Here is a 57671-nt window from a genome sequence, read left to right as displayed (position 1 = left end):
CGGCGGCCATCAAGGCCCAGGCCTGACACCAATGCCGTAAGCGTGGAGGCAAGCTTGATCCAACATGTGCTCATCGATCTGGCCGGCGTGCTCTACAGTGGCGGACAGGCTCTGCCGGGAGCGCGCGATGCCCTGGCGCGTCTCCAGGCCGCGGGCTGCTCCTGTCGTTTTCTCACCAACACCACGCGCAGTACATGCGCCGAGGTCATCGCGCAGCTACAGAAGATGGGGTTCGCGATTCCCGAGGAGGCTGTTTTCAGTGCGCCGCTTGCCACGCGCGCGCGGCTGCTGGCTGATGGCCTGCGGCCCATGCTGCTGGTGCATCCCGGGCTCCTGCCCGAGTTCGACGGCATTCCCCAGGATGCGCCCAATGCCGTCGTGGTCGGTGATGCCGGCGAGGCCTTGAACTATGCGCGGCTCAACAGCGCCTTTCGCCTACTGATGCAGGGCGCCCCTCTGCTCGCGATGGGACGCAATCGCTATTTCCAGGATGTGGATGGCCTTTCCCTGGATCAGGGGCCCTTCGTGTGCGCCCTGGAGGAAGCCGCCGGGATCGAGGCCGAGGTGCTCGGCAAGCCTGCCAAAGCCTTTTTTGACAGCGTGCTACGCGACTTGCAGGCCAGACCCGATGAGGCGATCATGATTGGCGACGACCTCGTGGCAGATATCCAGGGCGCGCAGGAGGCCGGCATTCCCGCCATCCTGGTGCGCACCGGCAAGTATCGCCCGGCGGACGGCGAAGATCCGCATATCCGGCCCGCTCAAATCGCCGACGACTTCGCTCGGGCGGTCGACTGGCTACTGGCTCAGAGGGAAAGCGCCGATGTCTGAAATCCTCATCCTGCAGCACGCCGAATTCGAGGGCCCCGGATTTTTCGGCGAGCTGCTGCGGGAGCATGAGCTGCCCTTTCGCGTCCTGCGCCTGGATCGGGGCGAAGCCCTGCCGGGCACGCTGGAAGGCATCCGCGCTCTGGTAATGATGGGCGGGCCCATGAGCGTCAATGACGAGGATCAGTATCCCTGGCTGGGGCCGGAAATGGCCCTGATCCGGCAGGCCGTCACGACTGGTCTGCCCACCCTCGGCCATTGCCTCGGCGGACAGCTCATCGCCAGGGCCTTGGGCGGCACGATCAGTCGCAACCCGGTCAAGGAAATTGGCTGGCATGCGGTGGAAAAGACCCCCGCCGGGATGGATAGCCCGTACCTGCACGCCCTGCTGCAACGCTTCGAGCTGTTTCACTGGCATGGCGAGACCTTCAGCTTGCCGGAAGGTGCCGTGCATCTTCTAGGCAACGAAAACTGCACAAATCAGGCCTTCAGCATCGGCGGGCATGTACTCGGCTTTCAGTGCCATCCCGAAGTTACGGCGCGGATGGTACGGGACTGGTGCTGCGACATGGCCGAAGATTTGGAAAGCCTCTCACCCGCAGTACAAACCCCGCAAACCATGCAGCAGGATCTCGAATCCCGCATTCAGGGACTGCATGAAACGGCGCGCGCGATCTACGCGCCCTGGCTCGCAAGAGTACACGCAGGGACAACTTGAGCATGGCCGAATACGCCCACATCCTGCTCGCCCACGGCTCGCGCGACCCGCGCTGGCGGGCCAGCTTCGAGCAACTGGCCTCGGCCCTGCAGGCGCGTGATCCGGCACGCCGGGTCTGGCTGGCCTACCTCGAACTCGCCAGCCCCAGCCTGCTCGACTGCGTTATACAGGCGCACAGCGCCGGCTTTCACGAAATCCGCGTCAGCCCGATCTTTCTCGCCGTCGGCGCGCATCTGGCGCGTGACATCCCCGCAAGGCTTGCGGAGGTGGCCGAGGCCTTTCCCGATCTGGTTATCCATCAGGATCCGGCCCTGGGCGAGCTGGCAGCGGTGCAGGCGGCGATGCTGGAGAGTCTGGGCTCATGAAAAAAGGGCCCGAAGGCCCTTTTCCTGCTAGCTGGCAATCACCCCCGTCTGGGCATGACGCTGACCGCCACCTTGGTATCGTTGGAGGGCACGTATTGCGCCTGCCCGGCTGGCAGGTTCAGCATGGTCAGCACCGAGTCGCGCAGGTTGGCCGGACCGCTGGCGACCACTTCGGTATCCGCCTGGATGGCAAGTTCGGCCGTCTTCTGCAGAATGCGGGTGGCCTCGGGGTCCTGGTTACGGATCTCGCTGGCCGGGATCAGCACCCGATAACCGGTGAACACCTGTTGCGACTGGTTGGTCTGCGGGTTCTGCATCACCGCGGTATTCACCTCGGCCTGATAGCCGGCCTGTCGGGCGTCATAGGCCACGGACTGCGCCGCCTTGATATCCAGTGAGCGCCCGCGCATGTAACCGGCAGCGCCACCGACCAGAGCGCCGATGGCTGCCCCGGCCTTTGAGCTTCCCATCTGGTTGCCGATCACCGCGCCCGTGACCGCGCCGGCCCCGGCCCCCATGGCACCCTGGGCCTGGGCGTGGCTGCCATTGATGGTGGCATCATTGATGCCATCCAGTCCGCTGGTGCTGGCGCAGGCGCCGAGAAAGACCGAACTGGCCAGCAGCGCGGTGGCGTAGCCTTTTTTGGATCGCAACATGTGTCTCTCCTTTTTCGCTGTTTTCACTGCAATTGTCGAAGCAGAAGGTCGAGTTCCTGCTCCTTTCTATGAAGGTAAAGGGGGTCATGCTCCTCCAGTGCCATGGCCGAGGGCTGGGCGGCTGGTGAGGACGCCACTCGGGCCGCCGGTTCAGGTTTCGGTGAACTGGCCACGCGGCTTGCCGGGTTCGCGCGGGGAGCGCTGTAGGGTTTTGGCCGGGGCGATTTCTTGAGCTCCTGGCTTGCCAGTCTGGAAACCGGCTTATTGACAGAGACTATCTGCCTGGCCTCTTCGTGCTTCACGGCTTTCTGCTTTGCTGCACTAGCTTCGGTCCTGTGTTCATCAAGGGCTGAAGATTGCGCCTGGGTCCCGGAGGCTTTCTCAAACAGTGTCGCGTAGTAACCACCTGCCGCCAGTGCGGCCAGCGTCAGCAGCATGGTGATCATCAGCAGGCCCCAATGCTGAAAGTGCCGCCTGGGGCGCTTGCGCGGCAACTCCGGCAGTGGGTCACCGTCGAGCAGGCCGAGCGCCGGCCCAGGCTCGAAAGCCGGTTCGGGCACCGGGTCCTGTATCCTGCCAGCAGGTTGATTTTCCCGGGCCTGCACCGGCGATTCCTGTGTCGCTGTCGCAGTGGCCGGCCGCTCCCCGGATACAGGGGGGGGCTTCCGCGGGTGTTTTTCCCCAGCCGGTTTCGCTGGCGCAACAGGCGGAATCGCTGTCTGGGTCGAATCTGCGGCTGCACCTGATGCGGCCCTGGCAGGTGGCTCTGATTGCGTTGCGGCCTGAGCCGGCTTGGCCGGCTTTTGCGCAGCGGGCTTTACCTGCCCAGCCGCCACGGCTGACCCTGTCACATCCTGTTTTGACCGGACAGGATTGTCCGGCACTCCGCAACAGGCCGCACAGTACCGGCGGCCCACGGACACGAGCGCGCCACACTTCTTGCAGTGGTTGTCAGTCGCTGCCGCTCTTGCTTCGGCCTTCTCCCTGGCATTGGAGGCCGGCTCCTGACCGCTAGCCGCTCCTGACGCAACGAGCCTGAAGCCGCAGGTCTTGCAGAAGATGGCGCGTGGGCGCGGATCCTCGGACTGGCATCGGGTGCAATACATATCTTCCTTCCTGTCCAGCGTTCCGGCATGAGAACCCCGCCCCGGGATTCCTACAAGCAGCCGGAAAACGGTGAATTCCTTTTGGCTAAGGCAAGCGGACAATGTGTACTAATGCCTTGGCTGTCATCTGGTTGACGGCAGGCCCCCGGACTTTCTGAGGACCAGGCTGGCAGCCGATGACTCTGCATTGAGCGTCAAAATTCCGGCAAGGCTGCTTTTTCGGGTCTGGACCGGATCTCGGGGCGGGGTACAGCGTGGGAGGGTCGGGCCAGAAAAACCATCAGACCTTGGACTGGCATCTTCCGGAAAAATCGTTACAATGGCCGCTTGCGTAAGCGCCAAAAATTTGGCGGTCGCATTGCATAGTGTAAAGCACTCACTATCTCTTGCAATGGGACGAAATTCTTTTTTGCCGGTAGATCCGTGATCTGTAAGGGTCATTCGGGGTCAGCCGGCCCGACAGAGGTGGCGGAATCCTGTCATCCTCCACGCTTGACAAGGAGCTTTTGTGAAGCAGCACAAGTGGACGAAGTTGCTGAAGAAACACTGGAAGGTGCTGGCGAGTGCCGGCGCGTTGGGGCTGGTCCTGTGGACCGCCTTTGCCCTGGGGCAGATGTCCGGCTTCAAGGCCAGCCCCGAACGGCAGTTGGCCGGCGACATGAGCCTGACGCAGGTGCATGCGCAGATCGCCCGCGAGGCCAAGCCCGGGCAGCTTTTCATCGGCGAAAAGGACACCATCTATCAGCAGGCCAATGGCGTCGCCTGGCGTATCAGTGACTTCGCCGAGCATGTCAACAAGGCCGAGCTGAACTTCTACAAGGAAAAGGGCGTGCAGCTCTCCGGCGCCGTCAGCATGGCGGTCAAGCCCGGCGAACTCGGCCGCAACCAGGTCTACATGAAGACCGTCACCGAACTCGGTGGCCAGGTGCTCATGGGGCTAGTCTATGGTCTGGCGGCCATCCTGCTGATCCTCTTTCTGCGCCAGACGCTCTCGGCCGGCGGCCCCTTCGCCAAGCGTTTCCGCCAGGTGCGCCGCGCCGAGGATTCGGTGACCCGCTTCGCGGATGTCGCCGGCCACGCCGGACCCAAGCTCGAGGTCGGCGAGATCGTCGATTACCTGAAGTCCCCCGAGCGTTTCCAGGCCACTGGTGCCAAGGTGCCGCGCGGCATCCTGCTCTATGGCCCGCCCGGAAACGGCAAGACCCTGCTCGCCAAGGCCATTGCCGGTGAGGCCGAGGCCGGCTTTCTCGAACAGAATGCCTCTTCCTTCGTGCAGCTTTATGTCGGTGCTGGCGCCATGGCCGTGCGCGATCTGTTTCGCGAGGCCCGCAAGCAGGCCCCCTGCGTGATCTTCATCGACGAGATCGATGCCGTGGGCGGCGCCCGCAACGGCGGCAGCGGCACCCATGACGAGCGCCTGCAGACCTTGAACGCCCTGCTCGCCGAGATGGATGGCTTTGGCGACAACGCAGGTCTGGTGGTCGTCGCCGCCACCAACCAGCCCGACCAGCTCGACGAGGCCCTGGTGCGCCCCGGCCGCTTCGACCGCAAGGTCTTCGTGCCCCTGCCCGGTCGCGGCGACCGGCTGGAGATCCTGCAGACCTACATCAAGCGCATCCCCAAGGTCTGCGTCGACATGGATCGCCTGGCGGTGCTGTCGCAGGGCTTTTCCGGCGCCGAACTGGCCAACTGGGTCAATGAAGCCGCCATCGAGGCCGCCCGGGCCGACACCAATGTGGTCACCGACAGCCACTTTGCCAAGGCGCGCGACCGCATCCTCATGGGTCCGCTCAATCACGGCCAGCTCATGACCGACCAGGATCGCCGCACCGTCGCCTATCACGAAGCCGGCCACGCCATCATGCGCGTGCTGGTGCAGGATGGCACGGTGGAGAAGGTCTCGATCCTGCCGCGTGGCATGGCCATGGGCGTGACCGTCATGGGCCGCGAGGAGGAGCGCGTGTTCCATACCCGCCAGCATCTAGCCAAGGAACTGCGGGTGCTGATGGGTGGCCGCGCCGCCGAGGAGATCTTCTGCGACGCCGTTTCCAGTGGCGCATCCAATGACATGGAACGCGCCAGCCGGCTGGCCCAGCGCGCCATCTGCGAACTCGGCTTCGGCAGCTTCGGCCCCTATGTGCCCAAGCATGATTCGCTGCTGCTGGAAGGCGAGCGCGAGGCCGCCGAGTGGGTCAACGAGGCCTACGAGCGCGCCCATGAGCAACTCTCGCGCCACAGCGAGGCCATGCACAGGCTGGCCCAGCGGCTGCTGGAGTGCGATGAAGTGGATGGTGACGAGGTGCTGGCGCTGATGCAGGAAAGCGGCGAGGACGCCGTGGAACAACTGGCTGCCGGATAGGATTTGTCATTTTGTCATAAGGCGCAAGGCGGGCTTCGGCCCGCCTTTTTTGCGCCCGGGCAGGTGCAGGCTCAGCCAAGTGGTGTCTCAAGCAGGCTCGCAGGCGAGAGACTCAGCAGTTCCTCCTGGCCGGTGGTGTTGCCGCCCAGGGTCTTCAGGCTTTGTGAAAAGCTCTGCCACAATCGCAGATCCTTGTCTGCATCCACCTGCAACTGCGCCTGATAGCAGCCGGCCAGGGTGCTTTCGGTAATCGCCTTGCCACCCAGGGTACAAGCGGCAGCGACCTCAGCCAGCTTGTGGTCGGGGAGCGACTCCATCTGCCTGTATGAATGTGTTGCGCTGGAGAGAGAACCGTGCACCAGCGCAGGGTCCATTCCAGAAAGATCGTAAATCCCGACGCTTGCCTCGGCGGGATGTTTTCCGATAGCCTGTTTCTGCCCACTCGGATTGCTTTCCAGCATCTGCAGATCAAATATTGACGCAGACATCATCACCAGTATTGCCGCAGCCAGCCATCCCATGGTCATTTCAGGTTCTCCTGTCCGGGACTGCGTTCCATCTGCCAGGGCTTTATGCATCTGTCTGTCCTCATGCCGCGACTCTACTGGCGGCGCTGGTACAAAGGAATTGTCTTAAGTCCGACATCGGCCCCAAAGGGGCACTGAATGGGCCTTTCCTCGGATATATGGATCAGTGGGAAATTTGCCACATCGTGTGGACGGAAACTCCCCCGCCTAGTGTTGGTCAGACGGGCAAAACAGGATCGACAGACTCAGCGCGCTTGTAGCGCATGGAGGTGGCATGAAACATCAGGGCCGAACAGTGCTTGTGACAGGTGGAGCCCAGGGGATTGGCAAGGCCATTGCCAAGACAGCCCTGGCGCGTGGATTGCAAGTCCTGATCGTGGATCGGGATCAGGCGGCGGGACAGGAAACGATCAGTGAGTTGGGGGCGCAAGGAGAGATCCGCTTTCTGGCCGCGGATGTCGCCCAGGAGTCAGACGTGCAGCGCATGGTCCAGGGGGCGCTGGATCATTTTGGTCGACTGGATTATCTGGTGAACAATGCCGGAATCATGATCCGCAAGCCGGTGACCGAGCTCAGCTATGCCGAGTGGCGGCAGGTGCTCTCGGTCAATCTCGACAGCATCTTCCTTGCCGCCAGGTACGCCACGCCTTACCTGCGCGCTCAGGAGGGAGCGATGGTGAACATCGCCTCAACCCGCGGGCTGATGTCCGAGCCGGATACCGAGGCCTATTCCGCCTCTAAGGGCGGTATCATTGCCCTGACACATGCCCTGGCGATCAGCCTCGGGCCCGCGGTACGGGTCAACTGCATCAGCCCCGGCTGGATCGAGGTCAGTGAGTGGAAAAAGCAGGGCCAGCGTCATGCGCCGGATCTGCGCCCGGAAGATCAGGCCCAGCACCCGGCAGGGCGGGTTGGCCGCCCTGAGGATGTGGCATCCCTGGTGATGTATCTGCTGTCCGAGGAGGCAGGCTTCATCACCGGCGCGAATTTCGTGCTGGATGGCGGCATGACCCGCAAGATGATCTACGTCGAATGAGGTGCAGCATTCGCGACCGCCGGTAATTTACTGCGGCGGTCGCGAGCCTGCGTTCAGGTACCCGTCTTGGCGGCGCGCGGCTTGCGTGGGCTGGCGGCTTTGGTGCTGTCAGGCTTTGCGGCTGCGGCCTTACGGGCGCGGGTGGGCTTGGCTTCCGCCTCGGTCTTGGCCGCAGCCTTGGGGGCTTTCGCGGGCTTGGCTGACTGCGCCTTGCTGGCGGGTGTTTTCTTGCCTTTGGCGGTTTTCGCCGGCGCCTTTTCCGGACGTTCGGGCAGCACGGGCGCCGGTTTGGCGATGGCCGCGGCAATGATTTCCGGGCTGGCGCCGACCGGCACCCGGAAACCGCAGGCGCGATCCGGGCAGAGCTTCTCCTCGCCCCAGCGCTTGGTGGTTTTCAGGGTCAGGATGGGGCTGCCGCACTTGGGGCAGGGCTCGGCCAGCGGCGGATCCCAGACCGCGTAGGTGCATTTGGGATAGGTATTGCAGGAATAGAATACCTTGCCATAGCGGCTTTTCTTGGCGACCAGCTCACCGGTATTGCAGCTTGGGCAGCTCACGCCAGTGCTCTGGGGCTTTTCCAGGGGCTCGATGTGCTTACAGGTCGGGTAGCCCGAGCAGGAGATGAACTTGCCGTAGCGGCCCACCTTGAACACCAGGGGCTGGCCGCAGTCCGGGCAGTCGCGGCCCACCAGCTCCGGTTCGGCCTGGGCATCGGTGCCCAGCGGTCTTGCATAGTCGCAGTCGGGATAGCCGGTGCAGGAGATGAAGCGCCCGCGCTTGCCAAGCTTCAGGGCCAGCGGCTTGCCGCACTTGGGGCAGGCCTCGTCGATCTGCTCGCTGGTGACATCGGCGCGGCTGACGCTCTTGGCCTTGTCCTCCACCCGCTCATGAAAGGGCGTCCAGAAGGCGTGCAGCAGCGGCTTCCAGTCCTTTTCCCCGCGCGACACGGCGTCGAGCTCGTCTTCCATCTGCGCAGTAAAGTGATAATTCACGTACTGTTCGAAGTGCTCGACCAGAAACTTGTTCACCACCCGCCCGACATCGGTGGGGTGAAAGCGCTTTTGCAGCAGTTCCACATATTCGCGATTCTGCAGGGTCTGGATGATGCTGGCATAGGTCGAGGGCCGGCCGATGCCGTAGGCCTCCAGGGCCTTGACCAGGGTGGCCTCGGAGTAGCGCGGCGGCGGCTCGGTGAAGTGCTGGCTGGCGCTCAGGTCCAGCAGTTCGGGCTGGTCCCCCGCGGTGAGCGGTGGCAGCAACTTGCCGCCCTCTTCCGCGCCGTCGTCCACGCCTTCCTGATAGACGCTGATGAATCCCGGGAAGGCGATGCTCGAGCCATTGGCGCGCAGCAGCCAGTCGCCGCCATTGCCGAGATCCACGGCCACGGTGTCGATCTTGGCCGGGCTCATCTGGCAGGCCACGGTGCGCTTCCAGATCAGCTCATAGAGCTTGGCCTGCTCGGCGCTGAGGCTGCCCTTGAGCACTTCCGGGAGGCGCTGGATGCTGGTCGGGCGGATAGCCTCGTGGGCTTCCTGGGCATTCTTGGATTTGGTCTTGTAGAGCCTGGGGCTGGCGGGCAGATAGTCCGGCCCGAAGCGCTCCTGAACCAGGCCGCGGATCTCGCTGATGGCTTCGGCGGCGAGATTCACGGCATCGGTACGCATGTAGCTGATCAGGCCCACCGAGCCCTCACCCGGCAGTGATACGCCTTCATAGAGCTGCTGGGCGATGCGCATGGTGCGGCTGGCGGAGAATCCGAGCTTGCGGGCAGCTTCCTGCTGCAGGGTGGAGGTGGTGAAGGGCGCGGCGGGTTGGCGTGAGCGCTGCTTTTTCTCCACTTTCAGCACGCGTAGCGGCGAGCGCTGGCAGTCGGTCTCGATCCGGGCGCGCACGGCCTCGGCTTGTTCGGCCTGGGTGAGGTCGAACTGTTCGAGCTTCTTGCCCGCCCACTGCACCAGACGCGCATCGAAGGCCTGACCGTCCTGGCGCAGGCTGGCCTCAATGGTCCAGTATTCCTGGGTCTGGAAGGCCTCGATCTCCTGCTCGCGCTCGACGATCAGGCGCAGGGCGGCACTCTGCACCCGCCCGGCCGAGAGCCCGGGGCGGATCTTGCGCCATAAGAGCGGCGAGAGATTGAAGCCGACCAGGTAGTCCAGGGCGCGCCGCGCCTGCTGGGCGTTGACCAGCTCATAGGAAATGCCGCGTGGCTGCTGAATGGCCTGGGTGATGGCGTTCTTGGTGATTTCATGGAATACCACGCGTTCCACCGGTTTGTTCTTCAACACGCCCTTTTCTTTCAGCAACTCCGCCAGATGCCAGGAAATGGCCTCGCCCTCGCGATCCGGGTCAGTGGCCAGGATCAGGGTGTCGGCCTGCTTCAGCGCCTTGACGATCTCATCGACGTGGCGCTTGTTCTTCTCGATCAGATCATAACGCATGGCGAATTCATGCTCGGGATCGACCGCGCCCTCCTTGGGCACGAGATCGCGCACATGGCCATAGGAGGCCAGGACGGTGTAATCCGGTCCCAGATACTTGTTGATGGTCTTGGCCTTGGCCGGCGATTCGACCACCACCAAACGATTACCCATATCAATATCCTATAATGCAGAACGGCGGCGATCCGAAGACTCGCCGCCGTTTCCCGAAAAGTGGAAAATCTAGTGCAGGTAGCCCCGGGATTCGTCAAATACCATGTCTTCCATCCAGGCGTAAGCTTCCTCGCGGCCGGGGTGATTGAACAGGACCATGAGAATCACCCATTTGAGCTGTTCCAGGTCGATGTCGCCGCTGTCCAGCGCCATCACGCGATCGATGATCGTCTCGCGCAATTGCTGGTCGATCACGCCGGTCTGTTCCAGGAAGATCAGGAAGCCTTGACCTTCGAGGCCCAGCTTTTGTTCCTCGCGGGTATCGTAGTGGCGCAAGGAGAAGCCGGGATTGGGCACCCAGTTGGGCGACTGCGTCTGTAGCTCGGCCAGGCCTTCCATCCAGTTCAGGGCCTTGTTGATATCTGACTGGAGAAAACCAGCTGCGTTCAGTTCCGCCTCGATGCTTTCCTGATCGGCTTCAGTGCCCTCCTCCTCGTCGAGAAAATTCTCGAAGATGTACATCAGGATATCGAGAACGTCTGTGCTTTCTTTCATCGGCGGACCCTCCTGGTCAAAAATGGCTCTTTGGCCGCTTGAAGCAACAACGACTGGCGCGGTGCAGCGCGAGAACCAAAAGGGCGGTCATGCTTCACGTGGCAGGCGTTGATAGCGCCCGCCAGGACTGCTGGCAATCCAGGCATCCAGCTCCAACGTCAACAGCATGGCGGAAACCCTGTCGGGCGTCAATCCACTGCGCTCCACCAGCACGTCCAGCGTCTGGGGCTCATATCCCAGCACTTCCAGCAGCGCAGCAAGTTCGGCATCCTCGGGGCTGTCCGGTCCGCGTTGCGGGCGGGTTGCAGCAAACGCGTGCAGATGCCCGAGTTCTTCGAGAATGTCCTGCACACTTTCCACCAGCTTGGCGCCCTGGCGGATGAGGTGGTGCGGCCCGCGGCTCAAGGGGTTATGGATCGAGCCCGGCAGGGCAAAGACCTCGCGGCCCTGATCGGCGGCCAGCCTCGCGGTCACCAGCGAGCCGCTGCGAATGGCGGCCTCGACCACCAGCACGCCCATCGAAAGGCCGCTGATGATGCGGTTGCGCTGCGGAAACAGCGCGGCCCGCACCGGCGTGCCGGGGGGATAGTCGGTCAGGATCAGACCAGTCTCGGCAATGCGCGCGGCCAGTTGTTCGTGCTGGCGCGGATAGATGCAGTCCGGTCCCGTGCCCATCACCGCAAGCGTCGCCCCCGAGCCTTCCAGCGCGCCCCGGTGGGCGGCGGCATCGATGCCGGTGGCCAGCCCGCTGACGATGTTGAAGCCGGCCTCGCTCAAGTGCCGGGCAAAGGCCTGGGCATTGGCGGCCCCCTGCGGCGTGGCGTGGCGGCTGCCGACGATGGCCAGCATCGGCCGGCTCAGCAGAGTGCGCTGACCACGCAGATAAAGCACGGGCGGGGCATCGGGCAACTGGCGCAACAAGGGCGGATAGTCATCATCCGCCAGCGTCAAAAGATCATTGGTCGGATCACCCAGCCAGGCTGCATCAGCCGCCGTCAGCAGGGCCTCAGGCCCCTTTTCCAAGCCCTGGATCTGCGATTTGTTGAGGCCCGCGGCCCGCCAGGCGGTGCTATCTGCCTGAAACAGGCCCTCGGCATCGCCGAAGTGCTCCAGCAGCGCGGCCAGGCGACGCTGGCCGAGACCAGGCAGGCGTCTGAGGGCCAGCCAGACAGACCTTTTCATTTTGCGTGGGCCAGGGCTTCGGCTTGGGGCGCGCCATCCCGCAGCGCGGGATCACCCGGCGTATGCACGCGGCTGCCAACGCGGATGGCCTGGCTGCTCTCCAGAAACAGCACATAGCTGACCTTGTCAAAGGTCCGGAACACCATCGCCGTGCCCACCGGGATTTCCGGCAGGGTGACCTCGCCACCCTTGACCGGATCGGGCAGGGTCCGCCCGGCGCGACTCACGGTCAGCACCTGCCCTGGCTGCATCCCAGCCTGGCTGCCGAGATTGATCAGCGCCACCGATCCCTGTCCCATCTCGCTGATGCTGTCCTCGCCGGCCAGGATCGCGCCATTGACCATGCTCGATGGCGTCTGTAACTGGAAATGCAGGTTGGGCGTTTCGGGCTGGGCCAGCAGGCGGTCACCGGTCAGGATTTCCCTATAGGACTGGATGATGTCCGCCCGGCGCAGGGGGCCTTCTCCTGAGACATCGGCCACGCCGACATGATCCATGCGCCGCCCAAGCGGCTTGCCGGTGGCCGGATCCACCAGCTCCGGTCCGGCCCGCACGATATCGAAGCGACCCGCGCCAGCTTTGCCAAAGCCCTTGGCATAGAGGGTGTCATGCTGGCCAAAGAGCACGCGCTGATTCTGATCTCCCACCAGATAGGGCTGCTTCGCCAGCGCCTCATCGGTGATGATGCCGGGGCGATTGAGATAAGGCAGGATCAGCGAGGGATTGACGGTCGGGATCGCTTCCAGGGGCAGGCTGCGGGCCTGCGGCGTGGCACGTACCACGCGCAGCTTGAGCATGCCGCGACTCTGGTCGAATACCAGCAGATCACCGGGGTAGATGAGATCCGGGTTGGTGATGTAGCTGTTGCGCTCCCAGATTTGCATCCAGCGCCAGGGGTTTTTCAGGAAGCGCGAGGAGAGATCCCAGAGGGTGTCGCCGGAGCGGACCACATAGCTTTCCGGTAAATGCTTGTAGCCCTTGGGAAGACTCAACTGGTCACCGGGATAGGGCGCCGCGGCGTAGGCAAGGGGGGCGAGCAGGGCAAGGCCGAGCCCGGCAATGGCCAATGGCTTGAGGTGGCGACGCATGTTTGTCCTTTCTGGGTGCAAGCGGGCTGCGGGTGGCGCCAAGGCTTGTTTTCGCGGCTTTCCACCCACCTGCTGACATTAATAGCACAATTTCCCAGAAAAGCAGTTGCTGTAGTCCAGGCGCTGATTCTCTCCTAACGATTGTTGAGGCTCAGCCGCCCGGGACCCATGAAAACCAGCGCCAAGGCGGTAAATAAATACATGCCCTGCAGCTCGAGTGCCCAGCCGCCCTGGGGACCAAGTACGAAAAGGTCAGCGCGGTGTGCCAGCGCGAAGGCAAACAGCATGTTGACGACAATCAGGAGCGCGCCGATCCGCGCGTACCAGCCAGCAATCAGCAGCAGTGGCCCGAGCACCTCGCCGAGAAAGACGCCGAAGGCCAGGTAACCCGGCAGTCCGATGCCACTGAGCATGCCGGTGATCGGTCCCACGCCGCCCTTGATCTTGGCGATGCCGTGCAGCAGGACCAGGATGCCAAGCGCAAGGCGCAAAATCAGTTTGCCGGTATCATCTGCCCTGTTCCAGTTCATTTTCCCTCCCGGTTTCAGTGTGCCTTTATCGGCACATTAACCATGGCACAGGATGACGGGCTGTCAAGCGCCTGAGCTGTAAGCCATTGTCCTACATCTGCAAACGCTTACCATAACCGGTGAGCTCCAGATAGCCCCGCCCGACCCGCTGTCCGTCCCGCCAGGCTTCCACCGCGCCCTCCCAGTAGCGCGTGCCAGTGCTGGCGCGGGCGTCGAGCTCCTGGTCCGGCATCAGCGGGCGCAGTTCAAGGCTCAATCCGGGGGCGCTGACCTGCCAGCGTACCGGGTAGCGGATGCCGCTGCGCGGGCTGGTCCAGTACGCCAGGGGCTTGAAATGCACCTCATTGGGCGCGAAAACCCGCACCCGGCCCTGGGCGTCGCGATAGGTGCCGCTGGCCCAGAGTGCGCGGCCATCGGGCCTGCGCATGCGAAACAGCATCAGCGCGCCGCCATCATCGAGATTCAGGCCCAGCCAGTCCCAGCCACTGGCGGCTTTATTGAGATAATTGCTGGACCACTCGTGATCGAGCCAGGCGCGGCCCTGCGCCGGGATGGCTTTGCCTTGACGGGTAACCGTGCCAGTGACGCTGAGCTGCGGCTCGCTGTAGTAGTGGCTGGCGTCGCCCGGTGTGGGGCTCTTGCGGCTGTAGCCCTGCTTGCCTTGCAGCAATCTGGCCTGGGTCGGTGAAAATTGCAGATCGAGCGTAAAGCCCTTGGCGGGAATGTGGGCGCGATAGCCGGTTGCGGTCTGTTCCAGGCGCCAGTCGTCGATCCAGACCTTGGTATGCCCAATCTCTGCTTGCGCCAGGCCAAATCCCGCGCGGGCGGCCTTTTCATCCACCAGCAGCTTGCCGAGCTGCGGGTCGGCAAGGGCGGCATGGGCAAAGAGGATCTGGCGCGGGGTGAAACGGCTCGGGTTGCGGGTATCGAGCGGCGGGCGGGTGCGGAAAAAGGTGATCTGGAAGCCCAGCGGCTTGCCTTGTGGTGTTTGTACCTGGCCGGTGACGTACCACCATTCGGTGCGAAAGGCCGGATGGCTGCCAAGATCCCTGGGAAACTGCAGGGCACGATCCGGCAGCACCGGCGGATAGTCGAAAGCCAGCGCCGGCAGCGGAAGCAGCAGTAACAGCATCAGCAAATAGGGCATCATTCCTCCCGGACGGCCTGGATCACGTCGCCGCGCATGGCCTGGCGGGCGCTGAACAGCGCGGTGGCGACAGCGGCGAGCAGGAGCAGCAGGCTCAGGCCCGCGAGCGGTCCCCAGGGCACATGCAGGCCCATGCTCCAGTGAAAGGACTGGCGATTGACCACATGGATCAGGATCAGGCTGATGCCCCAGCCGAGCAGCCAGCCGATGGCAATGCCCGTGGCGCTCATGAGCGTGGCCTCCAGGGCCAGCATGGCGCCGATCTCGCGCCGGCCCATACCGAGATGGCGCAGCATGCCAAACTCGCCGCGCCGCGCCAGCACCTGGGCGCTGACACTGTTGCTGATGCCAAACAGGCCGATCAGTACAGCAACAATTTCCAGCAGGTAGGTGATGGCGAAGCTGCGGTCGAAGATGCCGAGGCTGATCTGGCGGATTTCTCCCGGCGAGCGGATCTCGATTTGCTGGCCCAGGGGCAGGCGCGCGCGCAGGGCCTCGCTGACCTGGCTGGCACGGGCGCCCGGGGTGAGCCAGAGCGCGGCGTCGGTCACGTCACGGTCGCCGGTGAGCGCGATGTATTGCCGGCGATCCAGCACCACCGCACCCCACTGGCGGGCATAGTCGCGCCAGACGCCTGCAACATAAAAAGCCTGCTGTCGCCCGCTGATGGGCAGCTTGATGCGCTGGCCCGGCTGATAGCCATAGAGATCCTGCATGGCCTCGGAAATCCAGACCGGTGCAATGCCGGGCGGGGCCGGGTTTTTGGCTTGACTCAGCAGCGGCAGATCGCGGGTGGGATCGGGGCCGAGATCGCGGGCAATCAGCGCCACGGCGGGGCGGTTTGGCGCGAGCAGCAGCTCCTGCACCCGCAGGAAGCGCACCGCGCGCACACCGGGCGTCTGGCGGATGCGCTGCTGGTCGGTGGGGCTGAAGAAGGCCGAGCCCTGCTGCTCGGCGGCGCGCATGTAAAGATCCGCCGGCAGGACCTGCCCCAGCCAGGCGTCCACGCTGTCACGAAAGGAGGCGACCATGATCGCCATCGATACCATCAGGCTGAAGCTCACCACGATTGCCGCTACCGCCACCGCCGCCTGTCCCGGCGCGCCGCGCAACTGGGCGATGGCGACCTGGCGCCAGGCCGTGGCCGGCAAGGGTAGCAGTTGCGTGAGCATGGCCAGCAGGCGCGGCATCAACAGCACCGCGCCCACCAATAAAAGCGCGATGGCGATATAGCCAAACAGCGGCAGACCGCCCACCGGCGGCGCCTGGGTGGCGAGTAGCCCGAGCGCAATCAGAAAAAGACCCGGCAGGCTGCCGCGCAGCCGCCCAAGCGCCCGTTCCACGTCTCCGCCTTTCAGGGCAGGCGCTGCTTCGGTGCGCGCCGCCTCCAAGGCAGGCGCCAGCGCGCCGAGCAGGGCGACGAAGAGCCCGAGTGTGAAATAGATGATCAGGGTGGCGGGTTCGAGCTGCAGGCTCGGTGCGATGCCCTCGAAGTAGCCGCCGCCGAGATCCCCGCCCAGCAGCGCCAGCCCGGCCGCGGCCAGCCCGACACCGAGCGCCAGCCCCAGCAGCGCACCCATCAAACCGATGAGCAGCCCCTCGCCAAGCAGCAGCACCACCAGCTCCCGCGGCGTGAGCCCCAATACCCGCAGCAGCGCCAGCTGGGCTCGCCTTCTGAGCACTGCCATGGCGAGTGTCGCAAACACCAGAAAGGCACCGGTGAACAGTGCAACCAGCGAGAGCACGGTGAGGTTCACGCGGTAGGCGCGCGACAGGTCTCCGGCGCGCTCCCCGGCCGCTTCGGGGGCGCTGAGCAGCAATCCGGCCGGCAATTGCCGGCTCAGTGCCGCCCGCACCACCTGAACATCCTGGCCGGGCTGAAGCCGGATGTCGATGCGGTCCAGCCGCCCGAGCTTTTGAAACAGCCACTGTGCGTTGCTGATATCCATCACGCCCAAGGCCTGACGCGGACCTTCCAGCGGCAGGATGCCGATCACCTTGAGCGCCTGGCGGCTCATGCCTACCTGCACCATCAGTTGGTCGCCGGCTTTCAGATGCAGGCGGGAAGCCGCCGCCTGCGAGAGCAGCACGGTATGGTCTTCCAGCAGACCGAGGCCCTCGGGCAGGGCGCCGGGCAGCAGATTCGCCTGCATGCCTGCCGCCCGGAAGGCATCGATGCCAATGATCTTGAGGGTTTCGTTGGCATTCGCCAGGGTGGCGTCCACCTCGATCCCAGGGCTGGCGATGGCTACTGCTGGTTGGCGTGCCAGCCAGGGATAGAGCGACTCGGAAAAGCCCGCTTTCGGGCCTCGCAGCACCAGATCCGCCTGCCCCGAGAGGCTGCGCACCGCCTGGCCGAACTCCCCCACCGCAGCGTTATTGATCAGCGTGACCGCCACCCCGAGCGCCACGCCGAGTGCAATGCCAAGAATGCTCAACAGGGCGCGGCCCCAGTGGGCACGCAGGGCACCGAGTACCGTGGCGCGCCAGACGAGACCTTCACTGAAAACCGTCACGCGGCCTGTCCGATCAGTTGCAGGCCAGTGGCGCCGAGCTGATAGATGCGATCAGCACTTTCAGCGGCCTGGCGTGAATGCGTCACCAGGATGGCGGTGCAGCCGCGTTCGCGCACCTGCTGGCGCAACAGCTCAAGCATCTGCGCGGCGCTGTCCTGATCGAGATTGCCGGTCGGCTCATCGGCCAGCAGCAGTTGCGGTTCATGGACCAGGGCGCGCGCCACCGCCACCCGCTGCATCTGCCCGCCGGAGAGCTCGCGCGGATAGCTCCGGGCCCGGTCGGCCAGGCCCACGGCGTCGAGCATGGCGGCAGCGCGCCCTTCCCGGTGCCGTTTGGGCGTGCCATTGAGTGCCAGCGGCAGGGCCACGTTCTGGCCGACAGTCAGATGCGGCAACAGGTGAAAGGCCTGGAAGATGAATCCCATCCGGGCGCGGCGCAGCCGGGTGCGCTCGGCTTCGGAAAGACGGGTGAGATCGGTGCCGTCGAGGCGGATGCTGCCGCCATCCGCGGTATCCAGCCCGGCAATGAGGTTCAGGAGAGTCGACTTGCCGGTGCCGCTCTCGCCCATGATGGCGGCGTAGTCGCCGGCGGGAAGTTGAAAGGAGAGTCCCTGCAGCACGCTGCGCCCCTGCGGCCCGGTATAAGTTTTTTGCAGATTTTCGATGGAAAGCATGCGCCAGCTCCTGAAACGGCATTCGCAGGGCGAGATCTTTGAAGCAAAAGCGATTTTATGACACTCTAAGACAGATAATCCGCCCCGCCCATCAAACCGACGGGGCCTTGACTATACTTGCTTGAGAGATCCTTATGGCCCTGCTCAACATACTGGAATTCCCGGATACGCGCCTGACCCGGCCAAGCTCGCCCATCATCCGGGTGGACAAGAGCATCCTGCGTCTCGCCGATGACATGGCCGAGACCATGTACAACGCCCCGGGCATCGGTCTGGCAGCCCCCCAGGTGGCCGCCAACCAGCAGTTGATCGTGGTGGACGTCTCCGAGAATCGTAGCGAACTGCTGTCGCTGGTCAACCCCGAGATCATCGAGACGCATGGGATGGAAATCATGAAGGAGGGCTGCCTTTCGGTGCCTGGCGTCTATGAGGAGGTGCAGCGCGCCGAGCGTATCAAGGTACGCGCCCAGGACCTGCAGGGCAAGCCAGTCGAGATCGAGGCCGATGGCCTGCTGGCGGTTTGTCTGCAGCATGAGATCGATCACCTGCACGGGCGCATCTTCGTGGAATACCTGTCGCGCCTGAAACAAAACATGATCCGCAAGAAACTTGGCAAGCGCCAGAAGGAGGTGGGCTGAACATGAGTAACGGACAACGCGTCATCTTCGCCGGTACGCCGGTCTTTGCCGTACCCTCGCTGCAGGCCCTCATCGATGGTCCCGAGGAGATCGTGGCCGTACTCACCCAGCCCGACCGTCCGGCGGGGCGGGGCCGCGCCCTGGCCGAAAGCCCGGTCAAGCAACTTGCCCAGGCGCACGGGCTGCCGGTGCTGCAACCCGACACGCTCAAGAACCCGGAGATCCAGGAGCAGTTGCGGGCGCTGGCGCCGGACCTGATGGTGGTGGTGGCCTATGGCCTGCTCCTGCCGCGCCCTGTGCTGGCCATCCCGCGGCTCGGGGCCATCAATGTGCATGCCAGCCTGTTGCCGCATTTTCGGGGTGCCGCGCCCATCCAGCGCGCCATCGAGGATGGTGAGTGGGAAACCGGCGTGACCATCATGCAGATGGAGACGGGGCTCGACAGCGGGCCGATGCTGCTGAAAAAGCGCATTCACATCGATCCCGAAGAGACCGGGGGTAGCCTGCATGACAAGCTCAAGCGGCTCGGGGCCGAAGCCCTGCGCGAAGCCCTGGATGGTCTGTGGGCCGGGCAACTGCACGCCGAGCCCCAGGATGCCGCGCTCGCCACTTACGCGCCCAAGCTCAGCAAGGACGAGGCGCAACTGGATTGGCTTCTGCCAGCCGCCGACCTGGAGCGCCAGGTGCGGGCCTTCAATCCCTACCCCGTCGCCGAAACCGCTTTTCGCGGCAAGACCTTGCGCATCTGGCAGGCCGCTGTCGCGCCCGAGACCGGCGAGTTGGGTGCCCCGGGCAGCGTGCTGCGCGTGCAGCCGGACGGCATCTGGGTTGCCACCGGCGGTGGCGCGCTGATACTCAAGCGGGTGCAGTTGCCTGGCAAGGATGCGATGGAGATCGGGGCATTCGTCAACGGCTATCAACCAAAGGCGGGGGAGATGCTTGGCAATGCACCACAAAGCTGAAGCGGCACGGAGGACGACCTGAGCCCTGCCCGCCCACCGGCCTCGCGCCCCAAAGCCGTCAAAAGCCCCAGTTCACCCCGCTTGCGGGCCGCCCAGGCGCTGGAACAGGTCTGGAGCGGCAAGTCTCTGGATGACGCGCTGGTTCTGGAAGGCCTGGCGCCCCGGGATCAGGCCCAGGCGCAGTGGCTGGCCTTCGGCACCCTGCGCTGGGGCCTGCGCCTGGAAGCCCTCCTGAACCTGCTTCTGGAAAAGCCCTTCAAGGCCAGGGAGCAGGATCTCAAGGCGCTGCTGATCGTGGCGCTCTACGAACTGGACGCCTCGCGCGTGCCGGAAGCGGTCACGGTACATGAGTACGTGGCGCTCACCAGCCAGCTTGGCAAGGACTGGGCGCGCGGCCTTGCCAATGCCGTATTGCGGCGCTACCTGCGCGAGAAAACGGCGCTCGACGCCAAGGTCGACGCCATGGAGCCGGCTGTCGCCAAGGCCCATCCTGCCTGGCTGGTGGAGATGCTGCAGCAAGCCTATCCGCAACACTGGCCGGCCATCCTCGACGCCAACAATGCCCACCCGCCTTTCGTGCTGCGGGTCAATGCGCGCGTCATCAGCCGGGATGACTACCTGGCCCGGCTGAACGAGGCCGGTATCGCCGCCAGGGCGCATCCGGCCAGCCCCGCCGGTATCGAGCTCGATACCCCACAGGCGGTGGAGAGCCTGCCCGGCTGGCAGGCCGGCTTGGCGTCGGTGCAGGATGCCGCTGCCCAGCGCGCTGCCATCCTGCTCGACCCGCAACCCGGAGAACGGGTGCTGGACGCCTGCGCGGCACCCGGTGGCAAGACCGCACATCTTCTGGAGCGTGCGGACATTGCACTGACTGCGGTGGACATTTCGCCCGCGCGCCTGAAGCGCATTCGTGCTACGCTGGAGCGACTGAAATTGCCGACAGCGACGCTCATCGCCGGAGATGCGGCGCAGCCGGATGACTGGTGGGATGGCCAACTGTTCGATGCGATCCTGCTCGATGCGCCCTGCTCCGCCACGGGTGTCATCCGCCGCCATCCCGACATCAAGTATCTGCGCCATGCCGAGGATGTGGCGGCCACGGCCGTCCTGCAGCAGGCACTACTGGATGCCCTCTGGGCTCTGCTGCGGCCGGGTGGGCGTCTGCTCTACGCCACCTGCAGCGTGCTGCCGGCGGAAAATGCGGCGCAGATCGAAGCATTTTGCCAACAACACAAAGATGCCCACCTGGCCTCCACGCCAGGAAGCGGCCAGATCTTGCCAGGGACAGAAGGAATGGACGGTTTTTTCTATGCCTTGCTGGTACGGGAGGGGCAGTGATTCGCATTTGGGGCGGGCCTTTGTGGCTCCTGCTGATCCTGCTGCTGCCCATCAACGCATTCGCTGCCAACTTCGAGGTCGAGAATGCCCGGCTGAACAAGCGCGAGGGCGCCTATTATCTTAACGCCAGCTTCAACCTGGAAACGGCGGCCCATCTGCGTGAGCTGCTGGACCGCGGGGTGTTGGTGACGCTGGTGACCGAAGCGAAGGTGGAGGCGCCGCGTCCGCTGATCTGGGGCGATACCATCGCCCTGGTGCGCCAGATCCGGCGGGTGCAGTATCATCCACTGACCCGGCTTTACATCATCGATGAGCCAAGTACCGGTCTGCGACGCATCTTTCCCAGCTGGCCCCAGGCGCTCGCGGCCCTGCAGCAGGTGCGGGACATGCCGGTGATCGATGAGGTCCTGCTGAGTCCTGACCAAGACTACGAGGCCTATGTCAGGGTTCGTCTTTCCACCTCGGCCCTGCCGCTGGGCCTGCGATTCAGCGCCCTGATTTCCGACTGGGGCATGGACAGCGAATGGAAGCGCATTCCTCTACGGCCGTAAGGCGCCTGTCCACCCTGGGGGTCGCCCGCCTGGGTGGCGGCTTTGCCAGTGGCTGGGGCGTGCTGGTCCTGCTTTTTGCCCTGGCCGGCACCATCGCCATGACCTATCTGGCCAGCCAGGGTCGGGATTACGGCGGCTACTTCATTCCCTTGCTGATCGCCAACGGCATTGCCGTGCTGCTGCTGGGCGTGCTGATCTTCTACAACGCGCTGGTGTTCTGGCGTCAGTGGCGGGCGGGCATTCTCGGTACCCGGCTTGCCATGCGTCTGGTGCTGCTGGTGGCAGTGCTCACGGTGACACCCGCCGGCGTGATCTTCGGCTTCTCCTGGCAGTTTCTCAATCAGGGGGTGGACTCCTGGTTCAATGTCGAGGTGCGCGACGCCCTGGAGCAGGCCATGTCCGTGGCGCGCAGCAGCATCGAGCAGAACCGCTCGACAACCCTGGAGGCGGCCCAGAACATCGCGCTGGCCCTGGAGGAGGCGGGCAATGCTGCCATGCCGATCGAGAGATTGATGCGCATGCGCAGCCAGTATCACCTTGCCGAGGCCACCCTGCTCGATGAGAATGGCCGGATCCTTGCCAGCAGCAGCGATTTCCTGAGTCTCGCACCTCGGCCGGTGTCCCCGGAGATGCTGACCCTGGCGCGCGCGCGCTATCCCTATACCCTGGTGGAACCCGATCCCAATGGCAGGCTGGTCATCAAGATCCTGCTCACGCTCAATCGCGCCAACTTCGCGCAGCCGCAACGCTTTCTCTATGTCATGAACCCCCTGCCGCAGGAACTCACGGCCGCGGCCGACAGCATCCAGCTGGCTTACCAGCGCTACCAGCAACTGGAGCTGATCCGCGACCCGATGAAGGCGGCCTTCAACCTGAGCCTGACCAGCGTGTTGCTGGTCACCATCCTGACATCCTTATGGATGAGCCTTTTTCTGTCGCGGCGACTGGCTGCCCCGATCGGGCATCTGGCAGCCGGCACGCGGGCGGTGGCGCGGGGCGAGTTCGCGCCCCTGCTGCCGGTGGGTGGGCATGATGAAATGGGTATTCTCGTGCACTCCTTCAACAGCATGACCCGCCAGCTGGCTCAGGCCCAGCGCAATGCCGCCCAGGCCCGTCAGCAGGCCGAGGCCCGGCGCGCCTTCCTTGAAACCATTCTGGGGCATCTCTCCAGTGGCGTGATGACCTTTGATGTGCAGGGTCATCTGACCACCGCCAATGCCGCCGTGACCCAGCTCCTTGGCGTGAGCATGGAGCGTGAGCTCGGGGAGCCGGTGGATTATCTCAAGCGCCGACACCCGGAATATGCCGCCCTCTTCGAGTGGGTGGAGCACCGTTTCGCCCGGCGCGACCGCTATATCCAGGAGGAACTGGTGGTGGAGCGCGGCAGTGGCCGGCAGGTCCTGCTGTTGCGTGCCGCGGCCCTGCCCCAGAGCGCGCCGACCGAGGATAACGAGCGGGATGAGGAACATCCCGGCCAGGGTGGCTTCGTGCTGGTGTTCGACGACATCACCACGTTGCTGCAGGCACAGCGCTCGGCGGCCTGGAGCGAGGTGGCCCGGCGTCTGGCTCACGAGATCAAGAATCCGCTCACACCGATTCAGCTGTCGGCCGAGCGTCTGCGTCGCAAGTACCTGAGCCAGCTTGGCGAGGCCGGCGAGCCGCTGGACCGCGCCACCCGTACCATCATCAATCAGGTGGAAAGCCTCAAGGTGATGGTCGACGCCTTCTCGGAATATGCCCGCCAGCCCCAGCTGCGGCTGCGGCCCCTGGATCTGAATGCCCTGATTCTCGATGTGCTGGAGCTTTATCGCGAGCAGAATGCCCGCGAGGGCGGGGTGCGGATCGTCACCGATCTTGATCCTACCCTGCCGCTGGTGGAGGCCGATGCCGGACGTCTGCGTCAGGTGCTGCACAACCTGGTCCGCAATGCCCTGGACGTGCTCAGCCCCAATCAGCGCCTGGAAATCAGGACTCGTGCCAGCGGCGGCGCCGAGGGCGCGCTCAACGTGCATCTGACAGTCAGTGATTCCGGGCCGGGCTTTCCGCCCGAAATTCTTGAAAGGGTATTTGAACCTTATGTCACGACCAAGCCCAAAGGCACTGGACTGGGGCTTGCGATCGTGAAGAAGATGGTTGATGAGCACGGGGGACAGATCAGTGCCAGCAATCACCCCGAGGGTGGGGCACAGGTACTGATCGTGCTGCCGGCACGCGTTTTGAACAGAGGAGTGGCCTAATGGAAGCGGCAATGGCGAACATGCCCCAGCAGGAGTCCCGGGCGCGGGTCCTGATTGTGGACGATGAACCGGACATCCGGGAGTCCCTGCGGGAGATCCTGGAGGACGAGGGATACCAGATCCTGACCGCAGCCGACAGTCGCGAGGCCGATCAGCTGCGTCGGAGTGGGCCGGTGGACCTGGTCCTGCTCGACATCTGGATGCCCGGCGAGGATGGTCTGGCTCTGCTCAAGCGCTGGGCCGAGAATGGGCTGGAGCAGCCGGTGGTGATGATGTCCGGGCATGGCACCGTGGAAACTGCGGTGGAGGCAACCAAGCTCGGGGCCTATGACTTCATCGAAAAGCCCCTGTCGCTGGAAAAGACCCTGCTGACCATCGAGCACGCCCTGGAGGCGGCGCGGTTGCGCCAGGAAAATGTCGATTTGAGGCGACAGACCCGGCCGGTGGACGCCCCCAGCGGCAACAGCGTCGCTATCAACCAGTTGCGCCAGCAGATCGAGCGCGTGGCCCTGAGTGATTCCTGGGTGCTGCTGAGTGGCGCGCCCGGCAGCGGCAAGGAAGTTGCGGCCCGTTACCTGCACAGCTGTAGCCGCCGCGCTGCCGGCCCCTTCGTGGATCTCAAGGCCGCTGCCATCACCACGCCCAACATCGCCGTCGAACTCTTTGGCTGCGAAACCGGCGGCCAGGTACATAACGGCCGGCTGGAGCAGGCCAATCGCGGCACGCTCTTCATAGACGAAATCGCCGACATGGATCTTGAAACCCAGGTGCGCCTGCTCTCTGCCCTGCAGGAAGGACGCCTGTTGCGGGTCGGCGGTGTGGCACCGGTGCAGGCCAATGTGCGGGTGGTGGCAGCCACCAGCCGCGATCTGCGCTCGGAAATGCAGGCCGGACGTTTTCGCGAGGACCTTTTCTATCGCCTGAATGTGGTGCCGCTGCGGGTACCGACTCTGGCCGGGCGGCGTCAGGACATCCCCGTGCTGCTGGATGAATTCGTGCGTTTCTATGTCAACCGCGACGGGCTGGCCCCTCGTCAGTTCAGTGCCGGCGCCCTGGAGGTGATGGGGCATTATCCCTGGCCAGGCAATGTGCGTGAGCTGCAGAATCTCGTCGAGCGCTTGCTGATCCTGGCCGAGGGCCCTGAGGTCAGTGCCGAGGAGGTGGAGCGTGCCCTGGGTCTGGACAGCCGTGGCGCGATCAGTTCCGAGGAAACCGAGGACTTCAGCGGCACGCTCAAGACTGCGCGGGACAAGTTCGAGAAGGCCTTTATCGAATACCATCTGGCGCGCAACAGCGGCAACATCGCGCGCACTGCCGAGGCCGTCGGGCTGGAGCGCACGCATCTCTATCGCAAGCTCAAGTCCCTGGGGATCCCATATTGATCTGCAAGCACCGGCCCGACACTGAAACCCTGACATGAAGGTGGTCATCCTCGGCGCCGGCCAGGTGGGTGCCTCCGTGGCGGAGCATCTGGCCACCGAGCGCAACGACATCACCGTGGTCGACATTGATCCGGAGCGGCTGGCGCAACTGCGTGACCGGCTCGACATCCAGACCGTGACAGGCTATGCCTCCTATCCCTCGGTACTCAAGGAAGCTGGAACGCAGGACGCGGATATCCTGATTGCCGTCACCAGCAACGATGAGACCAATATCGTCGCCTGCGAGATGGCGAAGGTGCTCTTCAATACGCCGACCAAGATCGCCCGCATCCGTGCCGCTGAATACTGGAGCCATCCCAAGCTCTTTGACGCCAAGACCTTTCCGGTGGATGTGCTGATCAGCCCCGAGGCCCTGGTCACCGAATACATTCTGCGTCTGGTGGAATATCCCGGCGCCCTGCGCGTGCAGTTCTTCGCCGGTGGGCGGGTGGGGCTGGTCGGCGTCAAGGCCGTACACGGTGGCTCGCTGGTCGGGCACGCCATCCGCGATCTGCGCCGTCACAGTCCCCAGGTCGATACCCGGGTGGCGGTCATCTACCGGCGCAACCGCGCCATCGGACCCGAGGGCAATACGGTGATCGAAGCCGGCGACGAGGTATTCTTCGTCGCCCGCGCCGAGGATATCCGCTGCGTCATGCGCGAACTCGGCAAGGATGATGCCCCGTTCCAGCGGGTGATCATCGCTGGCGGCGGCAACATCGGCCTGCGCCTGGCCCAGGCACTGGAGACGCGCGGTCTTGCCGTCAAGCTGCTCGACCATAATCCCAGGCGCACCCTGCACGCCGCTGAGAAGCTGCAGCGCACCCTGGTCTTGCAGGGCGACGCCGCCGACGAGGACCTGCTCAACCAGGAGGGCATCCGCGAGACGGACCTCTTCATCTCCGTCACCAATGATGACGAGGACAACATCCTCTCGGCCATGCTCGCCAAGCGGCTCGGGGTACGCAACTGCTTCGCCCTGATCAACCGCGCCGCCTATGTGGACCTGGTGCAGACTGGCACTGGCATCGATGTCGCCATCAATCCGCACTGGGCCATCATTGGCTCGATCCTGGCCTACGTGCGTGCCGGAGACATCGCCGCCGTCCACACCCTGCGGTACGGCGCGGCGGAGGTGCTCGACATCGTCGCGCATGGTGATCGCGGCACCTCGCGGGTGGTCGGGCGGCGCATCGAGGAACTCTCCCTGCCCGCCGGCGTCAACATTGCCGCACTGGCGCGCGGCGAAGAAGTCCTAATCGCCCATCACGACACGGTCATCCACCCGGAAGATCACGTCATCGTCTTCGTCACCGACAAACGCCGCATGCGCGACGTGGAGAAGCTTTTCCAGGTCGGTTTCACCTTTCTCTAGCTCATGATCCAGATCGCCGAGGTCCAGCGCGTCCTTGCCCTGTTGCTGCTGATTTTCGCGCAGTTCATGCTGCTGCCTGAAGCGGTGGCCTGGTACTACGGCGATGGTGGGCGGCATGCCTTTTTGCAGTCCTATGTCGTCAGCATGACTTTCGGGATACTCCTGTGGCTGCCGGTACGCGCGGTCCGGCGCGAGCTGCGCAACCGCGATGGCTTCCTGATCGTTGGCCTAGGCTGGCTGATGCTCTCGGTGGTCAGCGCCCTGCCCTTCATCCTGAGCGGCATGACCGGCAGTGTGACCGACGCCATGTTCGAGGCCGTATCCGGCATCACCACCACTGGCTCCACGGTGTTTGCCGGGCTCGATGAACTCCCGCACGCACTGAACTTCTGGCGTCACCTGCTGCACTGGGTCGGCGGCATGGGCATCATCGTGCTGGCGGTGGCCATTCTGCCCTTCCTGGGGGTGGGCGGCCGGCAGATCTTCAAGGCAGAGACGCCGGGCCCGATGAAGGATGCCGCCCTGACGCCGCGCATTGCCAGCACCGCCAAACGGCTCTGGCTCATCTATGTCGGCCTCACCCTGGTCTGCGCCCTGGCCCTCTGGTGGGCCGGCATGACCCCCTTCGATGCCATGAACCATGCCTTCTCGGCGGTTTCCACCGGTGGGTTTTCCACCCATGATGCCAGTATCGCCTACTTCGATTCTCCCCTGATCGAGTTCGTGCTGATCGTGTTCATGCTGCTGGCCAGCATCAATTTTGCCACCCACTATGTTGCGCTGAGTGGTAGAAGCTGGCGGCCCTACTGGCGCGATCCGGAGACCCGGGCAACCCTCGGAGTGATCCTGGGGGCGGGGCTGCTGGCGGCGCTCTATCTCTGGTCCACGGGCGAATATGGAGATTTCCGCACGGCACTGCGTTATGCGATGTTCAATGTGGTGTCGGTAGCGAGCACCACTGGCTTTTCCAACACGGATTTCAATCTCTGGCCGGCCTTCGTGCCCGTGCTCATGCTGTTTCTCAGCAGTTTCGCCGCCAGCGCCGGCTCGACCGGCGGCGGGATCAAGATGGTGCGCGCCCTGCTGCTCATGAGGCAGGGCATGCGCGAGCTGCGTCAGCTCATTCATCCGGGGGCGCTCGATCTGGTAAAATTCAATGGCCGGCGCGTGGATGAGCAGGTGATCACGGCGATCTGGGGGTTTTTCTTCCTGTATGTCGCCACCCTCGGTTTCGCCACCCTGGCCCTGGTCGCCGCCGAGATGGACTTTTACAGCGCCTTCAGCGCGGCCATCGCCCATATCAACAACATGGGGCCGGGCCTCAACGCCGTGGGGCCGGCGACCAACTATGGCGGCATATCCGCGCCCGCCAAGTGGATCCTGATTGCAACCATGCTGCTCGGGCGCCTGGAAATCTATACCCTGCTGGTGCTGTTCACCCGCGCCTTCTGGCGCTACTGAATCCCGGAGAAGTGCTCATGATCGATAGCAACCGTCCCTTCCTGCCCCTGAGCCTTGGAATCCTCACCGTATCTGACACCCGCACGCCGGAAACCGACAAGTCCGGCGATACCCTGGCGAGTCTGGCCGCCGAGGCCGGTCACCGGATTGCTGCCCGGCGTATCGTGCCGGATGATCTCTCCACCCTGCGTCAGGCCTTCGCCGACTGGATCGCCGAACCGGTAATCGACGCCATCGTCAGTACCGGCGGCACCGGCGTCACCGGCCGTGATGTCACGCCCGAGGCCCTCGCGCCCCTGGTCAGCAAGGCCATCCCGGGATTTGGCGAGCTCTTTCGCCAGCTCTCCTTCGCCGAAATCGGCACCAGCACCATACAAAGCCGCGCCGAAGCCGCGATCTGTGAGGGCACGATCGTGTTCCTGCTGCCCGGCTCCACCGGCGCCTGTCGGCTCGGCATGGAAAAGATCATCCTGCCGCAGCTCGACATCCGCCATCGGCCCTGCAATCTGGCCGAATTGTTGCCGCGCATCCGCGATGAGCGATAGATAAGCCTTGGACGAGCAGGAAAGACGTACACGCTGGCAGCGTTGCTATGCGGAAAGCGCCGGTGACATTCCGCAGGCCTGCAGCGTGCTGCGCGATCACTCGCACTTGCTGCCGTCTGAGGGAGACGCCCTGGATCTCGCCTGCGGGCGCGGCGGCAACGCCCTGATGCTGGCTGGTCTGGGCCTGCGTGTGCAGGCCTGGGACTATGCCGAGAGCGCCCTGAACGCGCTGGAATCCCGGGCTCAGGCCGCCGGACTCAGCCTGCACACCCAGTGCCGCGATGTGGTGCGGCAGCCGCCCGCGCCAGGGTCCTTCGATGTCATCGTCGTCAGCAATTTCCTGGCGCGCAACCTGTTTCCGGCGCTGGTCGAAGCCCTGCGCCCCGGCGGGCTGCTGTTCTACGAGACCTGGCTCGGTGAACGCCAGGGGCGGGGGCCGCAGGATCCTGCCTTCCGGCTCGTTCCTGGCGAATTACCGCAACTCATTCAGCCACTGCAGGCACTGCACTATCAGGAAAGCGAAGATCGCGCCAGTCTCGTGGCGCGCTCCCCTTAGGGATGGGACGAGCTCAGCGTGCCGGATCGGCGGATCAGGCGTAAGGATCGGGTAGCCCCTGCGGGCGGGTCTTGAAGCGCCGGTGCACCCACCAGTACTGGGCCGGTGCTTCGCGGATGGCGGTTTCCAGCATGGCATTCATGGTGGTGGCGTCGGTCTCGTCGTTGCCGCAGGGATAGTCGGCGGGCAGGGGCCTGAATACCAGACGAAAGCCCGCACCCCTGGGCAGGCGAAAGGCGAACACGTAAATGACCGGCACGCCAGAGCGCTTGGCCAGATGCGCCACGGCCACGCTGGTGCTGGCCGGCATACCGAAAAAGGGCGCAAAGACGCCTTCCCGCTCATTGACGTTCTGATCGGCCAGAATGCCAATGGCCTCGCCGCGGCGAAGTGCTGCGATCAGGGGTCGAAAGCCCCGCTTCTTCTCGGTCATCGTCGCGCCAAAGCGGCTGCGCCCGGCTACCATGAGGGTGGAAAAGGCCGGGTTGTGGGTGGGCATGTACAGGGCGGTCAGGCGCGTCAGCAGGCTCATGTAGAGCGCGCCCGCCTCCCAGCTGCCAAAATGAGCGCTCAGGAGGATCAGTCCCTGGCCCTGCGCCTTGGCGCGTTCAACATGTTCGAGCCCCTCGATCTGGGCAAAAAGCTGTTCGAAGCGTATGCGTGGGCCCCGCCAGAGGGGCCCCAGTTCCAGCGCGGCCTCGCCGAGCTGGCAGAAGTGCTCGCGCAGCAGGGCACGGCGCTGGTCGGACCTGAGTTCGGGAAAGCAGAGTTCGAGGTTGCGCATGGCGATGCGGCGCGGGCGGGGCAGGGCAAGCCGTACGAGATGCCCGAGCCCGCGACCGAGCCGGCTGCGCAGGCGATCGGGCAGAGGAGTGGAAAGTCGCAACAGCGCCTCCGCCAGCCCGGCCTGGATTCGCTCCTGCCAGCTTGCCTGGTTCACGGCCGGCGCGTGCCTTGCCAGAAAATCCACGCGCCACTCAGGGATAGGCCCAGCAGGATCAGGGCCGCAAGGTCCATCAACCAGGGGCCGAAGCGACCGAAGATGCGCCCACTGTGCAGGTCCAGCATGATGCGCTCCAGCGGGAGATGGGGCGCGAATGCCGGGGCAAGCTGCTGGCGTAACCCGGCAGGCAGGGGTTCTGGCTGGCTCCATCGGGCCGTTCCCTGGTAAGCTTGCCAGTTCAGACCGCCATCCGTACTGGCAAAGACCCCTTTGGGGCTGCGGATCAACACGGACTTGCCGCTCTGGCCCAGTGCCGTGAGCGGTGTGGCCGGCAAGGCGCTACTGTCGAGCTGATCCACCCGCTGGCCATCCGACTGATAGAGCGCGAGCTGCTCGGGGCTGGCGATATAACGGATGCCGCCAATCTCCAGCGCCCCGACCGGGGCCGGCAGGTCCTTTCCCAGCAGATGTCCATCCATGAACCAGCGCCCTGACTGCGAAACCAGATATCCCTGTCCCAGTCGATAGCCCTGCTCGGGCGTCTGGTTCTCAAGGCCGTACCAGCCCATCAGCCAGGAGGCCGCAACTGGCCGCTGGTCGAGCTTGAGGGCTTCGGTATGATTGAGCATCACCCCGGTGATCACCAGGATCAGGAAGAGCAGGCTCGCGAAAACCCCCAGCCGGGCATGCCAGTAGCGGGTCAGGCGCATCCATTTCAGCCCGTTTTTCATGGCTTGCGGGCTTGGCGGTTCATGAAGAGTGCGGCACGCGCCATCTTCTGCATTGCCCGCACCGAGAGCGTCGCGCCACTGATGCCATCGATATTGCGGTCCAGGAAGCGGTTGGGCGCCAGGCCAGCACCAGTGAACTGTTTCAGGAAGGCCGGATAACGGACCTCCATGCCACGCGGTTCACGATAGATCAGCACCCGGCTCATCTGGATGCGACCATCCGGTCCGACCACGAAACCGGCGGTGATAGGCTCTTCCTTGCCGATCTCTTCGAGAATCCAGGCGGTCTTCTGGCCATCGGTCCAGTAACGTTGCCGCAACTGCGAGGGCGGATGGCCCAGGATGGTGTTGAGATCCGCCTGGAGTGGCCGGGTCAACCAGAGTACTGCCTGCTTGGGTGCATGCGTGCCAAAGGCCTCGCCGAGGAACTGCTCGGGTGTCTGATAGACCCGGTCATCTGCGCTGGCAGATGCCCAGGTGACAAGTAGCGATAGGATCAGGGCAAGCGACGTGGACAGCGGGCGCATGGATGGTCTTCCTCTCGTGCAGCATCCGGGGTCGGCAGACGCTCGGCCAGGGCCTGGCGCAGGCAGGTAGCTGAGCGCCGGCAGGCAATGATCGGCGTGCCGTTTTCCTTGGCGGCCTGGCGATAGTGGCGCATGACGTTGTGCCCCAGAAAATCGGTGAATAATATCACGATGTCCGCGCCCTTGGGCAGGGCGGGCAGCTTGCGCTGATGGGCGGCATTGCGCCCGCTGATGTGATCGCGAATGCGAATGTTGAACGTTGCGAGCATGTCCGGAATGTTGCCGAGGATATCCGCGCCGATCAGAACTGCGTTCATGAGACCTCCATCATTATCAATGATAATCATTAACATATAAAATACTGAAAGACGGGCCGCATGGCCCGTCCGGTGTTACGGGGTCACAAACTGGCTGGGAAAGGCCAGGTAGGGTTGATAATCCACCACGAAGCTGCCCTCGATCTCATTGATCAGGGTCGGCACGCCGATGGGCCGGTCGCTGATGACTTCGCCCTGGGCATATGGCCTGCCGTTGGCATGCGTAAAGGCCGTGTCCGCCGTGCGGTGATATTTGAAGGTATAGGGCGTGGCCGGGAAGACGTCCTTGCCCAGGGTGAAGCGCTGACTCGCAACCACCTGCCGGTAACGGCCCGCGGCCGCCAGTGCGGTATCCTTTGCCGGATAGAGCAGGGCGCCGGCGATGACGCCATTCTCCAGGTAGTCCTTCCTGCTGACCATCTCCCGCATCAACTGCTGACGCAATTGCTGGGTGGCAAGGATCGTCTGCGGGTCGGCCTGATCGCTGCTGTCCAGTACCGGCCAGTCAGCGCTATAGCCATTGGCTTTGGTGATCTTGCCCTTCAGGTAGGCCTCGATACCGGCAGGCATCTCGCCATACAGGCTCGCACCCACCACCCGGCTCAGAAAGTAACCGAACTCGCCCTGTGCTTTGTTGTGGTTGACCGGATCACCGACACTCGCGGCGCCCGGTGTCGCGCTGTTGCTGGCGCCGGCAGCATGCGTGTAACCGAAATAGTTCATCTCCTGCCAGCCGGCATCCCCGGCGAACTTGCGCGGGAAGGCCCAGGTCGAGTCCACCGTGCCGCCGACGCCGGACTTGAAGCCAGCGCCCTGGCCAAGGCCGCTGTGGCAGCCAAAGCACTGCATCAGCTCCTCCCCGCGCTGGGGCCGCAACCTGCCGCCCCGGTCCTCGATATAGGCCGACAGCAGCCAGCCCGCGCCATTGTCGATCCAGCCCTGATCGGCATTCAGGAACACGCTGCCCGGGCCTCCCTCTTCCTCCTCGCCGCCGGCGGGTGCCTGCGCCGGATCGAAGTCGCGCCATTTGGTCATGTAGCGGACCTCTTTCACCCGGTTGGCGCGGGTGCCGGGAAAACGGCTGATCGCGGCATTGCTGCCATCGGCTTCCGCATCGACGTAATGCAGCGGATGGGCAAATTCAGTGCCCAGCGGATAGAGCCCGGCCTGGACCGGCACACTGGCCGCGCTACCGAGGTAGTGCGCCGGGTCACTGGCTTCGAGGCGGTTCTGTACCGCGCGCTCCAGCAGATCCAGGTTCTGCTGATACACGCTGAGGCTGTAATTCCCGCTGGCGTCCTTCATGAAGGCTTCGGGCAGGCGGATATAGACGCCCGAGACGCTGCCGGTCTGGGGTGTGAAGATGCCGTAGGGCATGAAGTTGATGGCCCGCCAACCGGTGATGGCACCCTGGCTGTCGCTGAAGGGGCCGTGCGCGGCGCTGGCCGAACGCACGAAGCCATCCGCTTTGGCGGGCAGATCCGCCGGATCGAGCGCCGGAAAGACCTGGAAGGCGCCGGTGCCGGCATTCCAGACTTTCGGGTCACCGCCACGCTGGGCATAGGCCTCCGACCAGTTATCAGTGCGGATATAGCTCTGCATGTCCCAGGCCTCCGGGTTCTGGCCCAGCGACAGCACGATTGCCCTGAGTTTCTCCGGAAACAGCGTGTTTTCCCAATGATTCACGTTCATGCCGGGCGCGAAGTCATAGGCCAGTTGCAGCCCGCTTTGCGCCTGATTGTTGCCGATCGGCGGAGTGGCAGTGGCCAGGCCATCGGTATGACAATACAGGCAGGCGTTCTGGGTGCCCCCTGAGGTCTCAATATAGCACTGAGCGGGGATGTTGGGCTGGGGATTGCTGAAACTCGCGAGGCTCACGCTCTGGCCCGTGAGACCGGTGGCCGCGAAAAGCGGCGTCTGGTCCTGGCCGCCACCGCTCATGCAGCCGGCCAGCGGCGCGAGCCCCAGGGCGGTGATGAGGCTTTTGAGAATGATGCGTTTCGTCATATATTCGGAGTAGCTTTATCGATTTGAAATAATAAGGGCCGTGCCGCCACGGCCCGGAATTGCCTAGAACATGTAACCGACGCCGAGATTCCAGCGGTCGTTGGTACTTACCTTATCGAAATCCTGGTAATCCGCCTTGAATACCACGTTGGCCGTGGGATAGAAGTTCATGCCCAGGGTCGTGACCTGCTCGTCGCTGTCGGGATCGGCGGCGATGCCGGTGGGCATCTCGTCCTGGGTGTTGAAGCGCTCATAGCGGGCGAAGGGGATCAGCTTCTTGTCCCCCGACTGCCAGACGGTATAGGCCGGCTCGACATACCAGCCGTAGAAGGCCTCGGGGACCGAGCCGCTGCTGACCACGTTACTCAAAGCACCGGCATCACTGATGGTGCCGCGGGCATAGAGCGCGCGCAGGTGGAAGTTCCGGATGTTGGCCTGGGCGTGCAGGTCCCAGAGCGTGGCGCGGGCATCAATGCCTTCCAGTGCTGGATTCTTTGCTCCATTCTGGCCCATGTTGCCGGTGAACACCGAGCCGCCCAGGGTCAGGCCCGGCAGGCCGCGATAGTTCAGCGCGCCATAAAAAGCGAGATCATTGGCACTGGCTTCCGAGCCACCCTGGCGAAATTTCTTCAGGGGCTTGTCCGCATCGAATTCATCGCCAACCGCCAGGCCGTTGCTCACGCCTACATGGTATTCCAGACCAGGCACCGGCTGGCCGGTCAGGCTGACCGCCAGTTCGCGCCAGGTGCTGGGAATGATACGGGTCTCGATCTCGTTGCGCTCCACGCCAAAGAATGTGGGCGGCTCATGGATCTCGTTCAGAAAGCCCATGGGGATGAGCTGCAGGCCGGTGCGCAGATTCACGGCGTCACTGAAATGGAAGTTCAGGTAGGCCTGTTCCATGGCCACCTCACCGCCCTCATCGCCCTCGACAAAGGCATGCTCGACCTCGAGCTCGGAGCTCAGGCTGATCCAGTCATTGAACTTGTGGCCGAAAAACAGCACGAAGCGGTGCAGGTCCACTTCGTCGTCTTTTTCATCCTTGATGTAGTTGTTGTAATGTACCTCGCCGTAGCCGCCGATCGTGGTCCGGCCGCTATCGGAGGCCTTGACCTTGTGGATGATGGGCGGGCGGCGATTGTCGCTGGGCGCCACGCCGGCTGGCGCGGGCAGGTTGTCGGTCTGGGCAATGCCGGTGTCGCCGCTGTCGGTCTGGGCGCCGCCGCTCTTGATCTGTGCCTTGAGGGCCTCGATTTCCTGCTGCAGCACCTCGATCTTCTGATCCACGGTCGGGTCGGCAGCGAAAGCGGCCGGGCTGCCCAGAGCCAGAGCCAGGGCCGCGATAAGTTTTTTGTTGCGCATGTTTCTCTCCCTGTGAATTCGAATGCGAATTAGTATCATTGCATCTGCGGATGATAATTGTTCCTGTTTGGATGTCAAGTACTGTAGCGCAGGCGTATGGCCCTCAGGCACAAAAAAACCCGCCGGAGGGCGGGCTTTGCTGGTGCGATGAACCTCAGTCGCCGCTGCGCGCGGCCTTCTTGCGCTCATGTTCCTTGAGGTACTGCTTGCGGATGCGGATCGACTGCGGGGTGATCTCCACCAGCTCGTCATCGGCAATGAACTCGATGGCCGATTCCAGCGTGAGCTTGATGGGCGGCGTGAGGACGATATTCTCGTCCGAACCCGAGGCACGCATGTTGGTGAGCTTCTTTTCCTTGAGCGGGTTGACCACGAGGTCGTTGTCGCGCGTGTGGATGCCGATCACCATGCCCTCATAGACCTTCTCGCCGGGGCTGACGAACAGCCGGCCGCGCTCCTGCAGGTTGAACAGCGCAAAACCCACGGCCTCGCCCTGTTCCGCTGAGATCAGCACACCATTGATGCGTGCCGGGATGGGACCCTTCATGGCGTCATAGCCGTCAAACACGTGGGCGATGATGCCGGTGCCCGAAGTGGCGGTCAGGAACTCGGTCTGGAAGCCGATCAGGCCACGGGCAGGAATACGGTACTCGATACGCACCCGGCCCTTGCCGTCGGACTGCATGTCGAGCATTTCGCCACGACGCATGCCGAGCTTCTCCATGATGCTGCCCTGGTGCTGCTCCTCGATGTCCACGGTGAGGTGCTCGAAGGGCTCCTGCTTCTCGCCGTCGATTTCCTTGAAGATCACGCGCGGACGCGAGACGGCGAGTTCGAAGCCTTCGCGGCGCATGTTTTCCAGCAGGATGGTCAGATGCAGCTCGCCGCGCCCGGACACCCGGAACACGTCGGCGCTGTCGGTTTCCTCGACGCGCAGCGCGACGTTGGTCAGCAGTTCTTTCTCCAGCCGCGCCTTGACCTGGCGGCTGGTGACCAGCTTGCCTTCCTGGCCGGCGAAGGGGCTGGTGTTGACCTGGAAGTTCATGGTCAGGGTGGGTTCATCCACCGGCTTCCAGGGCAGGGCCTCTGGCTGGGCGGCATCGGCGATGGTCGCGCCGATGGCCAGATCCTCAAGACCGGTAATGGCGACGATGTCGCCGGCAAAGGCCGCCGGCGTCTCCTCGCGCTCCAGGCCGCGGAAGCCGAACACCTGCAGGATGCGTCCCTTGGAAGGCTTGTCGGTGTCGCCCTTCATGATGACGACATCCTGGCCGGGGAAGATCTTGCCCCGGTAGACACGGCCGATCCCGATGCGCCCGACATAGCTGGAATAGTCGAGTGCTGCGATCTGCATCTGCAGCGGCGAGTCCGGATCCACGGCAGGCGGCGCGACATGCTCGAGCACGGTCTCGAACAGCGCGCGCATGTTGTCGCTGGGCTGGCTCAGGTCCAGCGTGGCATAACCCTGCACGGCGCTGGCATAGACCACCGGAAAATCGAGCTGCTCCTCGGTGGCGCCGAGGTTGTCGAAGAGATCAAAGGTGGCGCTGACCACCCAGTCGGGCCGGGCGCAGGGCCGGTCCACCTTGTTGATCACCACGATGGGCTTGAGTCCCAGGGCCAGGGCCTTGCGCGTCACGAAGCGGGTCTGCGGCATCGGGCCTTCACAGGCATCGACCAGCAGCAGCACGCCATCGACCATGCCGAGCACGCGCTCGACCTCGCCGCCGAAGTCGGCGTGGCCGGGGGTGTCGACGATGTTGATGTGCACGCCTTCATAGTTGATGGCGGTGTTCTTGGCGAGGATGGTGATGCCGCGCTCTTTTTCCAGGGCGTTGCTGTCCATCACCCGCTCGGCCACCTGCTGATGGGCGGCGAAGGTGCCGGACTGTTGAAGGAGTTTGTCCACGAGGGTGGTCTTGCCATGGTCCACGTGGGCGATGATGGCGATGTTGCGAAGCTTGCGTGACATGCGGGTCCTGATCTGAGGGGTGCGGTTGCGGCGGAGTATAACCGCAGTATCAAAAGAAACATAGACCGCTGCCCTCCGGGAAGGTTCCGGGGGCGTGTTTCTCAGGCGGGTTCGTCGTCCGGGGCAGCGAGCAGCGCTTCCAGCTGCTTTCTGCGCGCGCGGCGCATCGGTTTGCCGTCGACCTTGGACAAGGGTACCTCGCGGGTCTCGTCCATGGAGAAGATCACGCAATCCACCGGGATGTCCTGTAGCTCGAAACGCACCGCCGGCATTTCGCGGGCACTGTTGCCAAAGCGCAGCATGGCGCTGGATGGCTCGTGGTCGATGCCGTGATCCATCAGAAAGAAGAGCACGCTTTCCGGTGAATCCGCCACCAGATGCAGGTTGATGTCCGAGTGCTCGGTGGCGGTCCCTTCCAGCACCGAACCTGCCAGTCGGGGATCGAAGTCGGCCAGCAGATCCATGGCCTCCAGGGCGGTTTCTCGTAGCCGGCGCAGGATGGCGGGCTGGCGCTCGCCCTGGAACAGGCGCAGACGGGCGATCACCTCGTCGTTGATCTCGGCATTGGACGGCAGGATCTGATGGGCGTCGTGCTGGCCAAGGGCGAGATGACGCAGGGCCTTGTCCTTGGCCAGCCGGAAATCCTTCACGCCTTCCTCGACCATGATGCGTGCCGCTTCGTGGGCAATCATCTGGCGCAGGCGGCGCACGTTCAGGGAGGCTCGGTTCATGGCGGGCTCTCAGAAAAGTTGCTCGAAAAGCTGCTCGGTATCGGCATCCGCCGCCGGCAGGCTCTCGGTCGGCGCGACGGGCGCCACCGGGCGAGGCATGACGGGTGGGGGGTATCTGTCGATGAAATACTCCGGAATGCCACCTGCCTCCACCAGATATCCGCCGCTGGGTGAGATCTGGCGCGTCACCACATCCGGGGGCAGCGGATATTCCTGCACCGGCTGGTCTTTCAGGGCGTAGCGCATGTAATCCATCCAGATGGGCAGGGCCACCTGGGCGCCGGTTTCATGCTGGCCGAGGCCGCGCGGCTGGTCATGTCCGACCCAGGCCCCAGCCACCAGCCTGGGTGAGTAACCCATGAACCAGGCATCATGGGAGTCATTGGTGGTGCCGGTCTTGCCAGCCAGGTCCGGGTGTTCCAGCTTGCGCGCGGCAGAACCGGTGCCGTGCTGGATCACGTCCTGCAACATGCTGGTGGCCAGAAAGGCCACGGCGGGCGGAATCACGGTCTCCGTGGGTCGCGGTTCGGCACAGGGGGTACAGTCGGGCAGCGCCAGGGGCCGTCCCTGGGCGTCCAGCACCCGTTCCACGAAGTAGGGTTTGGGCCGGAATCCACCAGTGGCGAAGACCGCGTAGCCCTGGGCCATCTGCAGCAGGGTCACGGAACCCGAGCCCAGGGCCAGGGACAGGCCATTGGGCAGTTGTCGGGGCTGGAATCCAAAGCGTTGCAGATAGTTGCGCGCATAAGGCAGGCCGATATGCTGCAGCAGGCGGATGCTGACCAGGTTCTGCGAGCGGGTCAGGGCCATGCGCAGCCGGGTCGGCCCATAGGATTTGCCGCCGTAATTGCTTGGCCGCCAGACCTGCCCGGTACCGTCGACCATCTGGAATGGTCCGTCATTCAGCACGCTGGCCGGGGTGAAATAATAGTGCTCGCCGGCAGCGGTCAGGGCATCGCCATCCATGGCCGCGGCATAGATGAAGGGCTTGAAGGCCGAGCCCGGCTGCCGCCAGGCATCGGTGACGTGATTGAACTGTTTCAGCTCGAAGCTGTAACCGCCGGCCATGGCGCGGATGCGTCCAGTGGGTTCCATGGCGATGAATCCGCCCTGAACCCTGGGGATCTGGGCCAGTTGCCAGCCTTTCTCCTGCTGACGCAACCAGATCAGGTCCCCCGTACGCAGCACCTGCTTCACGCTCTTGGGAGATGGTCCCAGTCCGGCCTTGTAGACCCGCCTCGCCCAGTCGACATCCGCCAGGCCCAGCCTGATGGCTTCGCCGCCTTCGCTGAAAACCGTGGCCTCCTGGCCGTCGACTTGTGTGACCAGTCCCCAGCGCAGCCCCGCCGGGGACTTCACCGGCAGTTCGGCAGGCCGCTTGCCGGCCAGTACCGCGCTCACGGCCTCGGAAGAAAGACGTGCCACCGGGCCGCGATAGCCATGCCGGCGGTCATAGCTTTCCAGCCCTCTCACCAGGGCATCCTGCGCCTTTTCCTGGTCATTGATGTCGATGCTGGTGTAGATCTGAATACCCGAGTTGTAGGCGGCATCCTCACCCAGCTGGTTGACCAGCCACTGCCGGACTTCCTCGGTGACATAGGGCGCGACATTGCGCCCGGGGCTAAAGCGCCCGGCATCCAGCGGCTGCTGGCTGGCTGCTTCGGCCTCGGCAGGCGTCACGAAGCCGAGCGCGCTCATGCGCCGGAGTACGTAATCGCGGCGCTGCAGGGCGCGCTTGGGATTGATCAGCGGATTGAAGGCGGATGGCGCCTTGGGCATGCCGGCCAGCAGGGCGGTCTGGGCCAGGTTCAGTTCGCTGACATCCTTGTTGAAATAACGCCTGGCGGCGGCCTGTACCCCATAGGCGCCATTGCCGAGATAGATCTGGTTGAGATACAGGGCCAGGATCTGGCGCTTGCTCAGATGCTGTTCGATTTTCAGCGCCAGTAGTGCTTCCTTGATCTTGCGCTCATAGGTCTGATCGCGGGTCAGGAAGAAATTGCGGGCCACCTGCTGGGTGATGGTGCTCGCGCCCTGAACCACGTTGCCCGCCCGGAAGTTCGCCCAGGTGGCGCGGGCGATGCCGCGCAGGTCCACCCCGGAATGCTCGTAGAAATGCGCATCCTCGGCAGCCAGGAAGGCCTGCTGCACCCGCTCAGGAATCTGTTCGATGCCCAGCGGCGCCCGACGCTCGGGGCCGATTTCTTCCAACAGATCGCCATCGGCGGCATAGATGCGCAGGGGCAAGCGCGGATGGTAGTTGAGGACCGGATCGATGTCCGGCAATTCGCTCTGCAGGCGCTGATAGGTCATGTATCCGGCTATGCCGGCAACAGCGAGCAGCAGGGTGAAAAGCAGGAAAATCCAAAGAAAGAAGCGAAGGACTGGCCGCATAACTCTTACGATCTGACAGGCAGGGGAAATGACCACTCAGGGTGTGGCCGCCGTGAAGAGAATAGACCAGCTCGGCCATTCGCGAAAGGCTCGGCCTGAAAAATGAAATGACAGAAAAATCACTGCCTGACTTGACAGTAGCCGGATCGCGGCTAATTTTCGTCTGGCAGGGGGAAAACTAAGACAACCCTATTCCCGAAAAATTCCCTTGTTGCGGCCCCAGCAAAAATAACAGACCAGGAAGGTGCCAACCTTGTTCGCCTTTGCTCCGCCACCCGTTGTGGGACTGGATATCAGTTCATCCTCCGTCAAGCTCGTCGAGTTGAGCCGGCAGAAAAATCGTTATCGTGTCGAACGATTCGGCATCGAGCCGCTGCATCAAAGCGAGCTGAAGACGGGGGCGCTGCCCGACATGAAGACCATTGCCCTGGCTGTAAGCACGCTGCACAAGCGCAGCCAGAGCCGTTCACGCCTGGCAATCACGGCGCTGTCCAGTGCCGATGCCATCATTAAGATCATCACCCTGCCGGCCGGCATGAGCGAGGAGGACCTCGAGGTTCAGCTCCAGCTCGAAGGCGGCCAGTACATCCCCTTCAGCATGGACGCGGTCAGCTTCGATTTCGCGGTGCTTGGTCCGGACGAAACCCGGTCCGGTTACGACCAGATCCTGCTGGTCGCCAGCAAGCGCGAGGCGGTCGAGGACCGCGTGGCGGCGCTGGCCCTGGCCAATCTCGATACCAAAGTGGTGGATGTCGAGCCCTTTGCCCTGCTCGCCGTCCATGAATACCTGGCGACCCAGCCGGGCAGCCCGGCGCCGGGCCAGACCGTGGCACTGATCGATATCGGCGCCAGCACCACCAAGGTCCATGTCTTCCAGCAGGGCCAGCCGGTATACAACCGCGATCATGGCTTTGGTGGCGACCGGCTGACCGAGGACATCATGCGCCGCTATGGACTCGATCATGCCGATGCCGGACGGATGAAGCGCCGCGGTGGCCTGCCCGCGGACTACGAACGTGAGGTGCTGTATCCCTTCGTCAACAATCTCGCCCTGGACATCCTGCGCTCGCTCGAATTCTTTCAGTCCAGCATGCCCAGCATTCACATCGACAAGGCCGTGCTGTTCGGCGGCTGCGCGCTCACTCCCGGGCTTCTGGAAGCACTGCGCAACCGCAGCCCGCTGCGCGTCAGCATCGCCGACCCATTCGCCGGCATGGATCTCGCCCCGGGTGTGGATGCCAATCTGCTGCGGGCGGAGAGTGCATCACTGGGCCTGGCCTGCGGGCTTGCCATGCGGAGGTTTGCCTGATGATCCGGATCAATCTGCTGCCCTATCGCGAGGCGCAGCGCAAGGCGGCCCAGCGGCGCAATGCCATTGGCGCCGCAATTGGTGCCGCCCTGGTCGGGCTGATGTTCTATGGCATTCATGGCGCCTTCGAAGAACGCATCGAGCACCAGCAGGCGCGGGTGGATTACCTCAAGCAGGAAGTCGCCCTGGTCGATGCAAAGATCAAGACCATTTCCGAGCTCAAGGAAAAGCGCGAGACCATGCTGGAGCGCCTGCGCGTGGTCGAGGAACTGCAGAAGGATCGCAGCCAGATGGTGCGCGTTTTCAATGAGGTCAGCACGCTGATGCCTTCCGGAATCTTTCTCACCCACCTGCAACAGAATCCCCAGGGTTTTCTCCTGGAGGGCTACGCGGAATCCAACGGCCAGGTCTCGGAGCTGATGCGGCGGCTGGAAGCGTCTCCGGTGTTTGCCAATCCGAGATTGGAGATCATTTCCAAGACGGAACTGGCGGGCCTGCCCGTCGGGCAGTTCAAGATGCTGGTCGGCCTGCGCGCTGGCGAGCAGGAGACATCGAAGCTGCAGCAGGTCGCGATGAACGGAGGGGCTCAAAAATGACCTTCGATGAGCTGCGCACACTCAAGCCCGAGGACTTCTTCCGCTGGCCCCTGCAGGCCCGGCTGATCATCTCCGGCATATTCGTCACCATTCTGGGGCTGCTGTTCTACTTCTTTTTCCTGCAGCCGCTCAATGAGCAGCTCAACGCCCTGCGCGAGGAAGAGCAAACCCTGAAAACCCAGCTTCGCAACAAGCAGCGCCTGGCGGCCAATCTCCCGCAATACCAGGCACAGCTTGGCGAGATCCAGCGCCGTTTCGATCTCATGGTGCGCCAGTTGCCCAGTCGCGCCGAGATCCCTTCGCTGCTCGATGACGTCACGGTCGCCGGGCGCAGCCGGGGCCTGGATTTCCAACTCTTTCAGCCCCTGCCAGAGCAGATCCGAGACTATGACGCCGAAGTGCCGGTCAAGATCACCGTACAGGGTGCTTATGACGCCATGGGCAATTTCGCGGCCGCCGTCGCCGCCCTGCCCCGCATCGTGACCTTGCACGACATCAATCTCCTGCGGGCAGAAGGTCAGCCCGCCGCTGGTGCAAGCGCCAAGCCTGCGAGCAAGGCGCCGCTGCGCCTGGAGGCCCGCCTGCAGACCTACCGCTATCTGGACGAGGCGGAGCTGAATGCCAAGGCCAAGGCGGAGGAGGTGAAGAAATGAATCACAAGGCGTTCTGGTCGGTTGCCTTCCTGCTCGGCGGGGCCCTGTCTCTGGGCGGCTGCGCTCAGGGAGATGACATGGCCGATCTGAAACAGTTCGTGGCCGCGGCGCCCAAGTCCGGCAAATCGATCGAAAAGTTGCCCGAGGCGCCGCTGCCGAGCATCATTCTCTATACCGGAGAAAACCGTCGCGATCCCTTCACCAGTTTCGAGGAAAGCCGGCGCAAGGAACGTACCCTCGAAATCGCCAAGGGGCCGCGTCCCAACAGCAACCGGGTGCGTCAGGTGCTCGAAGAGTTCGACCTAGGCAGTCTCAATCTCGTCGGCATCGTGCGCGATGTGAAAGGCCAGCCCTGGGGCCTGATCAAGACGCCCGATGGCAAGGTTTACCGGGTCACGCTCGGCAATTACCTGGGACGCAACGATGGGCGCGTGGTCGAGATCGTCCAGCGGCCAGGTGAGTCCGCATTGCGCCTGATAGAACTGGTGCCGGCTACGGACGGCGGTTTTGAAAAGCGCCAGCAGCGTATCGAGATGAGCACCAATCCTTGACTGGCCGACCGGATAAATACGAAAAGGGCGCCACCTGGCAGCCCAGAGGTTTAGGAATGAAATCAACCAGACAACATGCCTGCTTCACCCAGTCCCCGCTTCGCCTGGCCCTGACGCTGGCCGGTGTCTTCATGCTGCCTACCGCCACGCTGGCCGAACCCGGAAAAAGCGAGGCGCCTGCCCAGGAAACCGCCGGGCAATCACAGGCCCTGGCCTTCATCGAAGGACTGGCCCAGCAGCCAGGCCCCAAACCGGCGCTGCAGATCATCGCGCCCCAGCGCCCCGACTATGACATCACCGTGCTCGACGAGGGCCGCAGAGTCCAGGTCGACTTCCTCAACACCCGCTTTGGCCCTGGCGTGCAGGCCCTGACGGGGAGCGGCCCGGTGCTGGAAGCCCGCCCGAGCCAGGTGGCCGGCTCGAACACCGCGCGCCTGGAGATCCGGCTCGACCGGGCCATGCCCATCATGGTTGAACCTGCCGCCGGCGGCTATCGCATTGCCTTCTCCGAAGCGGTCAGGTCCGCGCCCGCCCTGGTCGCCAGTGCCGCACCTGCCGCTACAACGCCCGAAGTCCTTACTCCAGAGGTGCAGGACATGACTTTCAGGCGCGGGCCCAAGGAAGGGGGGCGGCTGGAACTGCAACTCGCCTACGGCGCGCCCTCGCCCGACCTGCATCGGGATGGCAATCGCCTGATTCTTGATCTGGCCGGCACGCGCCTGCCCGGTAGGCTGGAGCGGCGACTGGACGTGACCGACTTTGGCACGCCGGTGCGCACCATCGACAGCTATCGGCGTGGCCGCGACACCCGGCTGGTCTTTGACATGCCGAAGAACTTCGAATATGCCGCCTATCAGGTGGGCAACCGGGTCGTGGTCGACGTCAAGCCCAAGGCCGAGATCCGCGCCACGGGTCCTGCCACGCCCGCCGAACCAGGCAAACCATACAACGGCTCGCGTTTCAGCATGGATTTCCAGGCCATCGACGTGCGCAATGCCCTGCAGGTGATCGCCGACTTCACCGGCATCAACATCATCATGGCCGACAACGTCAGCGGCAATCTGACCATGCGCCTGAAGAACGTGCCCTGGGACCAGGCCCTGGACATCATCCTCGAATCCAAGGGGCTGGGCATGAAGCGCCAGGGCAACATCATCTGGGTCGCCCCGCAAAAGGAGCTGGCCGCCCAGGAAGAGGCCCGGCTCAAGGCCGAGCAGGCCAAGGTCCAGCTCGAGCCCACCGTCACCGAGCTGATCCAGATCAACTATGCGCGTGCCGAGGACATCGCGGCCCTGCTCAACGCCACCAATACGCCAAGCACGACCACCACGCGCAGCAATACCAGCCTGGATGGCACGAGCCGTGAAACCGAGGTGACGCGCACCGGCCTGCTGGGTTCCCTGGCGCTCGGAACCCGCATCGGCAACAATCTTCTGTCAGATCGCGGCGCCGTGACCGTGGACAAGCGCACCAACAGCATTCTGGTCAAGGAGACGCCCGGCAATCTCGCCAGCATCAAACGCCTGGTTGCGCGTCTTGATCGCCCGGTCAAGCAGGTGCTGATCGAGAGCCGCATCGTCGTGGCCTCGACTACAGCGGCGCAGTCGCTGGGCGTCAGGTGGGGCGGAAGCTTCAATGAAACCACCGGCTACGATTTCCCCAGCACCATCGACCTGTCCGGTGATTACGCTGGCGGTCAGGTGGGTTCCGGTCAGGGCGTGAAGACGCCATCATCGGTGGTCAACTTCCCGGCCATTGGTGCCGCTGGCTTCAATCCGGCCAGCCTCGGCGTGCGTCTCGGCAACATGGCCGGTACCCGCATCCTTGACCTGCAGTTGTCGGCCATCCAGTCGGAAGGCCTGGGGCGCGTGGTCTCCAGCCCGCGCGTGATCACTGGCGATCAGCAAAAAGCCCTGATCGAACAGGGCAAGGAAATCCCCTATCAGGCGGCGACCAGCAGCGGCGCGACTTCCGTCACCTTCAAGAAGGCCGTGCTGAGCCTTGAGGTAACCCCCCACATCACACCCGATGGCAAGGTGCAGATGGAAGTGCTGGCGACCAAGGACTCCAAGGGTGAAATCGTCCCCGGTGGCGTGGCGATCGACACCCGCAAGGTCAATACCAACGTGCTGGTCAACAATGGCGAAACCATCGTGATCGGCGGCATCTATGAAGAAGAGGAAAACGAAAGCGAAGCCGGCGTTCCGGGACTGCGCAAGATCCCGGTGCTTGGATATCTCTTCAAGGGAAAGGCAAAAACTAAGAACCAGACCGAACTGCTCATCTTCCTGACTCCGAAGATCGTGGAAGGCGTGGAACGTCCAGCGCAACTGAGCGAAAGATAAGCTCGGTCCGGGACCAGGATGGTGCGAGATGGAGCGCGTCATGGCGGTCCTGGACCAGGTCGAGACCAGCCTGGATTGCGAGGCAAATTGCGGGCCGGCTGAGGCTGGCATGTCCGATTGCTTGAACGGGCTGGGCTGGGTTTGCATTTGGTTTATACTGCTGGATATCGAGCCATAATTCCGGTGGTGATGAATCTGTGAAACAAGGTGTCATCCTCATCGGCCCCATGGGGGCCGGCAAGTCCACAGTCGGGCGGCTTCTGGCCGCCCGACTGCATTTGCCTTTTTTGGATTCTGATAGCATCATCGTCGAACGTACCGGCGTCTCCATCCCGACCATCTTCGAGATCGAGGGCGAGGCGGGTTTCCGCCAGCGGGAATCCCGGGTGCTGACTGAGCTGCTGGGTACCGGGCCCATGGTGCTGGCCACCGGAGGCGGGGTGGTGCTGCGACCGCAAAACCGCCAGGTCCTGCGCGAGCTCGGCAGGATCGTTTTCCTGAACGTGAGCGTGGATGAACAGTTGCGTCGGGTGCGCCAGGACCCCAACCGGCCCCTGCTGCAGGTGGAAGATCCCCGCGCAAGGCTGGAAGCGATGCAGGCCGAACGGGGCCCCATATACCGCGAGCTGGCCGACCTGATCCTGAAAACCGACAATCTGCGGGCGGATCAGGTGGTCGGCCAGATTTTCAAATACCTGAAAAAAGCCAGGCCCGCCTGCCCGGAGGCGCGATGAGCATCGCGCCTCCGGGGCGACCGGCTGAAAAATCCAGATGCCATGAGAACCTTGAACCTTGACCTGGGCGCACGCGCCTACCCCATTCATATCGGCAGCGGACTGCTGCGCCGTCCCGATCTGCTCGACCCCGCCCTGGGCAAGGGCCCGGTCGCCATCGTCACCAACACCACGGTGGGGCCGCTCTATCTGCCCGTGCTGCGCGAAACCCTTGCCAGCCTGAGCCGCGAGGCGGTGGTCATCGAGCTGCCGGATGGCGAGGTCTACAAGACCTTGGAGATGGTGGACCGCATCGTCGGTGAGCTGCTGGCGCACAACTGCGATCGCTCGACCACGTTGATTGCACTGGGTGGGGGCGTGATCGGCGACATCACCGGCTTTGCCGCGGCGTCCTACCAGCGCGGCGTGCCCTTCATCCAGGCCCCGACCACCCTGCTGGCCCAGGTGGATTCCTCGGTGGGCGGCAAGACCGGCGTCAATCATCCGCGCGGCAAGAACATGATCGGCGCCTTCTATCAGCCACAGATGGTGCTGATCGATACCGACACCCTCAAGACCCTGCCCAAGCGCGAATTCCGCTCCGGCATCGCCGAGATCATCAAATATGGGGCCATCGTCGATCTCGGTTTCCTGAACTATCTCGATGAGAACATGGAAGCGCTGCTCGCCCTGGATCCCACGACGCTGATGCATGTGATCGAGCAATCCTGCGCCGACAAGGCCTGGGTGGTAGCCAAGGATGAGCGGGAAGGGGGGCTGCGCGCCATCCTCAATTTCGGCCATACCTTTGGGCACGCGATCGAGGCGGCGGCCGGCTATGGTACCTTTCTGCATGGCGAGGCGGTGGCCATCGGCATGGTCATGGCGGCGGATCTCTCGCGGCGTCTGGACTACCTGCGCGAAAGCGAACTCAATTTGCTGTATGGCGTGATCCAGCGCGCCGGCCTGCCTACCTCGGCCCCCCGCCTGCCGGTGGAAAATTATCTGGAGTACATGCGGGTGGACAAGAAAGTGCAGGGTGGGCGGATGCGCTTTGTATTGCTCTCGGCCCTGGGCGAGGCGGTGATCACCAGCGACGTGCCCGAAGCGGCGGTGGTCGAGGCGATCCAGAGTCACATGGAGACTGCATGAGCTTTCAAGCCAACAAGGCCACGGCCGAAATTGCTGAGGAAATCGCGCTGCGCTGCCAACTCAACCCCGCGGGCACCCGGCGCATCGGCAATTTCGGCTTCATCGAGCTGGAGGATGGCTGGGGCGATGAGGCGACCATCGTCAACACCGCCCGCATCAGCTCCACCAACAAACGCCTGCAATCACTGGCGGATTTCTCCGACAAGGACCGTGCGCTTTTGTACCTGCTGCTGAAGGACAATCACGGCACGCCCTTTGAGACCGTGTACTTTCGTTACCGCTTCATCGCACCCATCTTCGTGCTGCGTCAGTGGGTCAAGCATCGGGTCAGTTCCTGGAACGAGTTCTCGATGCGCTACAGAAAGCCGATCAGCGCGGCTTACATCCCGGATACTCAGGCGCGCAGCGTGGATGGTTTCGAGGTGCTGAGCGATGCGGCCGTGGCCGAATACGAAGCCATGATGGCGCAGCTCTTTGACTGGTACGAGCGTCAGTACGAGCAGGCCTGCGAGCGCATCGACACAGCCCGCGCCGCGGGCGAGATTCCGCCCAAGGAGGGTGGGCGTGACCCGTACCGAGGCCGGGCGCGGGAACTGCTGCGCAATGTCACGCCGGTGGCGGCCTATTCGGATGTCTACTGGACCGTGAACTTCAGGAGCCTGATGAATTTCTTTGCCCTGCGGCGCAAGCCCGATGCCCAGTACGAGATGCGCGAATACGCCGATGCCGCCTTTGATCTCTTTGCCGCGCGCCTGCCGCTGCTGGCCGAGACCATGCAACGGGTGCTGAATGAGAAGCAGGCAGGCTAGGCGCGTTTCGCCATGCTAGCGCCCTATGCCGCGGACCCGGGCCGGACCCTGGGCCGGCGCTATCCCGAGGAGCCGCCCACCGGGCGTAGCGAGTTCCAGCGCGACCGCGACCGCGTCATCCACTCCAAGGCCTTTCGCCGCCTGGAATACAAGACCCAGGTCTTTGTCAATCACGAGGGCGATCTGTATCGCACCCGCCTGACCCACTCCATCGAAGTCGGCCAGATCGCCCGCTCGATCGCGCGCCAGATGCAGCTCAACGAGGACCTCGCCGAGGCCATTGCGCTGGCCCATGATCTCGGGCACACGCCCTTTGGCCATGCCGGCCAGGATGCTTTGAATGCCTGCATGCAGCCCTACGGCGGGTTCGAGCACAACTTCCAGTCGCTGCGGGTGGTCGATGAGCTGGAGGAACGCTATGCTGCCTTCCCGGGCCTGAATCTCTGTTTCGAGACGCGCGAGGGGATCCTGAAGCACTGCTCGCCGGCTCGCGCGGCAACGCTGGGCGAGGTCGGGCGGCGCTTCGTGCAAGGGGGGCAGCCCAGCCTGGAGGCCCAGCTCACGAACCTTGCCGACGAGATCGCCTACAACAACCACGATATTGATGATGGCCTGCGCTCGGGCCTGATCACCCTGGCGCAGTTGCAGGAGATCCCGCTGTTCGAGCGGGTATTCACCGAGGTAAGGCGCCGTTATCCCGCAGCCAAGGAGCGGGTCTGCGTCTATGAAACCATTCGCCGGCTCATCAATGACGCCGTCACGGATCTGGTGCAGACCAGCCTGGAGCGGATCAATGAGGCCAGTCCGCAGTGCATCGAGAACGTGTATGCCCAGCCCGAGCCCCTGATTGCCTATTCGCCGGCCCTGCAGTCGGAGAGCCAGATGCTCAAGGCCTTCCTGCGCCGGGCCCTGTATCGCCACCCCGAGGTATATCGCCAGACCGAGAAGGCCAAGCGCCTGGTGCGGGCCCTGTTTGAGGCATTTTTTGGGGATGTGCGGCTGTTGCCCCTGAAGCATCAGCAGCGCCTGCGCACCCTCGGCTCCGACACTGATCCCATGCTGCGGGCCCGCGTGGTGGCGGATTACATCGCCGGCATGACCGATCGCTTTGCCATCGCCGAATCCCGGCGCCTGTTTGATTCCTAGGGAGCCATTAATGATGAGCGGCTTTTTTTCCGGTGTTGGCACAGGGCTCAGTATCCTGCTGCCGTTTTTTCTCGTGTTGATGTTTGTGCTCTGGCTGCTGCTGCCGGTATTGCTGATTCGCCAGAATCGGCTGCTGGCCGAAATCCGCGACCTGCTGGAACTCCGGCAGCGCGACAAGACCATATCGGACAGGTTTGACGATCCCACCTCCTGAGGCTGCCGGCCTTCTGGACCAAGTCCATGAAAATACATTGAATAGCTAATGGTGGGGATTGTATAATACGAGGTTCGACTGCTGCACGGCGGGCTGAGCTTCCGCCGGTGTCACTGAATTTTTAGCCCATGGGCGAGGACCGTTCACCGTGAGCGATTTGAATCACTCTTTATATTCTCCTGACTTTGAAAAGGATTCCTGTGGCTTTGGTCTGATCGCCCAGATGGACAATCAGCCCAATCACGGTATTGTGGCCAGCGCCATTGGCGCCCTTGCCTGCCTGACCCATCGCGGCGCGGTGGCTGCCGACCTCAAGACCGGTGACGGCTGCGGTCTGCTGGCGCAGATGCCGGATGCCTTCATGCGTGCCGTGGCCGGCGAGCAGGGCTGGCGTCTTGCGGAACGCTTCGGCGTGGGCCAGTTCTTCCTGTCGCGCGATGCCGATCGCGCCGCCACCTGCCGCGCCGGCATCACCCAGGAGGCGCAGGCGCTGGGACTGGATTTCGTCGGCTGGCGCGAAGTGCCCACCGATGGCGAGTCCGCCTGTGGCGCCGAGGCGCTCAAGAGTCAGCCGGCCGTGTGGCAGGCCTTCATCAACGCCAGCAGCGCTCAGGATGCCGATGCCTTCGAGCGCCGGCTTTTCGTGCTCAGGAAACGCGCCGAGCGGCTGTGCGCGGATGACGACTACTTCTTCGCGGTGACCTGTTCCTCGCGGGTGATCGGCTACAAGGGTCTGGTCATGCCCGCGCACCTGCCGGACTTCTATCCGGATCTGCGCGACGAGCGCTTTGCCTCGGCCCTGGTCAGCTATCACCAGCGCTTCTCCACCAATACCTGGCCCGAGTGGCGGCTGTGCCAGCCCTTCCGGGTGCTGGCCCACAACGGCGAGCTCAACACCCTGCAGGCCAACCGCTCCTGGACGCGCGCGCGCGAGGCCAATCTCAGCAGCGAGCTCTTCGAGAGCATGGACGACATCCGTCCCATCATCCAGGGCGGCTCGGACTCCTTCAGTCTCGACAACATGCTCGAAACCCTGATCATGGGCGGCGTGGACTTTTTCAAGGCGGTGCGTCTGCTGGTGCCCTCGGCCTGGCAGAACATGGCGCAGATCGACCCCGAGCTGCGCGCCTTCTATGAGTACAACAGCATGCGCATGGAGCCCTGGGATGGCCCGGCCGGCCTGGTGTTCAATGCCGGGGACCTGGCGGCCTGCGTGCTCGATCGCAACGGCCTGCGCCCGGCGCGCTACGTGATCACCAAGGACCGGATCATCAACATCGCGTCCGAGGTGGGCGTGTTCAACTACACCCACCAGGACGTGCTGGTGAAGGGCCGCGTCGGTCCGGGCCAGATGATCGCGGTCAATCTCAAGACCGGCGAACTGCTGGATTCCGGGCAGATCGACACCCAGCTCAAGAGCTCCCAGCCCTATCGCGCCTGGCTCGACGAGTACGTCGTCCACCTGCCCGCCGATCCCGAGCGGGAAGAGCCGGCCAGCTCGCTGGATGCCGATCTCCTGGTTTATGAGAAGGCCTTCGGCGTCAGCATCGAGGAGCGGGATGCCATTTTGCGCGTGCTGGGCGAGGATGGCCAGGAAGCGGTCGGCTCCATGGGCGACGACACCCCGATGGCCGTGCTTTCCACACGGTCCCGGCATCTGGCCGACTATTTCCGCCAGCAGTTCGCGCAGGTGACCAATCCGCCCATCGATCCGCTGCGCGAAGCGATCGTGATGTCGCTGAACACTGCCTTTGGCGCCGAAAGCAATCTCTTTGACGAGCGCGCCGAGTATGCCCGCCGCATCGAGGTGCACTCGCCGGTGCTCTCGGACAGCAAGTTCCGCGAACTGAGCAGCCGGCCGGAGCCCGAGTTCCGCGCCCAGCAGTTCAAGCTCGATTACGCGAGTGATGGCTCGCTGGAAAGCGCCATTCGCGCCCTGGTGAACGATACCGTCGAGGCCGTGCGCAATGGCGCGGTCATCCTGGTGCTCTCGGATCGCGGGATCGCGCGCGACCGACTCTACATCCCGGCGATGATGGCGGTCGGCGCGGTGCATCATGCGCTGATCGACACCGGCTTGCGCACCCGCTGCAACCTGATCATCGAGACCGGATCGGCCCGCGACCCGCACCATTTTGCCGGTCTGATCGGTTATGGCGCGACCGCGGTCTATCCCTATCTTGCCTATGAAATCATTCGCGAGATGGCGGCGAGCCGCAAGTTCAGCCAGCCGGTGACGGCGGACAAGGCCCTGCGGAACTACCGCAAGGGGATCAACAAGGGCCTTTACAAGATCATGTCCAAGATGGGCATCTCCACCATCGCCAGCTATCGCGGCTCGCAGCTTTTCGAGGCCATCGGCCTGGATGCCGCGGTGATCGATCTCTGCTTCAAGGGTACGGTCTCGCGTCTGCGCGGCGCCTCCTTCGAGGACCTCGAATCGGACGTGCGCCTGCTGCTGCGCGATGCCTTCAGCCGGCGCAAGGACCAGAGCGCGGGTGGCCTGCTGAGGTTCGTCTATGGCGGCGAATACCACGCCTACAACCCGGACGTGGTGATGGCGCTGCAGCACGCGGTGCGCACCGGGGACTACAACGCCTATCGCAGCTTCGCGGATCTGGTGAACAATCGCGGCGTGGCGACCCTGCGCGATTTGTTGCAGTTCAAGGCGAGCACACCGATTCCGATCGAGGAGGTCGAGCCGGTGGAAAGCATCACCAAGCGCTTCGATTCCGCGGGCATGAGCCTTGGGGCGCTGTCGCCGGAGGCCCATGAGGCCCTGGCCATCGCCATGAACACCATCGGCGGACGCTCCAATTCCGGCGAGGGTGGCGAAGACCCGGTGCGCTACGGCACCATCAAGACCAGCAAGATCAAGCAGATCGCCTCGGGCCGCTTCGGCGTGACGCCGGAGTACCTGATCAATGCCGAGGAGCTGCAGATCAAGATCGCCCAGGGCGCCAAGCCCGGCGAAGGCGGCCAGCTGCCCGGCCACAAGGTCAACGGCCTGATCGCGCGCCTGCGTTACGCCAAGCCCGGCGTGGCCCTGATCAGCCCGCCGCCGCACCACGACATCTACTCGATCGAGGACCTGGCGCAGCTCATCTTCGATCTCAAGCAGATCAATCCCAAGGCCTATGTCTCGGTGAAGCTGGTGGCGGAGGCCGGCGTGGGCACCATCGCCGCGGGTGTGGCCAAGGCCTATGCCGACCGCATCACCATTGCCGGCTACGACGGCGGCACCGGCGCCAGCCCCTTGAGCAGCGTGAAGTACGCCGGCTCGCCCTGGGAGCTTGGTTTGGCCGAGACCCACGTGACCCTGCGCAGGAACCATCTGCGTCATCGCGTGCGCCTGCAGACTGATGGTGGTCTCAAGACCGGTCTGGATGTGGTCAAGGGCGCCATGCTCGGGGCCGAGAGCTTTGGTTTCGGCACGGCACCGATGATCGCGCTGGGCTGCAAGTATCTGCGTATCTGTCACCTGAACAACTGCGCCACCGGCGTGGCCACCCAGGACGAGAAGCTGCGCAAGGATCATTTTCTGGGCCTGCCGGAAATGGTCATCAACTACTTCCAGTTCGTTGCCCAGGAAGTGCGCGAGATCATGGCGAGCCTTGGGGTGCGCCGTTTCGAGGAGCTGATTGGCATGACGCAGATGCTCGAACCGGTCTCCGGCGAGACGCAGAAGCAGCAGCGTCTGGATATCCGGCCCCTGCTGGCCAATGCCACCATGGGCGCGGACGCCGACGGCAATGTCCATACCCTGGACCGCAATGCGCCCTTCGACAAGGGTGCGCTGGCCGAGAGCATGGTGGAAGACGCCATGCCCGGCATCGAGCAGAAGGTGGCGACCCGCCTGCATTACCGGGTCAACAACACCAACCGCTCGATCGGCACGCGGGTGGCCGGCGAGATCGCCAGGCGCCACGGCAACACCGGCATGCCTGAAGGCACCATCGTGCTGGATCTGGCCGGTACTGCCGGGCAGAGTCTCGGCGCCTTCTGCATCCAGGGCCTGCATCTGCACCTGAGCGGTGACGCCAACGACTACGTCGGCAAGGGCATGAACGGCGGCCAGATCGTCGTGGCGTCCCCGGAAGGGGTGAGCTACAAGAGCCAGGAATCGGTGATCATCGGCAATACCTGCCTCTATGGCGCCACCGGCGGCAAGCTCTATGCCGCGGGCATGGCCGGCGAGCGCTTCGCGGTGCGCAATTCCGGCGCCACGGCCGTGGTGGAGGGCCTGGGCGATCATGGTTGTGAATACATGACCGGCGGCTGCGTGACCGTATTGGGTGAAACCGGCGTCAATTTCGGTGCCGGCATGACCGGCGGGCTGGCCTTTGTCTACGATGAAAATAATCGCTTTTCCGACCGCATCAACCGTGAACTTGTGGAGATGCACAGGGTCCATATCGAGTCCATGGAAGGCTATGCCACCCTGCTGCGTCGCCAGATAGAAGCCCACGTGGTGGCCACCGGCAGCGCACACGCCAAGGATCTGCTGGATCGCTGGGGCGAGGTGGTGCAGGATTTCTGGCTGGTGGCGCCCAAGGCGGCCCGGCTCGAGGTGCTGCTGGAAGAAGCCAGCTGATATTTGCTCGGGAGCGCCTGCCTGCAGGTGATCCCGCAAAAACGAGGTTAATGATGGGTGACTTTGCCTTTGTCCAGACTCCCCGCCAGGACCCGGCCAAAAAGCCGGCTGACGAGCGCGCGCGCGAGTTCACGGAAATCTACGCCAAGTTCGACATGGAGGCCGCCAAGCTTCAGGCTGATCGTTGCCTGAACTGCGGCAATCCCTACTGCGAGTGGAAGTGCCCGGTGCACAACTACATCCCCAACTGGCTGCAACTGATAGTGGAGGATCGGATTCACGAAGCCGCGGATCTGTCCAATCGCACCAATACCCTGCCGGAGATCTGCGGGCGCGTCTGCCCCCAGGATCGGCTCTGCGAAGGGGCCTGTACCCTGAATACCGGCTTCCAGGCGGTCACCATTGGCGCGCTGGAGCGCTTCATCAGCGAAGAGGCCCTGGCGCGCGGCTGGCAGCCGACCCTGCCCGACATCCAGCCGAGCGGCAAGCGCGTGGCCATCATCGGCGCCGGCCCGGCGGGTCTGGGCTGTGCCGACATCCTTAACCGCAACGGCGTCGAGGCCGTAGTCTATGACCGCTACCCGCGCGTCGGTGGCCTGCTGACCTTCGGCATCCCCGAGTTCAAGCTGGAAAAGGATGTCATGCAGCGCCGCGCCGCCCTGCTCGAAGAGATGGGCGTGAAGTTCGTGCTCAATACGGAAGTGGGCCGCGATGTCCTGCTGGAGGATCTGCTCAAGGAATACGATGCCGTATTCATGGGCATGGGCACCTATACCTACAAGCAGGGTGGTTTCCCCGGCGAAAATCTGCCTGGCGTCTATGCCGCGCTGGATTTTCTGGTTGGCAACGTGCGCCACAACCTGGATCTGAGCCAGGAAAACACGCCCTTTGTCAGCATGGCCGGCAAGCGCGTGGTGGTGCTCGGCGGTGGGGATACCGCCATGGACTGCACCCGCACCAGCATCCGCCAGGGCGCCGAAAGCGTGATCTGTGCCTACCGCCGCGACGAGGTCAACATGCCCGGTTCCCGGCGCGAGGTGTCCAATGCCCGCGAGGAAGGCGTGCAGTTCCTGTTCAATCGCCAGCCGGTCGAGATCGTTGGTACGGACCGGGTGGAGGGCGTCAGAATGGTGGAGACCCGTCTGGGCGAGCCGGATGCGCGCGGTCGTTGCCGGCCCGAGGTGGTGCCGGGCTCAGAGGAAATCATCCCTGCCGATGCGGTGATCATCGCCTTTGGTTTTGATCCCTCACCGGCACCCTGGTTTGCCGATTTCGGCATCGAACTCGACGAGCGCGGCCGGGTGAAGACCAACGAGCAGTTCCAGACCAGCAATGCGCGCATCTTCGCCGGTGGCGACATGCACCGGGGCTCGGACCTGGTGGTGACAGCCGTCGATGAGGGCCGCCGGGCGGCCGAGGGTATTCTGGAATACCTAGAAGTCTGAAGGCGTATTTGAAAAGGCCGGGCAACCGGCCTTTTTCATGTCCTGTGGCTTGCGCCGTGGCGAACGTTGTGTCTGCGGGGAAAGCCGGCGATAATCCGGCAAAGCCTTCAGTCGGAATCCCTATGAATACCTTGCAAAACGACACCTTCCTGCGCGCCTGCCTGCGCCAGCCCACGCCGTATACCCCGGTCTGGATGATGCGCCAGGCCGGGCGCTATCTGCCCGAGTATCGCGCCACCCGCGCCAGGGCCGGTTCCTTTCTGGAGCTGTGCATGAACGCAGAACTTGCCACCGAGGTGACGCTCCAGCCTCTGGAGCGTTTCCCCCTGGATGCCGCCATCCTCTTTTCCGACATCCTCACCGTGCCCGGCGCCATGAATCTTGGCCTGCGTTTTGCTGAGGGCGAAGGGCCGGTGTTCGATAATCCGGTTCGTACTGCGGCCGATGTGGACAGGCTCTTTGTGCCGGACCCCGAGGGCGAGCTGAAATACGTCATGGATGCGGTGCGTTCTATTCGCCGTGCGCTCGCGGGCCGGGTACCCTTGATCGGCTTTGCCGGCAGCCCCTGGACGCTTGCGACTTACATGGTCGAGGGCAGCGGCAGCAAGGAGTTTGCACGCATCAAGGGCATGCTCTACGATGCGCCGGAGACCCTGGCCAGGCTCCTGGACATCCTGGCCCGCAGCGTGACCCAGTATCTCAATGCCCAGGTCGCGGCCGGGGCCCAGGCGCTGATGATCTTTGACACCTGGGGCGGGGTGCTCACGCCGCGCGACTACCGCAATTTTTCCCTGAACTACATGGCCCAGATCTTTCAGGGCCTGACCCGTGAGCATGAGGGCCGGCGCGTGCCGGTGATTCTTTTCACCAAGGGCGGCGGGCAGTGGCTGGAGCTGATGGCGGAAACCGGGGCGGACGTGCTGGGGGTGGACTGGACTCTGGACATCGGCACGGCGCGTCAGCGGGTCGGAAGCCGGGTAGCGCTGCAGGGCAACATGGATCCCGCGGTGCTCTATGCCGATCCTGCGCGCATTCGCGCCGAGGTGGACAGCATCCTGGCAAGCTACGGACCGGGTACCGGGCATATCTTCAATCTCGGACACGGAATCCATCAACATGTGAACCCCGAGCGCGCGGCGGCCTTCATCGCTGCCGTGCACGAACTGTCGCCGGCCTACCACCGCTAGGCCGGCGCTTGCTCGCCCAGGAGCGCATGGACCGCCCGGAAGAGCCGCCAGTAGTCGGGAAGGTCCTCGCGCCAGAAGCGCCAGCTCGTCCAGGGCGCCTGGTCGAACTCGACGTGGATGAGGACGCGGTGAATCAGGTAGAGCCGGGCCTGACCGGGCGGGACCGCTCGGGTCAGTGCGATGCTTTCCGGGTAGGGCACCAGATTGTCGTCCATGCCATGCACCAGAATCAGGCGGGCGCGCAGGTCCTGAAGCGGCTTGTCGACCAGGCTCATGCCGGAAAGGGCCGCCTGCAGCGGGATGGGCAGGGCACGCAGCAGGGCCGTGGTCTGATTCGGATCACGGTTGCTCAGCAGGGCATACAGGGCCCGGCCCTCGGGCCCGAGCTGGGTGGCGAGTGGCGCGAGATCGGCGCGCGGGTTCTGGAGCCTGAGCCGCACCATCGACTGCAGGATCTGTTTGTCCACCGGACTGTGCAGATAGGGCAGGCTGCTGTTGACGAACACCCACTGTCCATAAGGGTCTGGCCGCAGATGAAACCACTGACCTTGGTGTTGAAAGTAACCGGTGGTGAAGAAGCGCACGACTGCCCCGATATCGTGATAACCGCCGACGCCCAGGATAAAGCGCACCTGTGTCCGGACATCGGCCTGCAGGGATGCCAGGACCGCAACGCCAACGGCGTAACTGAAGGCGCCCATGCCAGCCCGCCCGGCCGGGGCGAGATTCGGCTGTCTGGCCAGATAGTGGAAGGCATCGGCGGCAATGCGCGCATCCCCCGGCCGGACCATAAGCTGCCGGAAGGCGGGGAAATCCGGTACCAGCACGGCAAAGCCCGCGCGGGCCAGGGCGCCGGCAAAGGCCACCAGGCGCGGTTCGCGCCCGCCCTGCGGCACGATGCCGGGTAACAGCACCATGCCCGCGCGCGGGCGGCCCTGCGCGGGCAGATAAAGATCGCCGGTACGGGTTCGGCCGTTGACCTGAAAGACAAGCGTCTGGCGTGTCGGCGAG

At 63.9% G+C, this 57671-nt stretch carries 50 protein-coding genes (2 of these 50 only partly in view); 29 read left to right on the top strand and 21 right to left on the bottom strand.

Features of this window, described 5'->3' with window-relative positions:
• The 4 genes in view from cobA to WOB96_RS06915 are tightly spaced (at most 28 nt apart) and all read left to right on the top strand, a layout consistent with a single transcriptional unit that may run on beyond the window.
• Positions 1-26, top strand: the 3' portion of a protein-coding gene (gene cobA, locus WOB96_RS06930; protein WP_341370555.1) for a uroporphyrinogen-III C-methyltransferase. 751 nt of this gene lie to the left of the window's left edge; only the last 26 of its 777 coding nucleotides appear in the window; the start codon falls outside the window, past its left edge; its stop codon occupies positions 24-26.
• Between the two features lie 28 nt (positions 27-54).
• A complete protein-coding gene (locus WOB96_RS06925) occupies positions 55-831 on the top strand; it encodes a TIGR01458 family HAD-type hydrolase (protein WP_341370554.1) in 777 nt (258 codons plus the stop codon).
• Entirely contained in the window at positions 824-1546 is a 723-nt protein-coding gene (locus WOB96_RS06920) for a type 1 glutamine amidotransferase (RefSeq protein WP_341370553.1), read from the top strand. The genes WOB96_RS06925 and WOB96_RS06920 overlap by 8 nt, the downstream gene beginning before the upstream one ends.
• A gap of 2 nt (positions 1547-1548) precedes the next feature.
• Positions 1549-1911, top strand: coding sequence for a sirohydrochlorin chelatase (locus tag WOB96_RS06915; protein ID WP_341370552.1), 363 nt, complete (start codon positions 1549-1551; stop codon positions 1909-1911).
• A 38-nt stretch (positions 1912-1949) separates the two neighbouring features.
• On the opposite strand, the gene WOB96_RS06910 is transcribed toward WOB96_RS06915, so the two are convergent.
• Entirely contained in the window at positions 1950-2567 is a 618-nt protein-coding gene (locus tag WOB96_RS06910) for a glycine zipper domain-containing protein (protein ID WP_341370551.1), read from the bottom strand.
• 23 nt (positions 2568-2590) lie between these two features.
• Positions 2591-3172, bottom strand: coding sequence for a hypothetical protein (locus WOB96_RS06905; RefSeq protein ID WP_341370550.1), 582 nt, complete (start codon positions 3170-3172; stop codon positions 2591-2593).
• A 1009-nt stretch (positions 3173-4181) separates the two neighbouring features.
• Between WOB96_RS06905 and WOB96_RS06900 the strand changes: the two genes are divergently transcribed.
• A complete protein-coding gene (locus WOB96_RS06900) occupies positions 4182-6032 on the top strand; it encodes an ATP-dependent metallopeptidase FtsH/Yme1/Tma family protein (RefSeq protein WP_341370549.1) in 1851 nt (616 codons plus the stop codon).
• 71 nt (positions 6033-6103) lie between these two features.
• Here WOB96_RS06900 and WOB96_RS06895 read toward each other — a convergent pair whose 3' ends face one another.
• Positions 6104-6559 (bottom strand): hypothetical protein, encoded by a 456-nt coding sequence (locus WOB96_RS06895; RefSeq protein ID WP_341370548.1) that lies wholly within the window; start codon positions 6557-6559, stop codon positions 6104-6106.
• Positions 6560-6833: 274 nt separating this feature from the next.
• Here WOB96_RS06895 and WOB96_RS06890 point away from each other — a divergent pair, with 274 nt between their 5' ends.
• Positions 6834-7595 (top strand): glucose 1-dehydrogenase, encoded by a 762-nt coding sequence (locus tag WOB96_RS06890; RefSeq protein ID WP_341370547.1) that lies wholly within the window; start codon positions 6834-6836, stop codon positions 7593-7595.
• A gap of 53 nt (positions 7596-7648) precedes the next feature.
• On the opposite strand, the gene topA is transcribed toward WOB96_RS06890, so the two are convergent.
• From topA to WOB96_RS06850, 8 genes are all read right to left on the bottom strand, one after another.
• The gene (gene topA / locus WOB96_RS06885; RefSeq protein ID WP_341370546.1) at positions 7649-10186 is read right to left on the bottom strand and encodes a type I DNA topoisomerase; all 2538 of its coding nucleotides are present in this window, start codon (positions 10184-10186) and stop codon (positions 7649-7651) included.
• 69 nt (positions 10187-10255) lie between these two features.
• A complete protein-coding gene (locus WOB96_RS06880) occupies positions 10256-10741 on the bottom strand; it encodes a Smg family protein (protein WP_341370545.1) in 486 nt (161 codons plus the stop codon).
• Positions 10742-10828: 87 nt separating this feature from the next.
• Positions 10829-11923 carry a DNA-processing protein DprA gene (gene dprA, locus WOB96_RS06875; protein ID WP_341370544.1) on the bottom strand — a complete coding sequence of 365 codons (1095 nt, stop codon included), beginning with the start codon at positions 11921-11923 and terminating at the stop codon, positions 10829-10831.
• Positions 11920-13011, bottom strand: coding sequence for a LysM peptidoglycan-binding domain-containing protein (locus WOB96_RS06870; protein ID WP_341370543.1), 1092 nt, complete (start codon positions 13009-13011; stop codon positions 11920-11922). Before WOB96_RS06870 ends, dprA begins: the two co-directional genes overlap by 4 nt.
• Positions 13012-13145: 134 nt before the next feature.
• On the bottom strand, positions 13146-13541 hold the full coding sequence (locus tag WOB96_RS06865; protein ID WP_341370542.1) for a DoxX family protein: 396 nt from the start codon (positions 13539-13541) through the stop codon (positions 13146-13148).
• Positions 13542-13632: 91 nt separating this feature from the next.
• Entirely contained in the window at positions 13633-14688 is a 1056-nt protein-coding gene (locus WOB96_RS06860) for a lipocalin-like domain-containing protein (RefSeq protein WP_341370541.1), read from the bottom strand.
• Positions 14688-17204: an FtsX-like permease family protein gene (locus tag WOB96_RS06855; RefSeq protein ID WP_341370540.1), complete on the bottom strand. Its 2517-nt coding sequence runs from the start codon at positions 17202-17204 to the stop codon at positions 14688-14690. Before WOB96_RS06855 ends, WOB96_RS06860 begins: the two co-directional genes overlap by 1 nt.
• A complete protein-coding gene (locus WOB96_RS06850; RefSeq protein WP_341370539.1) occupies positions 17201-17878 on the bottom strand; it encodes an ABC transporter ATP-binding protein in 678 nt (225 codons plus the stop codon). The genes WOB96_RS06855 and WOB96_RS06850 overlap by 4 nt, the downstream gene beginning before the upstream one ends.
• 134 nt (positions 17879-18012) lie before the next feature.
• Between WOB96_RS06850 and def the strand changes: the two genes are divergently transcribed.
• Genes def through WOB96_RS06800 form a run of 10 tightly spaced genes read left to right on the top strand, consistent with a single transcriptional unit; the run spans position 18013 to position 28962 of the window.
• The gene (def, locus tag WOB96_RS06845) at positions 18013-18516 is read left to right on the top strand and encodes a peptide deformylase (protein ID WP_341370538.1); all 504 of its coding nucleotides are present in this window, start codon (positions 18013-18015) and stop codon (positions 18514-18516) included.
• 2 nt (positions 18517-18518) lie between these two features.
• Positions 18519-19478: a methionyl-tRNA formyltransferase gene (fmt, locus tag WOB96_RS06840; protein ID WP_341370537.1), complete on the top strand. Its 960-nt coding sequence runs from the start codon at positions 18519-18521 to the stop codon at positions 19476-19478.
• Between the two features lie 18 nt (positions 19479-19496).
• The gene (rsmB, locus tag WOB96_RS06835; protein WP_341370565.1) at positions 19497-20816 is read left to right on the top strand and encodes a 16S rRNA (cytosine(967)-C(5))-methyltransferase RsmB; all 1320 of its coding nucleotides are present in this window, start codon (positions 19497-19499) and stop codon (positions 20814-20816) included.
• The gene (locus tag WOB96_RS06830; protein ID WP_341370536.1) at positions 20813-21367 is read left to right on the top strand and encodes a DUF4390 domain-containing protein; all 555 of its coding nucleotides are present in this window, start codon (positions 20813-20815) and stop codon (positions 21365-21367) included. The genes rsmB and WOB96_RS06830 overlap by 4 nt, the downstream gene beginning before the upstream one ends.
• Complete coding sequence (locus WOB96_RS06825) at positions 21340-23604, top strand: sensor histidine kinase (protein WP_341370535.1); 2265 nt, start codon at positions 21340-21342, stop codon at positions 23602-23604. Before WOB96_RS06830 ends, WOB96_RS06825 begins: the two co-directional genes overlap by 28 nt.
• Positions 23604-24986: a sigma-54-dependent transcriptional regulator gene (locus WOB96_RS06820; RefSeq protein WP_341370534.1), complete on the top strand. Its 1383-nt coding sequence runs from the start codon at positions 23604-23606 to the stop codon at positions 24984-24986. Before WOB96_RS06825 ends, WOB96_RS06820 begins: the two co-directional genes overlap by 1 nt.
• A gap of 34 nt (positions 24987-25020) precedes the next feature.
• Positions 25021-26400, top strand: a complete 1380-nt coding sequence (gene trkA / locus WOB96_RS06815; RefSeq protein WP_341370533.1) for a Trk system potassium transporter TrkA — start codon at positions 25021-25023, stop codon at positions 26398-26400.
• Positions 26401-26403: 3 nt separating this feature from the next.
• On the top strand, positions 26404-27861 hold the full coding sequence (locus WOB96_RS06810) for a TrkH family potassium uptake protein (RefSeq protein ID WP_341370532.1): 1458 nt from the start codon (positions 26404-26406) through the stop codon (positions 27859-27861).
• A gap of 17 nt (positions 27862-27878) precedes the next feature.
• On the top strand, positions 27879-28406 hold the full coding sequence (gene moaB, locus WOB96_RS06805; protein ID WP_341370531.1) for a molybdenum cofactor biosynthesis protein B: 528 nt from the start codon (positions 27879-27881) through the stop codon (positions 28404-28406).
• A gap of 7 nt (positions 28407-28413) precedes the next feature.
• Positions 28414-28962 (top strand): class I SAM-dependent methyltransferase, encoded by a 549-nt coding sequence (locus tag WOB96_RS06800; protein WP_341370530.1) that lies wholly within the window; start codon positions 28414-28416, stop codon positions 28960-28962.
• A gap of 34 nt (positions 28963-28996) precedes the next feature.
• On the opposite strand, the gene WOB96_RS06795 is transcribed toward WOB96_RS06800, so the two are convergent.
• The 9 genes from WOB96_RS06795 to WOB96_RS06755 form a co-directional block, all read right to left on the bottom strand.
• Positions 28997-29902: a lysophospholipid acyltransferase family protein gene (locus WOB96_RS06795; RefSeq protein ID WP_341370529.1), complete on the bottom strand. Its 906-nt coding sequence runs from the start codon at positions 29900-29902 to the stop codon at positions 28997-28999.
• On the bottom strand, positions 29899-30636 hold the full coding sequence (locus WOB96_RS06790; protein ID WP_341370528.1) for a PepSY domain-containing protein: 738 nt from the start codon (positions 30634-30636) through the stop codon (positions 29899-29901). Before WOB96_RS06790 ends, WOB96_RS06795 begins: the two co-directional genes overlap by 4 nt.
• On the bottom strand, positions 30633-31163 hold the full coding sequence (locus WOB96_RS06785) for an FMN-binding protein (protein ID WP_341370527.1): 531 nt from the start codon (positions 31161-31163) through the stop codon (positions 30633-30635). Before WOB96_RS06785 ends, WOB96_RS06790 begins: the two co-directional genes overlap by 4 nt.
• The gene (locus WOB96_RS06780) at positions 31133-31480 is read right to left on the bottom strand and encodes a DUF2325 domain-containing protein (RefSeq protein WP_341370526.1); all 348 of its coding nucleotides are present in this window, start codon (positions 31478-31480) and stop codon (positions 31133-31135) included. The genes WOB96_RS06785 and WOB96_RS06780 overlap by 31 nt, the downstream gene beginning before the upstream one ends.
• 75 nt (positions 31481-31555) lie before the next feature.
• Complete coding sequence (locus WOB96_RS06775; RefSeq protein WP_341370525.1) at positions 31556-33487, bottom strand: hypothetical protein; 1932 nt, start codon at positions 33485-33487, stop codon at positions 31556-31558.
• A 63-nt stretch (positions 33488-33550) separates the two neighbouring features.
• The gene (locus WOB96_RS06770; protein WP_341370524.1) at positions 33551-34849 is read right to left on the bottom strand and encodes a hypothetical protein; all 1299 of its coding nucleotides are present in this window, start codon (positions 34847-34849) and stop codon (positions 33551-33553) included.
• A 154-nt stretch (positions 34850-35003) separates the two neighbouring features.
• Positions 35004-36821 (bottom strand): translational GTPase TypA, encoded by a 1818-nt coding sequence (typA, locus tag WOB96_RS06765; protein WP_341370523.1) that lies wholly within the window; start codon positions 36819-36821, stop codon positions 35004-35006.
• A 101-nt stretch (positions 36822-36922) separates the two neighbouring features.
• Entirely contained in the window at positions 36923-37552 is a 630-nt protein-coding gene (locus WOB96_RS06760) for a nucleotidyltransferase (protein ID WP_341370522.1), read from the bottom strand.
• Positions 37553-37561: 9 nt separating this feature from the next.
• Complete coding sequence (locus WOB96_RS06755; RefSeq protein WP_341370521.1) at positions 37562-39865, bottom strand: penicillin-binding protein 1A; 2304 nt, start codon at positions 39863-39865, stop codon at positions 37562-37564.
• Between the two features lie 334 nt (positions 39866-40199).
• Between WOB96_RS06755 and pilM the strand changes: the two genes are divergently transcribed.
• From pilM to hemE, 13 genes are all read left to right on the top strand, one after another.
• A complete protein-coding gene (gene pilM, locus WOB96_RS06750) occupies positions 40200-41255 on the top strand; it encodes a type IV pilus assembly protein PilM (protein ID WP_341370520.1) in 1056 nt (351 codons plus the stop codon).
• Positions 41255-41851 carry a PilN domain-containing protein gene (locus WOB96_RS06745; protein WP_341370519.1) on the top strand — a complete coding sequence of 199 codons (597 nt, stop codon included), beginning with the start codon at positions 41255-41257 and terminating at the stop codon, positions 41849-41851. The genes pilM and WOB96_RS06745 overlap by 1 nt, the downstream gene beginning before the upstream one ends.
• Positions 41848-42504 (top strand): type IV pilus inner membrane component PilO, encoded by a 657-nt coding sequence (locus WOB96_RS06740; protein ID WP_341370518.1) that lies wholly within the window; start codon positions 41848-41850, stop codon positions 42502-42504. Before WOB96_RS06745 ends, WOB96_RS06740 begins: the two co-directional genes overlap by 4 nt.
• Positions 42501-43055: a pilus assembly protein PilP gene (locus tag WOB96_RS06735; RefSeq protein ID WP_341370517.1), complete on the top strand. Its 555-nt coding sequence runs from the start codon at positions 42501-42503 to the stop codon at positions 43053-43055. Before WOB96_RS06740 ends, WOB96_RS06735 begins: the two co-directional genes overlap by 4 nt.
• 56 nt (positions 43056-43111) lie before the next feature.
• Positions 43112-45400: a type IV pilus secretin PilQ gene (locus tag WOB96_RS06730; protein WP_341370516.1), complete on the top strand. Its 2289-nt coding sequence runs from the start codon at positions 43112-43114 to the stop codon at positions 45398-45400.
• Between the two features lie 197 nt (positions 45401-45597).
• On the top strand, positions 45598-46134 hold the full coding sequence (locus WOB96_RS06725; RefSeq protein ID WP_341370515.1) for a shikimate kinase: 537 nt from the start codon (positions 45598-45600) through the stop codon (positions 46132-46134).
• 42 nt (positions 46135-46176) lie between these two features.
• The gene (gene aroB / locus WOB96_RS06720; RefSeq protein WP_341370514.1) at positions 46177-47265 is read left to right on the top strand and encodes a 3-dehydroquinate synthase; all 1089 of its coding nucleotides are present in this window, start codon (positions 46177-46179) and stop codon (positions 47263-47265) included.
• A complete protein-coding gene (gene thyX / locus WOB96_RS06715) occupies positions 47262-48074 on the top strand; it encodes an FAD-dependent thymidylate synthase (protein ID WP_341370513.1) in 813 nt (270 codons plus the stop codon). Before aroB ends, thyX begins: the two co-directional genes overlap by 4 nt.
• A 12-nt stretch (positions 48075-48086) precedes the next feature.
• Complete coding sequence (locus WOB96_RS06710; protein WP_341370512.1) at positions 48087-49220, top strand: deoxyguanosinetriphosphate triphosphohydrolase; 1134 nt, start codon at positions 48087-48089, stop codon at positions 49218-49220.
• 10 nt (positions 49221-49230) lie between these two features.
• Positions 49231-49434: a hypothetical protein gene (locus WOB96_RS06705; RefSeq protein ID WP_341370511.1), complete on the top strand. Its 204-nt coding sequence runs from the start codon at positions 49231-49233 to the stop codon at positions 49432-49434.
• A gap of 148 nt (positions 49435-49582) precedes the next feature.
• The gene (gltB, locus tag WOB96_RS06700; RefSeq protein WP_341370510.1) at positions 49583-54028 is read left to right on the top strand and encodes a glutamate synthase large subunit; all 4446 of its coding nucleotides are present in this window, start codon (positions 49583-49585) and stop codon (positions 54026-54028) included.
• A 50-nt stretch (positions 54029-54078) separates the two neighbouring features.
• A complete protein-coding gene (locus WOB96_RS06695; RefSeq protein WP_423229723.1) occupies positions 54079-55473 on the top strand; it encodes an FAD-dependent oxidoreductase in 1395 nt (464 codons plus the stop codon).
• 122 nt (positions 55474-55595) lie between these two features.
• Entirely contained in the window at positions 55596-56660 is a 1065-nt protein-coding gene (gene hemE / locus WOB96_RS06690) for a uroporphyrinogen decarboxylase (protein WP_341370509.1), read from the top strand.
• Here the strand turns inward: hemE and WOB96_RS06685 are convergent.
• Positions 56657-57671, bottom strand: the 3' portion of a protein-coding gene (locus WOB96_RS06685; RefSeq protein WP_341370508.1) for a dienelactone hydrolase family protein. The gene runs 161 nt beyond the window's last position; only the last 1015 of its 1176 coding nucleotides appear in the window; its start codon lies beyond the right edge, outside the window; the stop codon is at positions 56657-56659. The genes hemE and WOB96_RS06685 overlap by 4 nt on opposite strands.

Source organism: Thermithiobacillus plumbiphilus (assembly GCF_038070005.1).
Lineage (GTDB): Bacteria > Pseudomonadota > Gammaproteobacteria > Acidithiobacillales > Thermithiobacillaceae > JBBPCO01.
Note: the sequence above shows the minus strand (reverse complement) of the source record. Positions and strands in the feature narration are given on the sequence as shown.

Bases quoted from the DNA above. Each gene is read 5' to 3' on its own strand.
- WOB96_RS06920 (WP_341370553.1), top strand. From the start codon at position 824: ATGTCTGAAATCCTCATCCTGCAGCACGCCGAATTCGAGGGCCCCGGA.
- WOB96_RS06915 (WP_341370552.1), top strand. From the start codon at position 1,549: ATGGCCGAATACGCCCACATCCTGCTCGCCCACGGCTCGCGCGACCCG.
- WOB96_RS06910 (WP_341370551.1), bottom strand. From the start codon at position 2,567: ATGTTGCGATCCAAAAAAGGCTACGCCACCGCGCTGCTGGCCAGTTCG.
- WOB96_RS06895 (WP_341370548.1), bottom strand. From the start codon at position 6,559: ATGACCATGGGATGGCTGGCTGCGGCAATACTGGTGATGATGTCTGCG.
- WOB96_RS06890 (WP_341370547.1), top strand. From the start codon at position 6,834: ATGAAACATCAGGGCCGAACAGTGCTTGTGACAGGTGGAGCCCAGGGG.
- topA (WP_341370546.1), bottom strand. From the start codon at position 10,186: ATGGGTAATCGTTTGGTGGTGGTCGAATCGCCGGCCAAGGCCAAGACC.
- WOB96_RS06880 (WP_341370545.1), bottom strand. From the start codon at position 10,741: ATGAAAGAAAGCACAGACGTTCTCGATATCCTGATGTACATCTTCGAG.
- dprA (WP_341370544.1), bottom strand. From the start codon at position 11,923: ATGAAAAGGTCTGTCTGGCTGGCCCTCAGACGCCTGCCTGGTCTCGGC.
- WOB96_RS06870 (WP_341370543.1), bottom strand. From the start codon at position 13,011: ATGCGTCGCCACCTCAAGCCATTGGCCATTGCCGGGCTCGGCCTTGCC.
- WOB96_RS06865 (WP_341370542.1), bottom strand. From the start codon at position 13,541: ATGAACTGGAACAGGGCAGATGATACCGGCAAACTGATTTTGCGCCTT.
- WOB96_RS06860 (WP_341370541.1), bottom strand. From the start codon at position 14,688: ATGCCCTATTTGCTGATGCTGTTACTGCTGCTTCCGCTGCCGGCGCTG.
- WOB96_RS06850 (WP_341370539.1), bottom strand. From the start codon at position 17,878: ATGCTTTCCATCGAAAATCTGCAAAAAACTTATACCGGGCCGCAGGGG.
- def (WP_341370538.1), top strand. From the start codon at position 18,013: ATGGCCCTGCTCAACATACTGGAATTCCCGGATACGCGCCTGACCCGG.
- fmt (WP_341370537.1), top strand. From the start codon at position 18,519: ATGAGTAACGGACAACGCGTCATCTTCGCCGGTACGCCGGTCTTTGCC.
- WOB96_RS06825 (WP_341370535.1), top strand. From the start codon at position 21,340: ATGGAAGCGCATTCCTCTACGGCCGTAAGGCGCCTGTCCACCCTGGGG.
- WOB96_RS06820 (WP_341370534.1), top strand. From the start codon at position 23,604: ATGGAAGCGGCAATGGCGAACATGCCCCAGCAGGAGTCCCGGGCGCGG.
- trkA (WP_341370533.1), top strand. From the start codon at position 25,021: ATGAAGGTGGTCATCCTCGGCGCCGGCCAGGTGGGTGCCTCCGTGGCG.
- WOB96_RS06810 (WP_341370532.1), top strand. From the start codon at position 26,404: ATGATCCAGATCGCCGAGGTCCAGCGCGTCCTTGCCCTGTTGCTGCTG.
- moaB (WP_341370531.1), top strand. From the start codon at position 27,879: ATGATCGATAGCAACCGTCCCTTCCTGCCCCTGAGCCTTGGAATCCTC.
- WOB96_RS06790 (WP_341370528.1), bottom strand. From the start codon at position 30,636: ATGAAAAACGGGCTGAAATGGATGCGCCTGACCCGCTACTGGCATGCC.
- WOB96_RS06785 (WP_341370527.1), bottom strand. From the start codon at position 31,163: ATGCGCCCGCTGTCCACGTCGCTTGCCCTGATCCTATCGCTACTTGTC.
- WOB96_RS06780 (WP_341370526.1), bottom strand. From the start codon at position 31,480: ATGAACGCAGTTCTGATCGGCGCGGATATCCTCGGCAACATTCCGGAC.
- WOB96_RS06775 (WP_341370525.1), bottom strand. From the start codon at position 33,487: ATGACGAAACGCATCATTCTCAAAAGCCTCATCACCGCCCTGGGGCTC.
- WOB96_RS06770 (WP_341370524.1), bottom strand. From the start codon at position 34,849: ATGCGCAACAAAAAACTTATCGCGGCCCTGGCTCTGGCTCTGGGCAGC.
- typA (WP_341370523.1), bottom strand. From the start codon at position 36,821: ATGTCACGCAAGCTTCGCAACATCGCCATCATCGCCCACGTGGACCAT.
- WOB96_RS06760 (WP_341370522.1), bottom strand. From the start codon at position 37,552: ATGAACCGAGCCTCCCTGAACGTGCGCCGCCTGCGCCAGATGATTGCC.
- WOB96_RS06755 (WP_341370521.1), bottom strand. From the start codon at position 39,865: ATGACCTATCAGCGCCTGCAGAGCGAATTGCCGGACATCGATCCGGTC.
- WOB96_RS06745 (WP_341370519.1), top strand. From the start codon at position 41,255: ATGATCCGGATCAATCTGCTGCCCTATCGCGAGGCGCAGCGCAAGGCG.
- WOB96_RS06740 (WP_341370518.1), top strand. From the start codon at position 41,848: ATGACCTTCGATGAGCTGCGCACACTCAAGCCCGAGGACTTCTTCCGC.
- WOB96_RS06735 (WP_341370517.1), top strand. From the start codon at position 42,501: ATGAATCACAAGGCGTTCTGGTCGGTTGCCTTCCTGCTCGGCGGGGCC.
- WOB96_RS06730 (WP_341370516.1), top strand. From the start codon at position 43,112: ATGAAATCAACCAGACAACATGCCTGCTTCACCCAGTCCCCGCTTCGC.
- aroB (WP_341370514.1), top strand. From the start codon at position 46,177: ATGAGAACCTTGAACCTTGACCTGGGCGCACGCGCCTACCCCATTCAT.
- thyX (WP_341370513.1), top strand. From the start codon at position 47,262: ATGAGCTTTCAAGCCAACAAGGCCACGGCCGAAATTGCTGAGGAAATC.
- WOB96_RS06710 (WP_341370512.1), top strand. From the start codon at position 48,087: ATGCTAGCGCCCTATGCCGCGGACCCGGGCCGGACCCTGGGCCGGCGC.
- WOB96_RS06705 (WP_341370511.1), top strand. From the start codon at position 49,231: ATGATGAGCGGCTTTTTTTCCGGTGTTGGCACAGGGCTCAGTATCCTG.
- WOB96_RS06695 (WP_423229723.1), top strand. From the start codon at position 54,079: ATGATGGGTGACTTTGCCTTTGTCCAGACTCCCCGCCAGGACCCGGCC.
- hemE (WP_341370509.1), top strand. From the start codon at position 55,596: ATGAATACCTTGCAAAACGACACCTTCCTGCGCGCCTGCCTGCGCCAG.